This window comes from Actinomyces culturomici (assembly GCF_900499005.1).
In the GTDB taxonomy this organism is placed as follows: Bacteria; Actinomycetota; Actinomycetes; order Actinomycetales; family Actinomycetaceae; genus Pauljensenia; species Pauljensenia culturomici.
In genome coordinates this window covers 549012-606682 of the sequence record NZ_LS991317.1, presented here as the reverse complement: position 1 = coordinate 606682, position 57671 = coordinate 549012, and the positions used below count along the sequence as shown (strand labels likewise).

Below are 57671 nucleotides of genomic sequence, written 5' to 3'. Positions count from 1 at the left end.
ACGGGCGCTCGGCGGCTCATCAGCGGGCACGCAACGGGCCCTCAGCGGGCGTGGTCGCCGCCGGCGAGCTGGTCGAGGATGTGCGCCACGAGCGGTCCGACGACCGCCACCGCTTCCTTCACGCCCCCGCGCGACCCCGGCGCGTTGACGACGAGCGCGCCCTTCGCGTCCCTCCGCGTGACGCCGACGAGTCCGCGGCTCAGCGCCGCGGCCGGCGCATGCGGCTCCCCCGCCCGGCGCATCGCGTCCTCGAGCCCGGCGATGCGGGTGACGAGGAGCGGCTCGGTCGCCTCCGGAGTGACGTCGCGCGGCGCGAGTCCCGTGCCGCCGGTCGTGACGATCAGCTTGGCGCCCGACGCCACCGAGCGGCCGATCGCGAGGCGGATCTCCTGGACCTCGTCGGGCACGCACTCGAGCTCGGCGTCGACGCCGAAATCCGCGAGCAGCGCCACGGCGAGCGGGCCCGACAGGTCCTCGGCCTCACCGCGCGAGCAGCGATCCGACACGGTGAGAACGACGCCGGGAATACGCTCCGTCGGCGCCGCGGCGTTCGGCTGCGCGAGCATCAGTGCCTCGCGGCCCCGCGCCTGCGCACGGGGATCCCGGCGGCGCTCACTCGATAGTCGACGCCCTCGCCCGGCTCCGCGGCGTGCGCGGCCCTGCGGCTCCTCCGCTTCGGGATCGACGAGGTCGCGGCCGGCGCCTTCTCAGGGGACGAAGACGGAGCAGCGGGCTCGACGACGGCCTCAGACTCTCCGACGGGCGGCGCGTCGACGGAGGTCGGTTTCTCGGCGAGGAGCGCGGCGGGCGCCGCCGTTTCAGAGGCGGGCGCCGCCGGAGCGTCGGCCCTTGCGCCCGATTCGGCGTCGAGTCCGGAAGACACGACCGCGTTCTTCGGCGCGGGCGGCGGGGGGACGGCGGCGGTCGCGAGGGCGACCGGCGCCTGCGCGCGAGCGGTGCGGGCGGGTGCCGGCGCGCCGGCGCCCGCGGTGCGCCCATCGGAGGAGGGAGTCTCAGACTCCGACTCGGCGGGGTTCGCCGCCCCGGCCTCGTCGATCCAGGAGGACACACGCTCGAAGGTCGGTGCGACGACCGGCTCGGCGGCGAGCGCGGCCCGGCCCGTCGGTTCGGCGGTGGTCTCGCGGCGCGATTCGAAGAAGGCGCGGAGCTGGACGGTCGCCTCGGTGCCGAGAACGCCGCCGATCACCTCGACGCGGTGATTGAGGCGCGAATCGTGGAGAACGTCGCGCAGCGAGCCCGCGGCGCCCGCCTTCGGATCCCATGCGCCGAAGACGACGCGGTCGACACGAGCGGCGATCGCCGCCCCCGCGCACATCGTGCACGGCTCGAGCGTGACGACGAGCGTGCAGCCGACGAGGTTCCACCGATGAAGGGTCCGGCCTGCCTCGCGCAGGGCGACGATCTCGGCGTGACCGCAGGGGTCGTGGTCCGCCTCGCGAGTATTCCAGCCCTTGCCGACGATCCTCCCGAGGGAATCGATGACGACGGCGCCGACGGGAACGTCGCCCGACTCGCGCGCGCGGTTGGCGTAGAACAGCGCGCGGCTCATCGCCTCGCGGTACCGATCCATGGGAGTCACGGGGTCAAGACTACCGGCCCGGCCGCGCCCGCAGGAGGGCCGCCGGGCACGATCAGGGACTTCCCAGGGGCGGACGGAAGGCCCGCCAGGAGGGCGCTGCGGGGGTCCCGTGGGCCCGCCCCGGCGCGGTAGCCTTGGACCATGCGCCTCCATGTTGCGGACCATCCGCTGATCAGCCACAAGCTCACCGTCCTCCGCGATCGCGAGACCCCGTCCGCGACCTTCCGCCAGCTCGTCGACGAGCTCGTCACCCTCCTCGCCTACGAGGCGACCCGCCACGTCTCGGTCACCGAGCGCGCGATCAACACGCCCGTCGCCCCGACCATCGGCCGCAAGCTCTCCGAGCCGCGCCCGATCGTCGTCCCCGTGCTCCGCGCGGGCCTCGGCATGCTCGAGGGCATGACCCGCCTCCTCCCGACCGCAGAGGTCGGCTTCCTCGGCATGCGCCGCGACGAGGACACCCTCGAGATCGAGACCTACGCGAACCGCCTCCCCGACGACCTCTCCGGCCGCCAGTGCTTCATCCTCGACCCGATGCTCGCGACCGGTCACACGATGGTCGCCGCGGCGAACTACCTCTTCGAGCGCGGCGCCAAGGACGTCACCTGCGTGTGCCTCCTCGCCGCCCCCGAGGGCCTCGCCGAACTCGAGAAGTTCGTCGGCGATCGCGCCGACGTGTCGGTGGTCGTGGCCGCCGTCGACGACCACCTCAACGAGAAGTCGTACATCGTCCCCGGCCTCGGCGACGCGGGCGACCGCCTCTACGGCATCGTCGACTGACTCCGTCGTTCTCGCTTCGGGCCCGTCCTCGTTCACGAGGGCGGGCCCGCGGCTCATTCCCGGGGAGTTCATCATCACTCTCCTGCGTCGCGCCGCGCACGCGAGCGAGCGTGCGCGGGGCCGCTCGCGGCACCGTCGTCGTGTGAGTCTTGCCGCAGGTGGGAGCCTGGATCTCAACTCTGTTCAACGATTCACATATGCTTCAAAACATGAAGCTCATTCAGACCGATCCCGCACGCAGGAACTACCGCATCGCCGCTCTCGTCGGCATCATCGGCGGCTTCGTCTCCGCCATCGTGAAGTTCGGCTGGGAGGTCCCGCTCCCGCCGCGCACCCCCGAGCGCAACGCGACGAACCCGCCGCAGGCCCTCCTCGAGCTCTTCGGCGTCAACCCCGATCTCACCCACGCGACCTACACCTTCAACGGGAACACCGGCCTCCCGTGGATGTCCTTCCTCATCCACTTCGGCTTCTCGATCGGCGTCGCGGTCGTCTACTGCATCATCGCCGAGCGCTTCCCCCAGGTGAAGCTCTGGCAGGGCGCACTCTTCGGCATCGCCGTCTGGATAGGCTTCCACGTGATCTTCATGCCGCTCATCGGCATCGTCCCCGCCCCGTGGGATCAGCCGTGGCAGGAGCACTTCTCCGAGATCTTCGGCCACATCATCTGGATGTGGGTGATCGAAGTCTTCCGACGCGACATGCGCAACCGCCTCACCAAGCAGCCCGACCCCGAGTTCGCCCTCGAGTCCCGCGCCGCCTGACCAAGGTTTCCCCGGGCCCGTCCTCGTTCACGAGGGCGGGCCCGCGGCTTGTAAGGGGAGGCGACTCGGTCGGCGGGTCCGATCCGGGGGCGGTCCTTCTCCTCCGCGCTTGCGCCACCCTCGTCCGCTCAGCCGACCCGGCCGCTCAGCCGACCTCGGCGGGGCGGGACGGATCGGTGATCCAGTCGCTCCACGAGCCCGCGTAGAGGGCCGGGTCCTCGAGCGCGCCGCTTGCCTCGGCGGCGAGGATCGCATGGCACGCCTGGATGCCGGAGCCGCAGTAGATGCCGACCTTCCTCGCGTCGGTCGCGCCGACGGCCGCGAATCGCTCGGCGAGGATCTCCGCCGGGAGGAACCGCCCGCCCTCATCGACGAGGTCGAGCGCGGGCAACGAGCGAGCACCGGGGATGTGGCCGGCGACGGGGTCGATCGTCTCGTCCTCGCCGCGGAATCGGTTCGCGGGCCGCGCGTCGAGCAGAACTCCGTCCGCCGCGAGGGCCGCCGCGCCCTCGGCGTCGATGAGTCGGCGATGTCCGACATCCGCTGTGAAGTCACCTTCTTCCAGTGCGGCCTCGCCCTCGTCGATCGGATTTCCGGCATCGCGCCAGACCGACCAGCCGCCGTCGAGGACGCGGACGTCCTCGTGCCCGGCCCAGCGGAGGAGCCACCAGGCGCGCGACGCGGCGATCGAGCGCCAGTCGTCGTAAACGACGACGGGTCGGCCCTTGGAGACTCCCGCGGCGCGCATCGCGGCCGCGAAGACCTCGGGGTCGGGAAGCGGGTGGCGGCCGGTCGCACCCGGGAGGTGGGGCGCGGCGAGCGCGCGGTCCATCGCGACGTAGGCGGCGCCGGGGATGTGCCCGGCGAGGTACTCGGCGTGCCCGTCGACGCTGGAGCCGGGGCCCGGATACCGGACGTCGAGGAGGACGGGGCGGTTCGCGGGATCGCCCGCGAGGAGGGCGGCGAGCTCATCGACGTCGACGAGCGGGGAGATCCTGGAGCTCATGGGCCCACACTACCCGGGCGGCGCTCGGCCGAACGGGCGAGCGCCGCCCAGCGCGGACCCGAGTGAGGAAGGAGGAGATCCCCTCGACGCACGAAGGTGATGCTCTCGGCGAAGGGCGGGTAATGCCGTCGGCGCGGGTCGGGTAATGCTTTCGGCGAATAGGGGAGGAAGAGCGAAGCGCTCAGGCGCGACACGAATAGCGGTGGGGCCCGCGCGGCGCGCGGGCCCCACCGGGAGTTCCCTCAGACTCGGCGGCCGAGAAATCGGCGCTCAGGAGCGACCTCGACCGAGCCGTGTCGAAGGCGATCGGACCGCCTGTCGAGTGGAGCGCTCGGCTCCGACTCGGCGACCAACGCCCGATCGACCGACGATCAGAACGCCGGGATGACCGAGCCGTCGGTCCAGGTGTCCTCGATGTACTTCTTCACCTGGTCGGAGTGGAGGAGCTTCTCGAGCTTCGCGATCGCATCGGCCTTGTCCGTGCCGGTCTTCCACACGAGGACGTTGACCGCGGGGTTGTCCTTCGGCGACTCGACGACGAGCGCGTCCTTGGCCTGCGAAAGGCCGCCCTCCTGGGCGAAGTTGCCGTTGATGACCGCGGCGTCGACGTCGTCGAGCGAGCGGACGAGCTGCGGGCCCTGGACCTCCTTGAAGGTGAAGTCCTTGAGGATCTTCACGTTGTTGACGTTCGCGTCCGAGCCGTCCGTCGGAAGCTCGACGAGGCCCTGATCGGCGAGAAGCTTGAGCGCGCGCGACTGGTTCGTGACGTCGTCGATGATGCCGATCGTCGCGCCCGCCGGGAGCTCGTCGAGCGACTTGATCTTGTTCGAGTAGACGGCGAGCGGCTCGAGGTGGACGCCCTCGCCGGCGGTGAAGTCGTAACCGTTCTCCTGCTCCTGCTGCTCGAGGTAGGGGACGGTCTGGAAGTAGTTCGCGTCGAGCGAGCCGTCGTTGAGGGCCGAGTTCGGCTGCACGTAGTCCGTGTACTCGACGATCTTGAGGTCGAGGCCCGCATCGGCCGCGAGGTTGTCCTCGATGTACTGGAGGATCTTCGCGTGCGGCGAGGGCGAGGCGCCGACCGTCAGGGTGACGGTCTCGGCGGAGGAGCCCGAAGCGGCCGAATCGGAGGAGCTCGACGAGCTCGAGCCGGAGCAGGCGGAAAGGCCGAGGGCGAGGACGGCGGCCGCGGATGCGGCCACGAGCGTGCGGATGGAGCGCATGAGGATCTCTTTTCTGTGTCGACCTCCGATCAGGAGGGCCACCGCGGAGCGGCCGCGACCTCGTCGATCGGGGGAAATCTGCCGGCGGAGCGAATCCGCGCGAAGGGGGATGGAATTCGGGAGGGTGTGCTGGGCTCTGTCATCACCCGGCCGGTGGTCGCCTCAGCGGTGGTCCACCAGCCGGCTGCACATGTCGCCGATCATCTGAACGGCCTGGACGATGAGGATGATCGCGACGACGGTGGAGATCATGACGTCGTCCTCGAACCGGTTGTACCCGTAGTTGATGGCCATCTGGCCGAGGCCGCCGCCGCCGACCGCGCCCGCCATCGCCGAGTAGCCGATGAGGGTGATCGCGAGCGTCGTGATCGATTGGATGAGCATCGGGGCCGCCTCGCGGACCTGGACGCCCCAGCGGATCTGGCGGTTGGAGGCGCCCATCATCTGCGCCGCCTCGATCTTGCCGCCGTCGACCGCGAGAATGTTCGACTCGACGAGGCGCGCGAAGTAGGGGACGGACAGGAGGACGAGGGGGACGACCGTCGCCTGCCAGCCGAGGGACGTGCCGACGATGAGGCGCGTCACCGGGATGAGGACGACGATGCCGATGATGAAAGGGAAAGAGCGGATGACGTTGACGATCGTCGACGTCGTCTCGTAGACGGGCCGATTCGGCGTGAGCCCGTTCTTCGCGGTCTGCACGAGGAGGAGGCCGAGCGGCACGCCGAGGAGGACCGTGAGCAGGGTGGAGAAGCTCATCATGAGGAGCGTCTCGCCGATCGCGGGGAGGAACTGCTTCGTCAGCGCCGGGTTGTCGAGCCACTTCGGGTCGTTGACGCCCGCGGGGACGAGGGCGGCCGCGCGCAGGGCCGCGGCGGACAGGGCGGGGAGAACGGCGGTCACAGCGACCTCACCTCCGCGTAGATGCCGTCGTCGCGCAGACGGCCGATGATCTGCTGGGCGTGGTAGCTCGGCACCGAGAGGGCGAGCCTGCCGACCTGCGTCGTCCCGATCGACTCGAAGGTGCCGGCCGTGACGTCGGCGCCCATCGACGCCGCGAGATTGAGGACGGTCGCGCCCGTGGGGACGCCCGGGTGCGAGGTGAAGATGACGTCGAGAAGCGTCGCGTCCTCGCGCAGGTCCGCGTCGTCGACCGCGGGGGCGGGGACGAGTTCGCGGGCGAGGGGACTCGTCGCGTCGGCGACGACCTCGGCGACCGTGCCCGTCTGGACGACGCGGCCGCGGCCGAGGAGTGTGACGGAGTCGCAGATCTCGCGGACGACCGCCATCTCGTGGGTGATGACGAGGACGGTGACGCCCTCGGACTCGCGGATCGAGCGGATGAGCTCGAGGATCTGGCGGGTCGACTCGGTGTCGAGCGCGGAGGTCGGCTCGTCGCAGAGGAGGACGCCCGGGTTGTCGGCGAGCGCGCGGGCGATGCCGACGCGCTGGCGCTGGCCGCCGGACAGCTGCGAGGGGTAGGAGTCGCCGCGGCCGGCGAGGCCGACGAGGGCGAGCAGCTCCTCGACGCGCGCCTTGACCTTCTCCTTCGGGACGCCTGCGAGCTTGAGCGGATAGCCGATGTTCTGGGCGGCGGTCCGCGAATCGAGGAGGTTCGCGGACTGGAACACCATGCCGATGGCGCGGCGGGCCTCGCGCAGCTCCTTGCCGCGCAGGCGGGCGAGGTCGAGGCCGTCGACGACGATCTCCCCGTCGGTCGGGTGCTCGAGGGCGGTGAGGCAGCGGATGAGGGTCGACTTCCCGGCGCCGGACTGGCCGACGATGCCGTGGATGGAGCCGCGCTCGACGTGGAGGGTCACGTCGTCGAGGGCGACGACTTCATTGCCGCCCTTGACGGTGTAGACCTTGCGGACTCCGCGAAGGTCGATCATGTGGTCCTCCGGATGATCGCTTCCCTGTGCCTGATGCTGGTTTCAGCATAGGTGGAGCCCCAAAGCGCCCCAAATCCGGTGTCACACAGCTCCACGATGCGGGACGGAACTTCCTGCGACCTGCGATTTCATGAGGTTGCGAATTGGTCTCGGCCCGGTCGCCGGCGCGCTCAGGGGAGGAGCGCGGCGACCCCGAGCCCGGCGAACAGGGCGACGAGGGCGCAGCCCCACACCCCGATGAGGAGGAGGATCGCGGCGCCCCGCCTGCCGGCGTGCCAGAGGTTCCAGCAGTCCATGACCGCGGTGGAGAAGGTCGTGAAGCCGCCGAGGAATCCGGTGGACACGACGAGCCTCCAGCCGGGCGCCGCGGCAAGGGCTCCGCCGAGGAGGCCGACGAGGAAGCAGCCGAGCACGTTGACGGTCGCGATGCCGAGGAGCGGCGGGACGGCGGGGGCCCTGTGAGCGCTCCCCGACTTCGAGCGCGTGGCGACGAACGCGACGATGCGCTCGCGCACCGCAAGGTCGAGGCGCCACCGCGAAAGCGCCCCGAGCGATCCGCCGAGGGCGAGGCCGAGCCAGGCGAGGACGCCGATCATCGGTCGGTCTCCTTCCCGTGGGGCCGGCCGGACCGGTCCTTCGCAGCTTCCGCATTCTCCTCGCTGCGGCGCTCAGCGGCGCCGCGGCTGCGGACGAGGAGCCAACCCGCGCCGGCGGCGGCGACCCCGATGACGAGGAGGAGCAAAGAGCCGGCGGCAGCGCCGAAGATCCCGAGGACGTCCGCCCGGCCCGCACGGTCGAGCATCGCCGTCCCGGTCGCGCCGATGAGCGTTCCGTAGGTCGTGAAGGCCCCGGCGAATCCCGTGGCCGCGAAGAGGCGCAGGCGGACGAGGCCGGGCGAGGGCGCCGCCCTGCGCGCGAGGATCGCCGACAGCGCGCCGAGGAAGAAGGCGCCGCCGAGATCGACGAGGACGGTCGACCACGCGACGAGGAGGAAGGAGGCGACGGGGCCCGACCAGGGCGCCGCTTGAGCGAGCGCGTCGAGTCCTCCGCGCGCGAGGGTGCCGAGCGCTCCGCCGAGAGCGACGAAGATCCAGTCGGGAATGTCGTGCGCGAGGCGTCGGCGCATCCTCGCAGGTGGCGGGCTGAGCGGGAAGCGGCTCTTGGATGCTGCGGTGGCGGACACGCGGTCAGTGTAAGGAGAAGCGAGAAGTGAGGAAGGAAGGGAGCGCTCGCACCAGAGAAATGGGAGCGTTGAGCACGGAAAATCGGGAGCGTTGAGATTGGAAAGTCGGCCGCGAGCCCGTCTCCGCCCGCAGAAACGCACACAGTTTCGACGTTTTCACGGTTCAGCCCGGGAATACCGCCGAAGAACCCGCAGGTCAAAGGCCTACGCGTTGTGTGGCGCACGGGAAACTGTGTGCGTTCTTGCGGGTTGGCGGCGAGTGAGCGCCGGATCACGAGCGAATCGGGAGCCGGTTCGTACACTGGGCCGGTGACCGACTCCCCCGACGTGGCGCCCGCGACTCCGCAAGCGCCCGTGCCGACCTCGTCCTCCGCGGCGCCCGCGGCCGTCCGCGCCGATGTCGCCGCCACGACGCCCGAAGCGGCGGGCGTCGGCCGCTTCGCGCCCTCGCCGACCGGGGACTTCCACGTCGGGAACCTGCGGACCGCCCTCCTTGCGTGGATCTGGGCGCGCCGCACGGGGCGCGCCTTCGTCCTGCGCCTCGAGGACATCGACCGCGTCCGCTCGGGCAGCGCCGACCGCCAGCTCGCCGACCTCGAGGCGATCGGCGTCGAATGGGACGGCGCCCCGCTCGTCCAGTCGACGCGCTACGGCGCCCACGCCGACGCCCTGCGGAACCTCGATGAGAGGGGCCTCGTCTTCGAGTGCTACTGCTCGCGCCGCGACATCCGCGAGGCGGGGTCGGCCCCCCACGTCCCGCCGGGCCACTACCCGGGCACCTGCCTCGACCTCACCGACGCGGAGCGGGAGCTGCGCCGCACCGCCGTCGCGCGCGAGCACCGCTCCCCCGCCGTCCGACTGCGCGCGCCCGCCGCGACCTGGACCGTTCACGACGAGCTCCACGGCGAGTTCACCGGCCCGGTCGACCACTTCGTCGTGCGGCGAGCCGACGGGGCGCCCGCCTACAACCTCGCGGCGGTCGTCGACGATGGCTTCCAGGGCATCGACCAGGTCGTGCGCGGCGACGACCTCCTCGGGCAGGCGCCCGCACAGGCGGCGCTCGCGACCCTCCTCGGCATCCCGGTCCCGACCTACGTCCACGTGCCGCTCGCGCTCGCGCCGACCGGCGCCCGGCTCGCCAAGCGCGACGGCGCGGTGACGCTCGCCGATCTGCGGGCGCTCGGCTGGGAGACCGCGGACGTCGTCGAGTGGATCGGCCGCTCCCTCGGCGTCGAGAGCGCCTCGACGGGCGCCGACCTCCTCGACGCGCTCGACCTGCCGGCCCTGCGCGCCCTCCCCCTCGATCCGTGGATCGTCGAGCCGCCGACCGACCGCCCGTCGCGCACCCGCTGACCCGGAACGCGCAGCGCCCCTTCCTCTCCGATCGACGAGGGCGCGGCCGGTGCCCCGAGAGCGGGGAAAGGAGATCCCCTCGACGGACGAAGGTGATGCTTTCGACGCGGGAATCCGGGAGAGGGCCGGGCTCTGGCAGACTGGGCGCATGGACGTCTTCCAGAAGCTCTTCGGGTACAAGGAGCCGACCCTCATCGTCGCGGAGTCGGACTCGTGGACGGAGCTGCCCGCCTCCGATGAGCTCGACCGGGCGATCGCGAAGCGCGCGAAGAAGGAGAAGTGGGCCGAGCCCGCGGGAGAGGCGCACAAGTTCCACTGCCTCGTCCAGCTCGTCGGCGCGTTCTCCTCCGGATCGCTCGAGGTCGACAGCCTCGGCTCGCGGATCGCGATCATCGATCACGAGACCGGGGCGGAGACCATCGAACGGATGCGCGCGGACAACGGCGTGCGCACGACGGCGGTGAAGGCTCTGGCGACACGTGACGACGGTGGGCGTTGGAGGGTGAGCGTCAATATCTGACGGCGCGGTCGGCGTCGATCGCGGGAGTGGGATTATAGGATAAAATGTGTTGGTCGGGTCTAGTCCCAGTCGGTGCGGTAGGGGCTGTGGTGGTGGAGTTCGTGCCAGGCGATGGCGTCTCCCCATTGGGGGATGATGCCGGCGGCGGGGTGGTCGCGTGAGGCCTGTTNTTATAGGATAAAATGTGTTGGTCGGGTCTAGTCCCAGTCGGTGCGGTAGGGGCTGTGGTGGTGGAGTTCGTGCCAGGCGATGGCGTCTCCCCATTGGGGGATGATGCCGGCGGCGGGGTGGTCGCGTGAGGCCTGTTGCCAGGCCTGTTCGATCTGGGTGTCGGTGGGCATGACTTTCAGGATCTGAGCGGCCGGCAAGGGGCGTTCCGTGTGCATGTAGCACCACCAGAAGATCGCCTTGATCCTGCGCGTGAGCCGCATCCCCCGGTGGTCGCGCAGCATTTGGCGCAGGGGCGCGTTCGTGGCTCCTTCGATCTGGTTGTTCATCGCCGGCATCGCCTGCCCCCAGGTGGGGTCGCAGAACGTGAACAACACGCCCCTCGCCAGTAGCCGGTTCAGGCTGTTACGGGCGCGCACGAGCCGCTCATGCGTGTACTCCCACCCGCCATCGTCTCTGGGCGTCTTCTCGGCGAGGAACACCTCCCACCGCTCACACCACCCCCTGTAGTCCTCCACCCACGCCTCGGCCTGCGAAATGTCGGTGACGCGAATGAGCTGCTTGCCCAGGGCGTACAGCTCTTTGGACGCAGGCAGCTTCGGACGGGTCGTTGTCGCTTCCTTCACCTTCGAAAACGCGTGAAACGTGCACCGCTGCACCCGCGAATCCGGCCAGATCTTCTTACGCGCCTTCTCGAACCCGCTCCCCCCATCGGTGACCACCAGCTCCGGAGGGGCGATCCTGCTCATGAGGGCCTCCCAGGCGCGCGAGTTCTCCGTCCTGGCCACATGACCTGCCCACCACATGCTCACGCGTCTGGGCGATCACCACGACCGCCTTGCGGCCCAGATGAATCCCGTCGACGAACACGACCTCGTGCACCTCATCGACCACGGGAGCGAAAGGCCAGACCTCCCACAGGTGCTGGCACCGCCGCCGAAACGACCTCCCGCCCCCAGGCATATCCGCCTGACGGGCCCCGCTGAGCAACCAGGAAAGGAACTCGCCCAGGTGCTTGGCCGACGCGTCAATCTCATTCAGACCGGTGACATTGCAGGCCGTACACCTCCACCGCTGCCGTCCAGCTGACGTCTTCCCATGACGCGTCATCCGACCACCACACACAGGGCACGAAGCAGTATTCACCCCGAGAGGCAAACACACCCAACTAAAACCCGGACTTTCCCGCACCACAGAGCCGAAAAACCCCGATCAGACCAACAGATTCTGTCCACCCTCATAGTTGGCCGCCACCAACTAAAACCCAGACTTTCCCGCACCAGCACAACGAAAAGTCCCAGTCAGACCAACACGAGGTGTCCTTTAACCCCGGGAGTGCCCGTCCGAATCCGAGGGACGGCGAGAACCCCCCAGAAAAACGCAGAACCCCGACCGGTGGATCGCACCGAGCGGGGCCGCTGCGCGCCCGAAGGGACTCGAACCCCCAACCTTCTGATCCGTAGTCAGATGCTCTATCCATTGAGCTACGGGCGCATCGCCGTTTGGCTGACGCCAACTGTACGCGGTCCCCCGCCGCGAACACAAACCGACGCATGGGGCTTCCATCACACGAGGTCGAAGGACCTGCCCGGGCCCCGACCTCGTACGAATTGAGAGGCGCCGCGCGAGCGCGCGGACGGCGGAGGCGTCAGTACATCGCCGCGGGGATCGAGTGCTCGTCGATGAGGGCGAGCTCGTCGGCGCTGAAGTCGAGCCGATCGAGCGCGCCGACCGAATCGCGCAGCTGCCTGGCCGAGGACGCGCCGACGAGAACCGTCGTCACCCGCTCGTCGCGCAGGGGCCAGGCGAGCGCCATCTGCGCGAGGGTCTGTCCCCGGTCCTTCGCGAGCGCGTCGAGGGCGCGCAGGTGCCCGATGCGCTCGTCGGTGAGGACGTCCGGGGAGAGGTAGCGCTGCTCGGTGACGCGCGAACCCGCCGGGAAGCGGTCCTCGCCGAGGTACTTCGAGGTGAGGAGCCCCTGGGCGAGCGGGCTGAAGACCGCCATGCCGAGCCCGAGCTCGCCGCAGACGTCGAGCAGCCCGTTCTCCACGTGCCGGTCGAGCATCGAGTAGCGCGGCTGGTGGATGACGAGGGGGAGGCGGATCTCGCGGGCGAGCTCGACGGCCCGGCGCGTCTGCTCCGGGTCGTAGGAGGAGATGCCGACGTAGAGGGCCTTGCCGGAGCGGACCGCCTGATCGAGGGCGCCGATCGTCTCTTCGAGCGGGGTCGTCGGATCGAATCGGTGCGAGTAGAAGATGTCGACGTAGTCAAGGCCCATGCGCGACAGCGACTGGTCGAGCGAGGAGAGGATGTACTTCCTCCCGCCGCCGCCCGCACCGTAGGGGCCGGCCCACATGTCGTACCCGGCCTTCGAGACGATCACCATCTCATCGCGGTACGTCCTGAAGTCGTGGGCGAGGTGGCGCCCGAAGTTCGCCTCGGCGCTCCCGTAGGGGACGCCGTAGTTGTTCGCGAGGTCGAACTGCGTGATCCCGAGGTCGAAGGCCGTCCGCAGGATCTCGCGCTGCGACGCCATCGAGTGGTCATCCCCGAAGTTGTGCCACAGGCCGAGGCTGATCATCGGCAGGTCGAGCCCGGACCTCCCGCACCGCCGGTAGCGGGCGCCGGGGGCCTCGTACCGGCCGGGGTCGGCGCTCCAGCGGGCGTCGAACTGCTGCGGGGCGATCGGCTCGCCGAGGTCGGCGCGGTTGCTCGTCATGGGTCCTCCATCGGACTGCTCCCGGCGCCCGTCCCCCGCGCTCGGCCCACTTCTCATCGACGAGGGCGGGGCGGCGCGCCGGACCAGGGGGACCGGAATGGCGGTGAAACTGAGGATCCTCCACGCACCCGGCAGCGCACCCTTATCCTTGCTGCCTTCCGGCCCTGGGGAGGTTCGGATGATACCGTCACGTGGAGGATCGGGCTCCAGTCTACACGGTGCCGACGCGCCCCGCCGAACCGCTTGCATGACGCCGACTCTGCCCCGCCCCTCCCGGAAGGTCATCCGCCTGCCCTCGTCCACAGGCGACCTCGATGGGCCCGGAGACGATGCGACGGCGACGTAGGATCGAGCGTATGGCCGAAGTTACCGAGTATCAGTGGGCTGCAGTTCGCAGAATCTCACAGGACCACCACGACTCGACTTTGTCCCTGCGGAGGCTCGGGCCGATCATGCCCTCACGAGTCGATGCCGGTGCGCATTCCGAATGCGTCGCCAACATCGTCAAGGAACTCGCGTCCTCGATCGCGAGTTTATCTGCCTACGTGGAGACGATCGGCGACCGCGTTGACCAAACTCTGACGAACATGCAGACCATGGAAGATGTTCTCGCCGCCGAATTCACGAGATTCGCGAACGGAGGTGACAGCAGTGTCTGATGCATTCGACACAACGATTCCCGGCATTCCGGCGGATCTCTATGAGGCGAGCGCCTGGTTCGCGGACTGCTTCAACTCTTTGGATGAAGTGCAGGATTGCCTTGTTCATGCAGCAAACATTCGCGAAGCTGCGTGGCAGGGCGCGGCCTCCGATGCCTACTACGCGGTCTCCGGCGGCTTGTCCACGCTCATCCTTGATGATCCAAGCGCGACTGAGGGAAGGCTCCGATATCCTGCAGACGTACGGCGACCAGCTGTGTCGAGCTCAAAGAGACATGGCGGAGATTCTCGATGAGGCCAAGGTCGGAGGCCTCGTGACCAACGGCCCTTTCATCCAGCATCCATTCCTCACTGTCGACCCGGCCCAGTATGCCGATCCATCCTTCGCCGGAAAGGTCGAACTCGCCGAACGCCGGGCGATTCTCTATGAGCACCTGGAATCCGAGGCTGAGAACGCGGCCAATGAGCTGGAGACTTGGGTGGCGGAGTACGTCATACCCTTTGAGAACAAGATCATGGCGATCGATCTCAACGGTCTGCTCAGCGATCTGGCACAGAATCTCGGCATCGCCGCTGTGGAGGTCTCCGGCGGCACTCTGATCGCGAACGCAGAATCGCTGAGCAGCGAGGCTGCAAGCCTGGCTAATCGGGCAGACAGCGCAGCGGAGCTCAGCCCCCTGAAGGACATCGGTTTCCCTTCGCGCAAGGCGCAGAGCCTTTCGCGAGCCGCTGGAGCGCACCTCGCATCCTCCCAGCTCTCACACGTCTTGGGCAAGGGCCTTGGTGGGCTGAGCTCGCTCGGGGATGTCATCGTGACTGCGAAGAACATCTGGACATCGGACAACTCTTCAGCAGAGGTCGTCGAGGCGGGTTGCGGGTCTCTAGCGACTGCTGCAACCGCCTTTCTCGGGAGTGGCCCGGGACTTGCCATTGGAGTGGGTGTCGCATCCGCGATTGGCGGAGAGTACCTGTACAGGGGCATTACTCCATTGGAAACCCAAGAGGAGTTCGATGATGTCATTGAACGTGTACGGGACACAATCGATGACACGGTCGACGGGATCATTCACGACTACTGAACCGCCCCGACTTGGGCATTGGGAGTACTCTTCATGATGCGCCGCGCTTGGCCCTGCTCGGAAGCCGGTCGACTGAGGCTCGTCGACTTCTCCGCAGCACTCTTCATTGGGCTCGTGATCCTCGCGCTGTGGCTCAGCATTCGGCCACCACTCACGCACCCGTTCACGCATTGGCTTCTGGCGATGCTTGCGTTGTCCGTGACTCACATGCTTCGAGAGGCCATTGTGAGATTCCAGGAACGACGAGCATCGAGGAGATGGTCCTCAACGACCACCTGCTCCGTCTTAAAGGGAGGACCACTGCGCTTCTTCGGGGACTGCCTCGTCGCCGTGTCCTTGTTGCTCGCAGCTATAACTCTTCTCCTCTTCGGGATAAGTCTTCTCAGAATCGGAGGATTCCGATGGCCTCTGATGGCGGCCGGCATGGCCCTCCTCGTGTTCGCCTCCATCGATCTCGTCAAACTTGCCGTCTGGCATGGCGTCCATCCGCGTATCGAGGTCGACCCCGAATGCATCCGGGTCGTCAGCACGGACGGCCATCCCTGGATGGCACGCTGGGAGGATCAGCCCTCTGCCAACGAGAGTCTTAGAGGCAACCGAATCGCACTCACCGACAGGAACCATCCCTACCAACGCACCTCGATGAACGGCGTTCCCGTCACACACGCCTACCTCCAAAACCTCCTCGACTACTTCCGCGAACACCCGGCGGACACCGCCGACCTCGGCACCCCCGAAGGCCTCGATATCCTTAAGCGCATCACCAGCTGATCAATTCCGAGGTCGCGACCTGTCGCGCAGGAAGCACTGGACGACCGGGTTCCACAGCCGAAGGGCGGGCGTCGCGGGGCAGAAGGAAGCGGGGCGGGTCAGCAGGACTCTCGCGGGACGAGGCGCGCGGGCAGGAGGACCGGCTTCCCGTCCCAGGTCCCGGCGTCGATCTCCTGGACCATGCGCGCAGCGGCGGCGCCGAGCAGCTCGGCGGAGTTCTCGATCGTCGTCAGCCCCGGGACGAACTCGCCGGCCGCGCGGATCGCGTCGAAGCCGATGATCTTGACATCCTTCGGGACGCGGATTCCGCGCGTCTTCCACACGCGCATCGCGGCGAGCGCCATCGGGTCGGAGGAGGCGAAGACGCCGTCGACGGCGCCCGCCTCGATCTGCGGGGTGAGCTCCTCGGCGGAGGTCTCGCCGGACGCCGGGGTGAACCGGCCCTCGACCTCGACGGGAACGATCCCCTCGGTCGCGAGGACCTCCCGGAAGCCGACGAGTCGATCGACGGCAGCGACCATGTCGAGAGGGCCGGTGATGATCGCCGGATGACGGATCCCGGCCTCGAGCATCCGCCTCGCCGCGATCCGCCCGCCCTCGACGTTGTCCACGTCGACCCAGCAGGCGGGCGGATCGTCGATGAAGGGGCGGCCGATGAAGACGACCGGGATCGGCGCCGACAGGTAGGCGTCGATCTGCTCGGGGATCTTGTGGTGGGACACGATGATCGCGCCGTCGACGCGGCCGTCGCGCAGGAACCTCGCCGCCCGCTTCGAGCCGTTCGCGCTGTCGGCGAAGGCGGTGACGAGCTGGATGTCCTCCTTCTCGAGCGCCCGCGAGATCGAGATCGCGATGCGCGCGAAGAACGGGTCGTTGAAGACGAGGAGGTCCGGCTCGGGGATCATCAGCGCGATCGTGTCCGTCCGGTGCGTGACGAGCATCCGGGCCGCGGAGTTCGGGACGTACCCGAGCTCCTTCACCGCGCGCTTCACGGCCTCGATCTTCACGTCGCCGACGCCCGGATCGCCCCTCACGACGCGCGAAGCGGTGGCTCGCGAGACGCCGGCGGCGGCCGCGACGTCCTCGAGCGTGATGTTCCCGGTCTTGCGGCTCACCGCCGTCGCCTCCCCGCTAGTCCACGTCCAGTGCGTTGTTCTTCATGACGTCCCGGTACCAGAGCGCCGAAGCCTTCGGCGTTCGCTGCTGAGAATCGTAATCGACGCGGACGATGCCGAATCGCTTCGTGTACCCGTGGGCCCACTCGAAGTTGTCGAGGAGCGACCACTCGAGGTATCCGGCCACGTTCGCGCCCTCGGCGATGGCCGCGTGGACCGCCGCGAGGTGGTCGCGGACGTAGAGCAGACGGTCGCCCGAGTCGTCGACGTACCCCGTCTCATCCGGGACGTCGTCGTAGGCGGCGCCGTTCTCCGTGACGACGAGCGGAATGCCCGCCGGTCCCGTGAACTCGCGGTCGAGCCGGGTGAGGAGGATCCGCAGGTCGTCGGGCCCGACCTCCCAGTCCATGGACGTGCGGGGCAGCCCGCGCGACACCCAGCGGACGCGCTCGCTCCCGACGTTCGGGGATCGACGAGGACGCCCCTGGGCGTTGAACGAGACGAGCGGCGAACGATCAGCCGGATCGGGCGCCGACACGTCGGCGACGACGTCCTCCGGGTAGGCGCCCCGGAAGATCGGGTCGAGGAACAGGCGGCTCGCCGTGCCGTCGATGCGCCGGGCGGCGGCGACGGCCTCGTCCGGGTCGGTGTGGCTCAGGGCGCGCTCACCGCCCGCGTAGGAGAGGAGCGAGGAGCACCACGGCTCATTGAGAGTCGTCCACACGTCGACCCGGTCGCCAAGGCGCTCGTAATACGCGAGGCCCTCCTCGTTGAGTGTCCTCCCGTCGGGCATGACGCGCGCCCAGGAGACCGAGAACCGGAAGGTCCCGACCGACAGCTCCTTCCTGAGGGCGACGTCCTCGTCGATCCGGTGGTACGAATCGCACGCCACGTCGATGTTCGAGCCGTCGACGATCGCGCCGGGCTCGCGGGCGAAGACGTCCCAGATGGAGTCTCCCTTCCCGCCCTCGCGGCCGGCGACGGCGAACAGAACGAGCAGCGGGAGCGTCGCGTCGACGACGCCCACCATGATGAGCTCGTAGGGCAGCGCCTCGCGGATGTACTGCGTCATCCAGAACACCCCGAACGCCGAGACCATGCCCGGCACGATGACCGAGATCAGCTCACCGCCAGAAACCGCCGGGGCGCCGAGGGGATCTCCCTCGCGCACCGACGGGCCTAGAGTGCGAGCCCTTCGACGATCTCGGCGCCGGGGAGGGCCGCGAGCAGCTCGCCCGTGACAAAGAGCTTCGAGCGACGCAGGCCCGAGCCGATGCACGACCAGCCCTGCGCGCAGCGCGCGTCGACGAGGAGCCGCCACGAATCCGGCACGCCGACCGGCGTGATCCCGCCGTACTCCATGCCGGAGGCCTCGACCGCCCGATCCTGCGCCCAGAAGGACGCCTTGCGAACGTCGAGCAGTTTCTTCACCGCGTGATTGACGTCGACGTTCGTCGTCGCGCGGATGACGCAGGCGGCGATCCGCTCCTCCCCGGCGCGCTTGCCCGCGACGAGGATGCAGTTCGACGACAGCGCGAGGTCCATGCCGAAGGCCTCGGTCATCGCCTCGGTATCGGCGAGGTCGGGGTCGATCTCCACGACGAAAGCGGATTCTGCGAGCTCCGGCCGCGCTTCGACAAGAGCGACGAGGGCGGAGGCGACGGGCTCGGCGAGGAGGTCGACTCGATCGGGCGCGCGCGTCGGGTGAAGGCTTCCAATTCCGGGGATCTGCGGGGTCGTCATGGTCGCACGCTATCGGCGCTGCGCGGCAGGGGCGCGACGAGGCCGCCTGGCGGGCACGCGTGACGTCGTGAAGACCCCAAGCGGCCTCTTCACCGCTCTGAGGAGATCCCCTCGACGCGGCAAGGTGATGCTCTCGGTGAAGGACGGGTAATGCCGTCGGCGGGGGATGGGTAATGCCGTCGGAGGGGGAGGGATGATGCTCTCGGCGAGAGGGCGGGAAGCGAGCCGCGTCCGCGGGGCGGGACCTTCTCCTCTTCCCCTCGCCGGCGCCCGGCCCCGGCCTCGTGCACCTTTGCGCGCGGGGGCGAAATCCCCACGGAAGTGCGCGCTCGCAGGGACTTCCGGACCTCGAAGCGCCCGCGAGCGCCGCCATAGTGTGAGACCACCCACAGGAAAGGTGCAGACATGGGTGGCACGGACAACGCGGTCGTCGACGGACTCATGACCGGCGCGGTGGAGGCCCTCCGCGAATTCTCGACCTTCGACCAGGAGCGCGTCGACGCCATCGTCGAAGCCGCCGCCAGGCGCGCGCGCGACGCGCACGCCGTCCTCGCCAGGGCGGCGGTCGACGAGACCGGGCGCGGCAACTTCGAGGACAAGACGGTGAAGAACGTCTTTGCCTCCCAGTACGTCGCCGACCACATGAAGGGCATGAAGACCGTCGGCGTCATCAGCGAGGACGACTTCGCCGGAATGGTCGAGATCGCCGAGCCCGTCGGCGTCGTCGCCGCCGTCACCCCCGTCACGAACCCCACCTCGACGGTGATCTTCAAGTCCCTCATCTGCCTGAAGACCCGCAACCCCGTCGTATTCGCCTTCCACCCCTCCGCCCAGTCCTGCTCCGCGCTCGCCGCGAAGATCGTCTACGAGGCCGCGCTCGAGGCGGGCGCCCCGAAGAACTGCATCCAGTGGATCGAGGAGCCGTCGATGGAGAACACGACGGCGCTCATGAACCACCCCTCGACCTCGGTGATCCTCGCGACCGGCGGCAACGCGATGGTCCGGGCGGCCTACTCGTGCGGGCGCCCCGCCCTCGGCGTCGGCGCCGGCAACGTCCCCGCGTACATCCACCGTTCCGCCGACGTCAAGGGCGCCGTCTACTCGGTCGTCGCGTCGAAGTCCTTCGACAACGGCGTGATCTGCGCGTCCGAGCAGGCCGTCATCCTCGACGACGAGATCCGCGAGCAGGCGCTCGCCGAGTTCGCCGCTCTCGGCGGGTACCTCCTGAGCGCCGAGGAGAAGAAGAAGATCGAGCAGCTCCTCTTCGGCGCGAACGCCTTCACCGAGGAGGCCCGCTCCGCGAAGCTCAACCCGCGCATCGTCGGCCACTCCGCGGTCGACATCGCCGCACAGGCCGGCGTCGACGTCCCCGCGGGCACAGCGATCCTCCTCGCCGAATGCTCGGAAGTCTCCTACGACGAGCCGCTCACCCGCGAGAAGCTCAGCCCGGTGCTCGCAGTGCTCTCCGCCTCCTCGGACGAGGAGGGCATCGCGCTCGCCGCGGCGATGGTCGAACAGGACGGCCTCGGCCACACCGCCGGCATCCACGCCCGCGACCGCGAGGTCATCGGCCGTTTCGCCCATGCCGTCAAGGCGATCCGCGTCGTCGAGAACGCCCCGACCTCGCAGGGCGCGATCGGCGGCATCTACAACTCGCTCATCCCCTCGCTCACGCTGGGCTGCGGCTCCTACGGGCACAACTCCGTATCGAACAACGTGTCCGCCGTCAACCTCATCAACATCAAGCACGTGGCGAGGAGGAATCCCGTGATCCGCCCGTTCCGAGTCCCCGCCCAGATCTTCTCCGGCTCCGGATCGATCCGCCGGCTCGGCGCCATGGAGTTCACGAACGTCACCGTCCTCACCGACGCCGACACGATCGGGAGGGGGATCCTCGACCAGGTCCTCAAGCTCGTGTACACGCGCAATCGCGCGGTGTCGGTCCAGATCGTCGACGACGTGCCCGCGCGGTTGAGCGTCGACTACCTGCGCGACAAGATCACCGAGGTCGCCGCCTTCCGCCCGCAGAACATCATCGCGGTGGGCCGCCGCCCGGTGATCAACGCGGCGAAGTTCGTGCGCCTCGGCGTCGCCCGCCCGGACATCGACATGGCCGACGTCGTCGCCGAGAACGTCGCCCTCCCCGAGGTCGTCGAGCGCCCCCAGCTCGTCTGCATCTCGACGGTGAACGGCGGCCAGGCGGCGGTCGCCCCGAAGGCCGGGTTCTTCGATCCGCGGATCAACATGACCCGCGTCATCACCTCGCCCTCGTTCCTCCCGTCCGCCGTCATCATCGACCCGGACCTGCCGGTGTGGGACAAGCAGGCGGCGGTCCTGCGCGGCTTCCAGACGATCACGCAGGCGACCGAGGCCTACTTCTCCGTCGACGCCTCCGACTTCACGGACGCGCTCGCCGTCCACGGACTCGAGATCGCGTACCGGGCGATGCCCGCGGTGATCTCCGAGGACGAGGGCGCCCCCGAATACGAGTCAGCGTCCGCCGCGATCGTCTCGGCCTCCTGCCTGGTCTCGACGGCCCTGGGGAACACCTCGCTGGGCCTGGGCGAATCCCTCGCGGAGGCCGTCCACGTCACCTACGGCGTCAACCGCCGCTCGGTCCGGCCGATCGTCATGCCGAACGTCGTCCGTTTCAACGCGCGGGCGCCGCGCCGCTTCGTCACCTCGCCGAACTACGACTTCCTCAAGGTCCCCGCCCAGTGCGCGGCGCTCGCCCGCCAGCTCGGGATCGCGGTGAAGGGGAAGGACGAGGCCGGGGCGGTGGAGTCCTACGCGTCGGCGCTCGAGGAGCTGCGGACCCGTTCGGGCGTCGCGGCGACCCTGGCGAAGCTCGGGATCTCGAGGAAGGCGTTCGACAAGGGCCTCGACGCGGCTGCCGAGTACGCCTTCGATCACGCCTCGCGCGGTGGCAACCCGCAGACCGCGAAGATCGCCGACATCCGCTCGATCCTGCGCGCCTGCTTCGACGGGGTCGTCTGGACCGGCGCCGAGGAGGCCTGAGGCCCGGGGGTGGGACCCGGCTTCCGGGTCCCACCCCCAAACACGCGTTTGGCGGCTTTGTCAGCGTTTGGCGGCGATAATCGGCGGATTTTCCGCCGCCAAACGTCAGGAAACCCGCCAAACACCGAGCGCACCGCCCATATGCACCACTTCGCGCCAGATGTGCTGAAGGAGATCCCCTCGACGCGCGAAGGTGATGCTTTCGACGAGGGGCGGTGAATGCGAAGCCCCCGGCTCGACGAGCCGGGGGCTTTTCCGCGGAGGATGGGGGATTCGAACCCCCGAGGGCTTGCACCCAACACGCTTTCCAAGCGTGCGCCATAGGCCACTAGGCGAATCCTCCAGGACGCGCTTCGAGCGCGCCCGATCATCCTAAGCGCTCGGCCGCTCGGAACGCCAACCGCGACTCGTTCTCGACATCATGGCGTTGCTCACGAGTCGACCGCCGAGTCGCTCCCGCTCATCGAGGCGGGAGCCCCGACCTCGTCACTTGCGATAGCGGGCGACGAAGTTCGCGGCGACGCGGCCGGCCTGATGATGGGCCTCGCCCTCACGGCCGATGATCACGAGGTAGTCGATGTCGTCCGTCCCCGGATATCCGGCGTCCTCCCAGCGCTCGAGCGCCTGGCGGATCGCGTCGGAGTCGAGTTCCGGATTGAACTGCGTCGCGTAGAAGTCCGGGGCCAGGCGCATGATCTGCACCGGGCAGGTGATCGACTTGCCGAGGACGACCGCCCCCTCGGGCACGTCCTCCGTCGCCTCGTGGTGGTTGACGTAGGTGAGGAAGGAGCGGGGGAAGCCCTCGAGGAGCGGGTCCTCGGCCCCCTCCTGGGTGAGGAGGATCTCCGTCAACTGCGGCTCCTCCGCCCACTTCGTCGTCACCCGGCCGCCCATGAGGAGCGTCGCAACCTCGGTGCCGTAGCCGGTCGTCAGGCACGGGGTTCCGGCTTCGACGATCTCCCCGAGGATCCGCCGCAGCTCTCCCTCCGCGCGCTTCTGAGTCGGCGTCTTGAACGCGTCCGGCGTGGTCGTGCCGTACGGGGAGCCCGCGACGATGATCCCGTCGTAGGCCCGCACGTCGATGTCCGGCAGACCGAGCATGTCGAGCCGGACCTGTTCGAGTTCATGCTCGGCGAGGCCGGTCGCCTTGAGGAAGGAGCGATGCTCGGCCGCGATCGCCTCGTCCTCGGGACGCGTGGAGACCAAGAGGAACGATGTCATACACCAACCCTAGGTAAAGAATCGCAAAGGGTCGACCCAGTTCCACCCTGTGAATCCCGCTCCTCGGGACGCGCGGCCCCGCCCTCGTCGATCGTCCGCGGCGCGAGGGAAGGGCAAGGGCCGAAGGGCCCGGATCGGCGGGACGGCCTTCAGGCTCGGGGCACTCGCTTCGTCGGATGCCGACGATCCTCCCCTCTCCACCACGGCATCCACGAGGCGTACCCGTTCGTGGGAGAAGTCGGAGAGTCCGGCTCGAAGCCGAGCTCCTCGGGCGTCTGAGGAATGCCGTCGACGAGGAAGTACTTGTCGGCGTCGTCGCAGTGCTCCCGAACGATCTCGCGGAACTCGCCAAGCTCGCAGTAGAGCACCCCGGTGATCGGATTCCTCTTGAAGACGAGGATCTTGTACAGCCAATAGCCGAACAGCGCGACATTCGCGACGAGGGCCGCCGCCGAGCAGGCGATGTTCGCGCGCGGATCCATCGTCGCGAAGTTGAAGAGATCCGACGGCGGAACGAGCAGTTCCGGCAACAGAGTGTTCATGGAGATCCAGAAGACGAGCGTGAAGCACCGGAACCAGATCCACTGCCCCTTCGCCCAGGTGAAGGCCGGGATCGTGCAGGCGAGCAGGAGGGCGAGAGTGCAGTACCACGTGTAATCGGCGAGCGAGTTGTAGAGGAAGGCGTGATTCCAGAGGTCGTAGGCGATGACCCACGGCCACACCATGTCCACCCAGATGAGGCCACGAACCTTCTGCTTTCCGGGCGACGTCGCGATGATCTTGCCGAGCCCCGTGATCGTGATGATGTTGAGCAGGCCGGCGGCGGCCGACATGAGGTTCCAGACTCCGCCGATCGTCCGAAAACCCGTCGCCGGATCGATTCCCACATGCCGCGCGGCGAGATTCGCCGCCACCGCCTCGTACCACGCCTGCGAATGAAGTTCAGCAGTGACCCCGCGAGCCTCGGGCAGCCCGGCGATCATGTCGATCGAGTGGGTCGCGTTCACCGACTTCAGACACTGCCAGTCGGCCCCGCAGGCGTAGTAGGCATCGGCGTTCGCGTAGATCGCAAGATCGCGGATGTTCGCCTCCATGATGTTGACCGCGAGACCGATCCACAGGGCGACGCCCAGCCAGATCGCATACTTGTGCGCCTTGACGGGATTGCGCTTCGCATAGACGAGGACGACGCCCGTCATCGTCGCAGTGAGGATCATGATCGCGTACTTGCCGAAGGGGAACCATCCGACCATCGGGGTACCGTGAATCCACGCGTACGGCATGAGGGCGATGCCCCCGACGGTCCACACCGCGAAGATCGTCCAGTTCCACCGGCGGTTGATCTCCGCTACGAGCATTTGCGCGATGAGCACCGCGAACCAGAGAAGGTAGACCTTCGGAGTTCCGACCTCCCAGAGGAAAAGCGAATGCACGATGCAACCTTTCAAACCGCCACTGAGCTGGATTCGGAGTACTACCCTAATTCTCCGCAACCCATTAGGTGCGAGATTCGTCACAGTCGCTGATCGCGCTCACCCGCGCGGTGCACCCCAACATCGTCGACAGCGTCCCCACCCGGGACCGACGCCCCTCGCCCAAGCCTCAAGGAGGAGGACTCATGGCACGGACTGCTTCGCGCGCCCACCCCCTGCGCACGATCGGACTCGCCGGCACAACGGCACTCCTGGGCGGCATGTACGCCTTCAGCCAACTGAGCGGCAAGGCGACGAAGGAGGAGCAGGCCTGGCGATACCCCGGCGACGATCTCATCGACGCGAACTACGACAATGGCTACTCGTCGACCTACGCGATCACCATCAACGCCCCCGCCTTCGCCGTCTGGCGTCTGTTCAAGCAGATCGGCGCCGAGAAGTCCGGGTCGTTCTCCTCGGAGTTCCTCGAGCGCACCTTCGCGCGCCTGCCCTTCTTCAACTCCTACGAGATCCAGGAGGAGTTCCAGCAGCCCGACTCGATGATGCCCGGTGACATCGCCGCCTTCGACTTCCACGGAATGTCGATGGAATGGGCCGACATCGTTCCCGGAAAGTACATGGTCCAGTGGGTCGACACGAAGAATCCGCCGAAGGCCCCGGGGTCCTATGCATTCCGCTTCCCAGGAATGACCCACTTCGCCGCCGCATGGTGCTTCTACGTCGTTCCGCTCGAGGGCGGACGCACGCGCCTCATCAATCACTGGCGCATCGGATACGAACCCGCATCGGCCGCCATGACCGCGCTCAACTGGGTGAACATCGAATTCATCGGCGGATGCATGACGCACCTGCAGAACCTCTACGTCAAGCGGGTACTCGAGTTCGAGAAGAAGCAACACCTGACTGGCCGGTTCATGCGGGGCATGCTGGGCGGCCGATTCTTCCCCACGGGCACGCCCGCCGGCCGCTACGACGGAACGCCCCTCTTCGAGGACACGTACACCCAGTGGTTCCGCTACGGTCGCTCGGCCCCCGCGGTCGCGGAGATCCGCCCGCCCGTCACCGACGATCCATCATGGCCCCCGATCGGCCCCGGAACGCCTTGGGAGGACGAGGTCGACGCCTCCTACTTCGACGGATGGAGCGAACCGAAGTTCTCCTGGGATGAGCAGATCCGCCAGAAGAAGGAACGGACCTACCTTCCCGATTGGGGGAAGGAGCGGAAGTGAACTCCATCGTCCCCCCCGACTATCCGACCCTTTTCCTCTTCGAGAGAGGAGAGTGGTGGGACTACGCGATGCTTGTCCTCGTCATCGCCGCCCTCGCGGCGGTCGCGTGGCTCGCCCAGCGGAACATGTGGGTCGTCCTCGCCGTCTTCATCCTCATCCCCGTCTCCCTGTCGATCTTCTGGTGGCCGACGTCGACCGCGGGAACGAATTCGGCTGGATGGTTCCCGATCGTCAAGCAATACTCAGCGCTCGCCGGTTCCCTGTGCCTCGTCGCCCTCCAAGTGTTCCCCCGACTGCGGTACAACCGGTGGTACCTCCTCATTCCGCCGGTCATCCTCGCCACGAACATCGCCGAAGCCGTCATCCGCGACTTCCAGTGCTTCGGCATCCACGGGATCGATCCCGCGCAGGGCATGGTGACGTGGGGAGGCCCGTGGAATCTTCTCAACGGCATGGCGGGAATTCTCAACCTTCTCGCGATCTCCGGGTGGATCGGCATCTTCGTGTCGAAGGGCAAGGAGCGCGCCCTGGTCTGGGGAGATCTCACTATCGGATGGATCGTCGCCTACGACTTGTGGAACTTCGCCTACGTGTACAACTGCTTGGCCGATCGCGCTTGGTACTCGGGCGTCGCGCTTCTCGCGTCGTGCACGATTCCGGCGTTCCTCAAGTTCGGGCGCGGAGCGTGGATCCAGTACAGGGCGTACACGCTGACGTTCTGGTCGGCGGCGGTCCTCACATTCCCGCATTTCATGCAGGACTCGATGTTCGCGCATCGGAGCGCGCACAATCCGGTCGCGATGCTCCTCATCTCGATAGCGGCCCTCGCCGCGAACGCCTGGGTGTTCGGCCGCCATGTTCGGGCGATCGTCCTCAAGCGGCGCAATCCCCTCACGCAGGAGGTGCACGTCGACGAGCCGACGTACACGTCATGGGTGCGCGATCTCGCGAGCCCGGAGGACCAGGACCGGATCGCCGCACGAATGGGGACGACGGCGGAGGAGGCGGGCTTCCGAATTCGCTGAGCCGCTCTCCGAAAGTCGGACGGCATGCTCCGGCCTTCGGAGGTGGGCGTTGCGCGTCGGCGGAGTTCATCGGCCGGGGCCGGGGGCTCTGCCCCCGGCCCCGGCCGATTCAGCGCCGATCCTCCGCCCAGAGGCTCTCAGGAATCGCAGCCGGGAAGAAGTCGGCGCCCTGGACGATCGAGTCGAGCCTGTCGAGGATGTCGTCGAGGGCGAGGCGGATCCCTCCCTGGACAACGGCATCCGCTCCGAGGGTCGACACGACGACTTCGGGGGCGAAAGGGCAGAGGCGATCGATCGCTTCACTCAAGCGCGGGAGGAAGAGGTCGGCGTCGGCCGAGTACTGTCCGCCGACGACGAGGCACTGGGGGGCGAGGGCGAGGATCATCGCGGCGGCCCCCAGGGCGAGGACCTCGGCGTATTCGTCGAGGGCGCTCAGGGCGCGCGAATCCGATCGGCGTGCGGCGAGGATGAGGTCCTCCCTCGTCAGACTCGCCCCGTCGTAGAGGGCGTCGGCGAAGATCTCCTCCTCGAGTTCGCGCCAGCGGAGCTGGGGGAGCTCGCCGATGAGGCCGGCCGCTCCGAAGAGGCCCTCGTGGACACGGTGGTTGATGACCGAGGCCGCGCCGGTGCGTTTGCCCGCGAGGATGTAGACGACGTCGTCGAAGGCCGCGGCGGCCCCCCTCCAGGATTCTCCGCGCGCACCGAGGGCGCAGTCCCCGGCGCTGCGCACGCGGGTGCCGAGGGCGTCGCTGAATTCTTCGTCGAGGCGGACGCCCTTCCAGCCGGGCATCCCCTCTCCGCCGAAGTAGGCGACGACGCCCTCGTGGACGACACCGGGGGAGGCGAGGGTGCACGTCCACACGGGCAGGTCCCGGTTCTTCGCGAGGACCCTGCGGCCGAGGTCGATGGAAGCGTCGAGGCGGTCCCTCGCGATCAGGTCTTCGGCGAGTTCGATCCTCTCGGAGGCGAGGATCGCGCCAGAGAGATCGGCGGTCATGGAGGTGGCGTGGTGGGCGCCGATGTCGATGGAGAGGACCTGGCCGAGGGCGGAGTGGAGGCCGATGTGCGCGGCAGGCCTTCCGAGTCTCGGGGCGGCCGGGGTGACGGCGACTTCCTCGAGCCATCCGAGTTCGACGAGGTCGAAGACGATGGCCTCGGCGGCGACGCGCGTGACGCCGGTGGCGCCGGCGATGTCGGCGAGCGTGCGGGGACCGTCGATGCAGGTCTTCAGGGCCGCGGACATGTTGGCCCTGCGCTGGATCCGTCGCGGTGCTCTCATAGTCGCCTCCTCCTGGACTTGCCTTAATTAAGAAACTTACGTTATATTTGAGAGGATTTCACAGCGAATGAGGATTCAACGATGAACCACTCGACAGCACCGTCGACTTCCACACTCCGGACACCCGGGGCCTCCTCTCGCGCGTGCCGCACGACACTCACCGCCTTTTTCTTCCTGGCACCCGCCCTCGTCGGCTTCCTCGTCTTCTACCTCGTGCCGATGGTCAAGGGACTGCAGATCTCACTCACCGACTGGGACCTCATCACGGCACCCGAATTCGTCGGGCTCGACAACTACACGAAACTCCTCGCCGACGAGAACTTCGGCCACAGTCTAGCGATCACCGCCGTCTACGTGATCGTCAACATCACCACCCAGACGGCCGCCGGACTCGCCATCGCCGTCCTCATGCAGCGGATCAGCCACTCCACCCTGATCCGCTCCCTCCTCCTCGTCCCCTGGCTGGTCCCGAACGTCACCATCGCCGTCATCACGCTCTTCATCCTCGACCCCAACGTCGGTCTCCTCAATCACGGACTCGAACTCCTCGGGACGGAGCCCATCGCCTTCTACGGCGACCCCAACATCGCGATCCTCACCGTCGCCCTCGTCAACTCCTGGCGGAACATGGGCTACACCGCCCTGCTGATCTTCGCCGGAATGCAGACCATCCCCCAGATGGTCTACGAAGCCGCAGCCCTCGACGGGGCCTCGGCCGCCCGCACCTTCTTCCGGATCACACTGCCCCTGACCCGGCCGATCCTCGTCATGGTCGTCATCGTCTCGATGATCGGATCCTTCCAAATCTTCGACACCGTCGCAGTCGCCACCAAGGGCGGGCCGATCGGCTCCACCAGAGTCATCTACTTCTACATCTACCAAAAGGCCTTCGAACAGGGGCAGATGGGCTACGCCGCCGCCATGTCCGTCATCCTCCTCCTCATCATCCTCATCATGACACTTGTCCAACTGCGCTTCTCCCGCGCGGAGCAATCGGATCTCGGGTGACGCCATGAATTCCACCGGTCGAATCGAACGCATCATCGGATGGGCCCTCATGGCCCTCCTCCTCGCCATCACACTCATCCCCTTCGCCTGGGCGATCCGCACGGCCCTCATCCCCAATGCCGACGTCTTCAACGGCGACTACTCACCGATCCCCCAGCGCCTCACCGACGTCAACTTCCGCAGGGTCCTCGGCCTCGTCTCCCTCGAAGAGGACATCGCCGCCGGAGGAACCGGCGCGAAGATGTACTTCTGGCTCTACCTGAGGAACTCCTTCATCTTCACCGGGATCCTCGTCCTCGGGCAGGTCGTCACATCGACGATGGCCGCCTACGCCTTCGCTCGCCTGCGCTTCCCCGGACGCGACCTCATTTTCGGAATCCTTCTCACCGGCATGATGATCCCGCCGATCTTCATCGTCCTGCCGAACTTCGTCCTCATCAAGGACCTCGGGCTCCTCAACAGCTTCGCCGGCCTCCTCGCCCCCTACGTCCTCGTCAGCCCCTTCGCGATCTTCTTCCTCCGGCAGTTCATGCTCGGGCTCCCCAAAGAAGTCGAAGAAGCGGCCATGCTCGACGGCGCAGGCTCATGGACGACCTTCAGAAAAGTCATCGTGCCCATGACCTCGGCACCCATCACGACCGTCGCGATCATCCAGGCCGTCTTCGCCTGGAACGAATACCTCTGGCCCCAACTCGTCGGCCAGCACCACACGGTCCGCCTCCTCAACGTCGCCCTGGCCGCCTTTCAGCAGAGCTCCCCCTCCACCCGCCCCGACTGGACCGGCCTCATGGCCGCAGCCACCCTCCAGACGATCCCGATGTTCCTCATCCTCATCGTCCTCGGACGCAAGCTCGTGTCCTCCATCAGCCTCACCGCAGCCAAGTAATCCATCCCCGCGCACCCCGCGCACTTCTCGAAGGAGAGAACACAATGAGACGCCACCTCGCATTCCTCGCAGCAGCGGGGCTCATGGCAGGAGCCCTCGCCGCCTGCACCCCCGCCGAGCTCACCGAGAACGGCTCCGAGTCCTCAGCCGACTCCACCGGGATCACCTACTCCCTCTGGGACCCGAACCAGCAGACCGCCTACCAGAAGTGCGCCGACGCCTTCGAGAAGGAGAGCGGCATCCGCGTCACCATCGACCAGAAGGGCTGGGACGACTACTGGAAGAACCTCACCGTCGGCATCAACTCCGGAACCGCCCCCGACGTCATCACCAACCACGTCGCCCACTACCCCGAGCTCGCCTCCAAGGGCGTCCTCACCGACCTCAAGCCGATGATCGAGAAGGACGGAATCGACCTGTCCCAGTACACCGGCGACCTCGCCTCCCTGTGGGACTACGACGGCAAGACCTTCGGCATCCCCCAGGACTGGGACACCATCGCCCTCGTCTACAACGTCAAGGACGTCACCGACGCGGGTCTGAGCGCCGCCGACCTCGCCGACCTCGACTGGAACCCGCAGGACGGCGGTTCCTTCGGAAAACTCGTCGCCCGCCTGACGATCGACGAGAACGGAGTGAGGGGCGACGAGCCCGGATTCGACAAGACGAAGGTCGCCACCTACGGATGGGGCCTCGAGACCGGCGGCGGAGTCGTCGGCCAGGGCCCCTGGTCGTGGCTCGCCCTGTCCAACGGATTCACCTACCTCGACAAGAACCCCTTCGGCACCCACTACAACCTCGACGACCCGAAGCTCGCCGAGGCACTCACCTGGTGGCAGAAGCAGATCAACGCCGGATACGTCACCCCCGTCGAGAAGGCCGGCAACCTCGGCCTTCAGCCGATGATGGAGCAGAACAAGGCCGCCCTCGTGCCCGACGGCTCCTGGAGGATCAACACCTGGTCCCAGTCCAAGGCTCAGCAGTTCGCCTTCGCTCCGCTGCCCAGGGGCCCCGAAGGCCGCAAGACGATCATCAACGGGCTCGCCCCCTCGATCACCGCGACCTCGAAGCATCAGGACGCGGCCTGGCAGTGGGTCAAGTACCTCACCTCCGAGAAGTGCCAGACCGTGATCGCCGCAGAAGCCGTCGTCTTCCCCTCGATCACCGCACAGTCCGAGGCCGCGGCGGCGGCCCACAAGACGTCCGGAGTCGACGTCTCCGCCTTCCTCGACATCGCGAAGGACCCGACGGCCCTCTCCTACTACCCGATCACCTTCAAGGCGGACGAGATCAACACCGAGGCCGACCTCGTCATCGAGAAGATCGAGCGAGGCGAGGCCGACCCGACGAGCGCCCTCGCCGAGTTGTCCGCCAAGGTCAACGCCCTGCTGAGCGAGTGATCCGAGATGATGACTCCGACTCCTCTCGAGCTCCTCGTCACCCGCGAGGATTCCGCTTGGCGACTCATCGGCGCCCCCTCGGGCACCCGAGCCCTCGGAGGAGCCGGGGTCGTCGTCGAGGCCCCGCGCCTGAACATCACCCACACGGCGGCCCCCGACGCCCAGATCTACCGCCACGGCTGGACCTCCTGGTCTCCGACCGCGTGGTGGCGCCTCGACCGGGAGCCCTGGCGCGTCTGGGGCAATCCCGAGCGCACGGCGACCGCCGAGGACGCCGCGACCGACACCGCCGAGCGGCACCGCTCCTACCTCCTCGGCGCGATCGCCGTGCCGGGCGCCGCCAGCGAGGAGCCCCTCTATCTCCTCGTCGGCGCCCTGGGCGGGGCGAGCGGCCGCATCGACCTCCTCCCCGGCAGGATCGAGGCGCGCCCCCTGGACTCCGAGGATCCCGGCCCCGGGCGCTGGTGGATCGGGCTCGGCCCCGAGGATGAGGTCTTCGCCTCGTGGACGCGCGCCCTCGAAGGCTCGCTCTGCGAGGCGGGACGCCTGCTGCCCCGCCGAGAGGAGCCGGGTCCCGTGTGGTCCTCCTGGTACTCCTGGTTCGAGGAGGTGAGCGCCTCGGCGATCGACGCGGAGATCGGGCCCGCGCAGCGCTCCGGATACGCCGTCCTCCAGATCGACGACGGATGGGAGCGGGGCATCGGCGATTGGGAGGCGAACGACGACTTCCCCGAGGGGATGGGGGCGATCGCCGCGCGGATCCGCGACGCGGGCATGACCCCGGGCCTGTGGATCGCCCCCTTCATCGCCTCAGCCGAATCGCGCATCGCGCTCGACCACCCCGAGTACTTCGTCTCCGACGAGGCGGGAGCGCCCGCGATCGCCGGATACAACTGGGGGGCTCCCTACTACGCGCTCGACTGCACCCGTCCCGAGGCCCTCGATTGGGTGCGCGAGACGGTGTCCCGCATCGTCTCGTGGGGGTACGGCTACCTCAAGCTCGACTTCCTCAACGCCGCCGCGATCCCCGGTTCACGGCATCACCGCCTCGGGCGGGAGGAGGCCTACAGGATCGGCCTGCACGCCCTGCGGGAGTCGGTCCCCGAGTGCTACATCATGGCGTCGGGAGCGGTCATCGCCCCCTCCATCGGGATCGTCGACGGGATGCGGGTCGGTCCCGACACCGCTCCCTACTGGGACAATACGGAGCGCAAGAAGGACCCGAGCGGCCCGGGCGTGCGCAACGCCCTGCGCAACTCACTCGCCCGCTTCTGGCTCTCCGCCCTCACCGACATCGATCCGGACGTGGCGATCTGCCGGACCCACGGTTCCCTGCTCAGCGAGGAGGCCTGCCAGATCACCCGCGATATCGCCCTGGCGACCGGCGTCGTCGGCTGCTCCGACCCGGACGCCTGGCTCACCGAGCCCGAAAGGGAACGAGTCGCCGAACTCTGCGCCTCGGCGCGCCGGGGCGCGCGGGTCGAACGCCTCTCGCGCTACCGCTTCTCCATCGATTCGCGCCTCGTCGATTTCGAGCCGTGGATCTCTCCGAGAGTCAGGATGAGCGACCGGATCCTCGCGAAGTAGCCCCTTCCGCTCGCCCCTCCCGCTCCGCCGTGCGCCCGTAGCGCTGGGGGCGGGCGGGATGCGGTGCTCGTCTCAGAAGACCGAAGGGCCTCCTACGCCGTGCGGCGCTCCCGGTATCCTGAGGTTCCGACCGGTGAAACGGCCAAGCCCATCAGGCACTGCCCATCGACTGATCGGAGAGCTCACTCATGAGCGACACCCCTCGCGGCTTCTTCCGCTGGACCCTTCACGGCGACGGAACGACGATCACCCCCGGCGAGGTCGTCGCCGCCGGCGAGCGTCTGTCCTGGCCGCGCACCGTCGGAATCGGCGCGCAGCACGTCGTCGCAATGTTCGGCGCGACATTCCTCGTCCCCCTCCTCACCGGCTTCCCACCGGCGACGACGCTCTTCTTCAGCGCCGTCGGCACGCTCCTCTTCTTCCTCATCACCGCCGGGCGCCTCCCCTCCTACCTCGGCTCTTCGTTCGCGCTCATCGCGCCGATCGTCGCCGTCTCCGACAAGCTCGGCATGCAGTACGCGCAGGGCGGCATCATCGCCACCGGCGCGACCCTCGCCGTCGTCGGCCTCATCGTCCACTTCGCAGGCGTCCGCTGGATCGACGCCCTCATGCCCCCGGTCGTCACCGGCGCGATCGTCGCCCTCATCGGCCTCAACCTCGCGCCGGCCGCGTGGAACAACGTGAAGACCGCGCCGCTCACGGCCGTCATCACGATCGTCTCGATCTGCCTCATCACCGTCCTCTTCAAGGGCATCATCGGCCGCCTCTCGATCCTCTTCGGCGTGCTCATCGGCTACGCCGCCGCGGTCGTCCAGCACCAGGTCGACTTCTCCGCCATCGAGAAGGCCGCCTGGTTCGGCCTCCCCCACTTCCAGGCGCCCGCTTTCGACCCCTCGACCCTCGGACTCTTCGTCCCGGTCGTCTTCGTCCTCGTCGCCGAGAACGTCGGCCACGTGAAGTCCGTGTCCGCCATGACCGGCGAGAACCTCGACGACGTCACCGGCCGCGCCCTCCTCGCCGACGGCCTCTCGACGATCCTCGCCGGCTCGGGCGGCGGCTCCGGTACGACGACCTACGCGGAGAACATCGGCGTCATGGCAGCGACCCGCGTCTATTCGACCGCCGCCTACGTCGTCGCCGCCGGCGTCGCCTTCGCGCTCTCGCTCCTCCCGAAGTTCGGCGCGATCATCGCGACGATTCCCGCCGGCGTCCTCGGCGGCGCGGGCACGGTCCTCTACGGCATGATCGGCATGCTCGGCGTCCGCATCTGGGTCCAGAACCGCGTCGACTTCTCCAACCCGGTCAACCTCAACACCGCGGCGGTCTCGCTCGTCGTCGCGATCGCGAACTTCACCTGGTCGCCCGGCGGGATGACCTTCGAGGGCATTGCCCTCGGCACGGCCGCCGCCCTCGCGATCTACCACTCGATGAAGTGGATCTCGAAGATGCGCGGCACGAACCTCGAGCAGGCCTCGCCGGCCTCGGCGCCCGCGGGCACCGAACTCGAGTCCGAGGCCTACGCCACGCGCCACAAGGCGACGCCGCCGCAGGCCTGAGCGTGAACTCGGCCCCTCGGTGGGGCCCGCCCAGCGCCTGAGCCCAGCACCTCAGTGGAGGGGTTGGCGACACATGGAGGGGTTACACCCCCTCCCGTTGTCGTCAACCCCTCCACTCGCATGTGAGTGGGCGTACGAGGGTGTGAAGCGGGGCATTCAGACCCGCATGGCCTCAGTGCCCGCGCATTGGCCCGCCCAGCACCTCGGTGGAGGGGTTGGCGACACATGGAGGGGTTACACCTCCTCCGATTGTCGTCAACCCCTCCAATTGCGTGCGGGGGCGCACGGACGCGGGCGCGAGGCACTGCGAGGGCCCGGGGGCGCACAGGGCGCTCGGCACGGTCACCACCCCTTCACACATCATATGTTGATATGTAATCTATTGACATGACATCAGCGCCCGTCCTCCCGATCCGCCACGGCGAAGTCCTCGACTCCCTCGTCGGCGCCGAGATCGCCGTGTGGAACCGCCTCGAGCACGCCCTGTGGGAGATCCCCGACTCCGCGACCCTCGGACGCCTCCTCACGCTCCGCGCGATCGACGCCGCGGGCCCGCACGGCGCCCACGTCCACGAAATCGCCTCCACCCAGCGCATCACCGTCGGCGCCGCCTCGAGGCTCGTCGATCGGCTCGTCGCCGACGGCCTCGTCGATCGGCTCACGTGCCCGCAGGACCGCCGCGCCTCGTGCCTCGTCCTCACCGATGCGGGATCGGCGCGCATGACGACCGCCGCGGGCGGCGTCTCCGACGAGCTCTCGCGCCTCCTCTCCGGCTTCTCCGCCGCCGAAATCGACGCGCTCGTCCCGCTCCTGCGCCGCCTCATCGCCTCCGCCGAGGCCGCAGACGCCGCCCGCTCCCCCCGTCCCTCCGCCAATGGACGAGGCCGGGGCCGCCGCATGACACGGGCGGAAGCGGATCGGGCAGAAGGCTCGACGGATGCCGCGAGCGCAGTCGAAGGATCGGCGACCGACCCGACGTCCGATGGGACGCCAGCCGACCCCGCCCAGGCGGGGTCGGCGGCGCGCGGGCCCTCCACGGCATCGGCTGGATCGACGGGAGGCGCCCGATGAACGTACTGCACTCGTCGACCACCCCGCGAGCGGAGAGCGCTACGCGAGGGGCGAGCGCTCCTCGCGAGGCGAACGCCCTGCCCGCGGCCGGCGCCTCCCACCCGATGAGCGCGTTGCCCGAGTCGATGCGCGCGGTCGTCCTCGACGGCCCGGGCGCGCCCGAGGCCCTCCGGGTCAGCGAGCTCCCACTCCCCCTCCCCCGAGCCGGCGAGGCCCTCCTGCGCGTCGAGGCCTTTGGCATCAACCGCTCCGAGCGGTACTTCCGCACGGGACTCGCAGCCTCCGGCTCCTTCCCGCGCGTCCCCGGCATCGAGGCGACCGGCACCATCGCCGCCCGCGGCGACGGCGTCGACCTCGATGTCGGACAGAGGGCCGCGGCCCTCATGGGCGGCATGGGCCGCGAGTTCGACGGCGGCTACGCCGAGTACGTCCGCGTCCCCGCGGGCATCGTCGTCCCCTTCGGCTCCGACCTCCCGTGGGAGGTCCTCGGCGCCCTGCCCGAGATGATCCAGACCGCCTACGGCTCGCTCGCCGTCGGGGTCCGCCCGAAGCCGGGCGACCGGCTCCTCGTGCGCGGCGGGACCTCGTCGATCGGGCTCGCGCTCCTCGCGCTCGGGCGGCGCATGGGACTCGAGACGATCGCGACGACCCGATCAGTCGACCGACTCGACCTCCTGCACGAAGCGGGCGCCGCCCACGCCCTCGTCGATGACGGGAGCATCGCCGAGGAGGTGCGCGACCTCACCGGCGGCGGCGTCGAGGGCGCGGTCGAGCTCGTCGGAGCGCCGACGCTGCGCGACACCCTGCGGGCGACCAGGTCGGGCGGGACCGTGTGCTTCACGGGCATGCTCTCCGACGAGTGGATCCTCCCCGACTTCTACCCCATGGACTGGCTCCCCAACGGCGTGCGCCTCACCGCCTATTCCGGCGAGGCCGCGGACCTTCCGGCCGACGTCCTCCAAGGCCTCCTCGACGACCTCGCCTCGGGCGCCTGGGCCCCGCCACGCACGACCGTCTACACGGGGCTCGAGGCCGCGGCCGACGCCCACCGGGACATGGAGGAGGGCCGGGGCGTCGGCAAGAGGGTCGTCCGCGTCGTCCACTCCCCCTCGAATGGGTCCATCGTCTCCGACCTCGTCGATCGAGAGACGGCGCGACCCGCGGACGCCGCCGAACCCGGAGCGCACCCGCAGACGGCGGACGCCGCGGCGGAAGGAGCGCGCGCATGATCGTCTTCGACGACGTCTCCCACGTCTTCCCCAACGGGACCGTCGCCCTCGAGCACGTGTCCCTCGAGGTCGCCGCCCACACGACCACCGTCCTCCTCGGGACGTCCGGGTCCGGCAAGACGACGCTCATGCGGATGGTCAACCGGATGCTGAGCCCGACCTCGGGGCGCGTCCTCGTCCGCGGGCGCGACGTCGCCGAGGCCGACCCCGTCGCCCTGCGCCGCTCCATCGGGTACGTCCTCCAGGACGCCGGGCTCTTCGGGCACCGCACCGTCGTCGACAACATCGCGACCGTCCCGCGCCTCGAAGGGGCGACCCGACGCGCGTCGGCCGCCCGCGCGCTCGAGCTCATGGACCTCGTCGGACTCGACCGCTCGCTCGCGAAGCGCTACCCGGCCGAGCTCTCCGGCGGACAGCGCCAAAGGGTCGGCGTCGCCCGGGCGCTCGCCAACGAGGCCGACATCCTCCTCATGGACGAGCCCTTCGGAGCCCTCGACCCGATCGTCCGCGCCGACCTCCAGCGCGAACTGCGCGACCTGCGCGATCGCGTCGGGACGACGATCCTCTTCGTCACGCACGACCTCGACGAGGCCTTCATGCTCGGCGACCGCATCGCCGTCCTCGCCGCCGGCGGGCGCCTCGCCCAGGTCGGCACCGGGCCCGAACTCGTCGCGCATCCGGCCGACGACTTCGTCCGCTCCTTCGTCGGGACGTCCGCCGCGCGCCCCCTGCGCGAGACCACGACCCCGGGCGGCCGGCTCATCACGGACGAGGACGGGCGCCCCCTCGGGGTCCTCCCCTTCTCCGGGGCGCTCACCAAGGGCAGTGGCCCGGCGGCCTCCGCCTCTTCGGGTCGCGGCCCCGGCCTCGTCGATTCCTCCCCCATCGACGAGGACACGGCGCGATGACCTGGCTCCTCGGGAATCTCGACCTCCTCGCCGAGCTCACCGCCGCGCACCTCGCAATCGCGGCCCCGGCGATCCTCGTCGCCGTCGCCGCCTCGATCCCCATCGGCTGGGCGGCGAATCGGTCGCCGAAGTGGGGCGGGCCGCTGCTCACCGCACTGTCGCTCCTCTACGCGATCCCCTCGCTCCCCATGCTCATCGTCGTGCCCGTCGTCGTCGGGATCGCGCTGCGCTCCGGGCTCAACATGGTGATCGTCCTCGCGCTCTACGGGATCGCGGTCCTCGTCCGACAGGTCGCCGACGCCTTCGCCTCGCTGCCGCCCGCGGTCCTCGAGGCCGCCGACGCCGCCGGATTCTCCGCCCCGCGCCGATTCGCCTCCGTCGAACTGCCGCTCGCCCTGCCCGCGATCATCGCCGGAATCCGCGTCGTCGTCGTCTCGACCGTCTCCCTCGTCACCGTCGGGGCGTTCATCGGCGTCCGTTCGCTCGGCACGCTCTTCACCGACGGGTTCCAGCGCGGGCTCGTCTCCGAGGTCCTCACCGGACTCGGCGCCACCGTCGCGCTCGCGCTCGTCCTCGACGCGCTCGTCGTCCTCCTCGGCGCGGCCGCGACCCCGTGGACGAGGGCGGAGCGGCGCGCCGGATCCCGCGTCTCCCGCGCCCGCGCGCGCCTCGAGGCGGAGGTCGCCGCATGAACCTCCTGCTCGAAGCCCTCTCCTGGCTCGCCGCCCCCGCCCACTGGGCCGGGGCGTCGGGCGTGCCCGCGCGACTCGCCGAGCACCTCGGACTCACCGCCGCGGTCGTCGCCGCCGCGGTCCTCATCGCCCTCCCCCTCGGCGTCGCCATCGGCCACACCGGACGATTCCGATTCCTCATCACCGCGACCTCCGGGGCGGCGCGCGCGATCCCGACGCTCGGCGTCCTCACGCTCGCGGGACTGTGGCTCGGGATCGGGCTCAAGGCGCCGTTCCTCGCGCTCCTCGTCCTCGCCGTCCCGCCCATGCTCTCCGCGACCTACGCGGGCGTCGAATCCGCCGACGCGCGCACCGTCGACGCGGCGCGCGCCCTCGGGCTCACCGAGCTCCAGGTCGTCCGCGACGTCGAACTGCCCGCCGCCCTCCCCCTCGTCCTCGGGGGCCTGCGATCGACGACCCTCCAAGTTGTCGCCACCGCGACCCTCGCCGCCTACACCGCCGACGCCGGACTCGGCCGCTTCCTCTACATCGGCCTCAAGACCCGCGACTATGCCCAGATGATCGGGGGCGCGATCCTCGTCGTCGCCCTCGCACTCGTCCTCGACGCGCTGTGGGCGCTCGCCGGGCGCGCCGCGCGCCGACGCGGGGCGCCCGCGTGAGGCCCGGACCATTCCACCGACCGCACCGATTGAAAGGACCCGACATGACCCGGACTCCGAACGGCCGCCGACCCGCGCGGCGCACCGCGATCGCCCTCGTCGCTCTCGCATCCGCGAGCGCCCTCGCCGCCTGCGCGACCTCCTCCTCCCTCGAGGGGGTCGCCGACTCCGGCGCCTCCTCGTCCACGGCCTCCGCGCGGACGCTCGCCGTCGGCTCGCAGGACTACTACTCGAACGAGATCATCGCCGAGACCTACGCCCAGGCCCTCGAAGCGGCCGGCTACACCGTCGACCGGCAGTTCCGCATCGGACAGCGCGAGGTCTACATGCCCGAGATCCAGTCCGGCTCGATCGACGTGTTCCCCGAATACACGGGGAACCTCCTCCAGTACCTCGACTCGACCGCCACGGCGACGAAGGCCGAGGACGTCTACGCCGCGCTCACCAAGGCGATGCCCTCCGGCCTGCGCGTTCTCGACGCCGCCCCAGCGACCGACCAGGACACCTACGTCGTGACGAAGGAATTCGCCGACGCGCACTCGGCCTCGTCCATCGCCGACCTCAAGGGAGTCGAGGGGTTGGTGCTCGGCGGCAATTCCGAGCTCGAGACCCGCCACTACGGTCCGAAGGGCCTCGCCACCGTCTACGGGGTGAACGTCTCCTTCACACCCATCGAGGACTCGGGCGGCGCGCTCACCCTCAAGGCGCTGCGCGACGGATCCGTGCAGCTCGTCGACGTGTACTCGGCCGATCCGGCGTTCGCCTCCTCCGACCTCGTCACCCTCGCCGACCCGGAGGGGATGTTCCTCGCCTCGCAGGTCGTCCCGGTCGTCTCCTCGCGCGTCGACGCCGATGCGGCCGCGGTGATCAACACGGTCTCCGCCGCCCTCGACCCCGCCGACCTCGTCGAGATGAATCGGCAGTCGACGCAGGACGCCGCCTCGGCCTCGGCGATCGCGAAGAAGTGGCTCTCCGCGGAGGGAATCGTGAAGTAAGGGCGCTCCTCTTCTTCGTCGGTGGAGGGGTTGGCGACATGTGGAGGGGGTGCGACCCCTCCTATTGTCGTCAACCCCTCCATTCGTTCGTACGAAGCGCGGACGAGGACGGGCGCCGCGCCCCATTCGCCCCGATGACCTATCGGGGCCCGACAGACTGGACGGCGCCTCCGCACCACAAGTGGAGGGGTCGACGACACGTGGAGGAGGTGTAACCCCTCCGATCGTCGTCAACCCCTCCATTCGCGCGTCGAGAGCACGGTCAAGCACGGGGCGGGGTGCCCCATTCGCCCCGATGACCTATCGGGGCCCGACAGACTGGACGGCGCCTCCGCACCACAAGTGGAGGGGTCGACGACACGTGGAGGAGGTGTAACCCCTCCGATCGTCGTCAACCCCTCCATTCGCGCGTCGAGAGCACGGTCAAGCACGGGGCGGGGTGCCCCATTCGCCCCGATGACCTATCGGGGCCCGACAGACTGGACGGCGCCTCCGCACCACAAGTGGAGGGGTCGACGACACGTGGAGGAGGTGTAACCCCTCCGATCGTCGTCAACCCCTCCATTCGTTCGTGCGGAGCGCGGACGAGGGCGGGGCGGGGCCGAGCGGGGTGCCCCACTCGAACCACTGGCCCCGGCAGTCGGCTTGGACGGCAGCCGGTTCGGATAGCAGCCCGCGCGATCGGCCCAGCGAATCCACAAGTCCGCCCCGTCGCCTTCACCATCCACAGGCCGTTGCACCGCGACGAGCGGGTAGCGCGCGACCGGCCGAGACTGCCGACATGAGCATCCCCCACTGCGACATCATCCGTCTGACGGGTTCCCACGAGGATCGGGATCCGCGATTCGCGAGGCTCCGCCGCGGATTCGCGCTCGCCGTGCCCGACGGCGCCGAGAGCCTGCAGACATGGGAGGCGCAGAACCTCGTGGATCGAGCGAGGATCCACGCCCTCCACGATGCCCTCGCCGTCGACCCCGTCTTCGCGATGGAGTCGGTCCTCGTCCTCGAGGACATTCCGCAATGGCGAAGGAATCCCGACGTGCACCTGCGCGTTCCGACCAGGTACGCGACGAGCGCCCTGCCCGAGGTCATGATCGGTCCGCATCGCATCCCCGCGGCATCGGCGCGTCAGTGCCGCAGGTCGAGCGCAGCGCGAATCGAGCGCTCGCCCGAAGGCATCGCGCATGACGACCTCCCGCACAGCGCGCTCCTCCTCGCGGCGAATCGCCCGATCATCGACGGGTTCGTCGCAGTCTCGGGCGTCCTCCGACGGCTCTCCGCTTTCGATCGCTTCGACGAGCCACTCTCACGACAGCGCGAGGCCGAGGCCCGTCGCGCGCTTCTCACCGAGTTGAATGACTCCGAATCTCCACGCGGCGCCAGGCGCGCCGAACTCGTCGTCGCCCATGCGAGCGGTGCGTGCGAGTCGGTCGGCGAGGCCGCGCTCCTCGCGCTCCTCTCGACGATCTTCCCCGAGGACCTTCGGACGCAGCACGAGGTCATCGCGACGGGACGACGTTATTTCCTCGACTTCGCGCTTCCGCTGTTGAAGATCGCGTTCGAGTTCGACGGCGTCGTCAAGATGGGGAGAACGCCGGAGGAATTCCGTCGGGCGCAGGGCGAACTCATGGCACGGCAGCGCGACCTCGAACAGGCCGGATGGCACGTCATCAGAGTCGGATGGGACGACCTGCTCGACCCGGTGCGGCTTCGCAACCGGCTTCTCGACGCGCTCCGCGCGAGCGGCCGATGGAACGGTCGGATCTCCCCCACCGGGCAACGGATCTGGTCGTTCTGGCTGCGGGACATGGGACGGACCCGATAGGCGGGTCCGCGCAGCCGATTGGCCACCTCTCCGCACGACACGTAGAGGGGTTGACGACACGTGGAGGAGGTGTAGCCCCTCCGAATGTCGCCAACCCCTCCATTCGCGCGAGAAGAGTATGGACGAGGGCGGGGCGAGGCGTTCCATTCGACCCAGCGACATCGTCGGGGCTCGACAGCGCTCCGCCGCACGACACGTGGAGGGGTTGACGACACGTGGAGGAGGTGTAACCCCTCCGATTGTCGCCGAGCCCTCCATTCGCGCGCGGACGCGACGCGGCGCAAAGATCCGCGCCGTCCCACGCCGCAACCCCTCCATTCGCGCGCGGACCCGACCCGCGCGGAAGGCGAACGCCCTACTCGGCCGCCTGGGCCACGCCGAGATACTCGACCCAGCGCTCGAAGTGGTCGAGGACGTCGTGGGCGACCTGGTCGGTCGTCCAGTCCATGACGTCGTAGCCCTGACCGCCGCCACGGGGTCGAACCTCGAGCCGGACCGTCGTGTCGTCGACGTCGGCCATCGAGACGCCGAAGGTCGGGACGGGCGCGACGACCATGCGGACGGAATAGCGGAAGGCTTCTGCCTCGACGGGCGCGCCGCCGAGCGGGACGCCGAGGAGGCGCGCGACGAGCTGTTCCATGACCTCCGGGCTCGCAGAGGCGGCGAGCGACGCCCGTCCGAGAAACTCGCGATCGTCGTCCGGATCCTGCGCGGAGGAGCCCTCGACGACGACCTCGGCGACGAGGCCCCCGGCGCGCAGACGCTCGGCGACCGCGTCGAGCGCGGGAACGACCCGTCGGTCGAGGGCGCGCTTCGCGCGCGCCGGGCTCACCGCGTCGAGCGTGCGCGAGAGCCTGTCCTGCCACGAGAGGCGCACTCGGCCCGCCGCCGTGCCCGACATGCCGATGAGACCCGAAGTCACCGCGCGAGTCCGCGCGGCCGCCCTCGTCGCTTCGGAGCGCAGGGCCTTCCACAGGGACGCCGCGACGAGGATGAGGACGAAGGAGAAGGGCAGCGCCATGACGATCGTCGCCTGCTGGAGGATCGAGATGCCGCCGGCGAGGAGCATCGCGATCGTGAGGGCGCCGGTCGCGGTCGCCCAGAAGATCCGGAGCCACGGGGCGCCGTCCTCGCGGTCGGGCAGGTCGCGCGTCGAGAGGTTCGCCATGACGAGCGAGCCGGAGTCGGAGCTCGTCACGTAGAAGAGGATGCCGACGAACAGGGCGATGCCGATGAGGACTCCTCCGAGAGGGAGGGAGTCGAGGAGGGCGTAGAGCCCGCCCTCGGGCGTCGCGTAGGCGATCTCCTTGAAGGAGGCATTGCCCGAGCGGATGAGGTCGAGGGCGGTGTTTCCGAAGATCGACACCCACATGAGGACGTAGGTGAAAGGGAGGACGAGCGCCCCGATGACGAACTGGCGGATCGTGCGCCCGCGCGAGATTCGGGCGAGGAACATGCCGACGAACGCCGCCCAGGTGATCCACCACGCCCAGAAGAAGAGGGTCCATCCGTTGAGCCAGGCATCGGGCCGGTCGTAGGGGAAGGTCTCGAGCGTGAGAGCGGGGAACCGCGTGACGAAGTCGCCGATGTTCGCGACGAGCGCGTCGAGGAGGAACGCGGTGTTCCCTGTGATGAGGACCCAGAGGGCGAGGCCCATCGCGAGGAGGACGTTGATGTTCGAGAGAATGCGGACGCCCTTGTCGACGCCGCTCACCGCGGACACGGTCGCCATGACGACGGAGAGGGAGACGAGCCCGATCTGGGCGGCGAGCCCTTGCGGGATCCCGAAGAGGAGCGTGAGGCCGACGTTGAGCTGGACGACGCCGATGCCGAGGGAGGCGGCGATGCCGAAGATGCCGCCGACCAGGGCGAACACGTCGACGATGTCGCCGAGGAGCCCGTCGACGCGCGATCCGAGGATCGGTCGGAGGGTCGAGCGGACGGCGAGACGGTCGCGCCTGCGGTAGGCGAAGTAGCCGAGGGCGATGCCGACGAGCCAGTAGAGGCCCCATCCGGAGATGCCGTAGTGGAAGAGCGTCCAGGTGACGGCGGCGCGGGCGGCCTCGATGGTCTCGCCCGACCCGTTCGGGGGCGCGATGTACTGGGCGACGGGCTCGGCGATCGCGTAGAACATGATGCCGGTGCCGATGCCGGCGGCGAAGAGCATCGCCGCCCAGGAGAAGGTGGAGAAGTCGGGCGTCGAGTTGTCCGGCCCGAGGCGCACGTTCCCGAAGCGGGTGACGGCGAGGACGCCGATGAAGACGAGCGCCGCGGTCGTCATGAGGATGTAGAACCATCCGAACCAGCGGCCGGTCCAGCCGACGGCGGCGTCGAAGACGGCCTGGACGCCGGTCGGATCGAGGATCGCGGCGAGGGAGACGCCGACGATGACGAGCGCGGAGAGCCCGAAGACCGTCCGATTGAGGCGAGGCCCCTCGGCACTGGAGGCGCGGGCGGGCAGGCGCGGGTCGTGGTGCGCGTCGCCCGCCGTTCCCCCTTCGATCGACGAGGGCGGGGCGGCGGGCGGTGCGGTCGGGGACTGCGTCGACGGGGAGCTCATCCGGTGTTTTCGGTCGGGGACGGGACACTGCGCCGAGGGTCCGGAAGGGCGGGGCGCTTCCTCGCCAACCTTTCAGGGCCCGACGGGTCCCGCAACCGCGGAGGCGCGAGACGGGGGCGGAATGCGGGAGGGCGATCCGCGCGAGCGCGCGGATCGCCCGGCCTCGTCACGGAATGGCTCACACGGGCCGTTCTGAAGGCCCGGACACCCTTCACGAGCGTGAAAGGTCCACCTCAATGCGGAGGGCTTGACGACACTTGGAGGGATTCACGACGGACCGAGTGGAGGAGTCGGCGACACCTGGAGGGGTTCAGGCCAGGCCGAGCGGAGGCGTCGCCGACAAATGGAGGGGATGCCGACAGGTGGAGGAGGCGTAACCCCTCCTCGTGTCGCCACACCCTCCACTCGGGTGAAAAACAGTGGGAATAGGAGAGAAGGAGCACGCGCCGAGGAAGAACGATGCTCCGTCCAATGGAGGGGATGCCGACAAGTGGAGGAGGCGTACCCCCTCCTCGTGTCGTCAACCCCTCCACTCGCATGATGAGAGGGGCCGCGGAGGGGCGCGCACGAGGGGACGCTGAGCGTGTCCACGAGCGCGAGGCATTGAACGAGCCCGGGGCCGCAATACGACGCAGCGGGCCCATACGAACACCGATCAATGGAGGGGATACCGACAAATGGAGGAGGCGTACCCCCTCCTCGTGTCGTCAAACCCTCCACAAAGGTGAAGACGGGCACGCACGGGGACGGCGCGGGGCGCTGACCGAGTGGGAGACCTCGGGCGTGAGTGAGGGACGCGGGAAAGGCGCGCGTAGTGCGCGGCGCCCGATCAGGCGTTCCCGATGAGCCACTCCCGATCAGGCGCGGCGCTCGGTCGCGAGCTCGTCGGCGATGTCGGAAGCGACCTCGAACCCCGAGTCGTCGCGCGGGTCGTCGTCGGGCGAGCCCGGGTCCTCGCGCTCCGCGGGCTCGACGGCGGTCGGGTCCTCGAGGTCGAGGAAGGCGAGGTCGTACCCTTCGGGCACCTCGCAGGTCCGCGTCCACGCCTGGAGTTCGGTGAGGGTCGGCGCGTCGGCGAAGGACCCCATCTTCTCGGTCGACCGCGCCGCGGCGAGCATCGCCATGGAGACGGCCGCGCGCGCCTCGAGGCCGCGCATCCGCGCGCAGACGAGGGCCGCGGAGAAGGCGTGGCCCGCCGAGGTCGTATCGATCGTCTTGGCCGGGGCCGCGGGCAGGGAGATCTCCTCATCGCCGACGATGGCGAGGACGCCGGCCGCGCCGCGGGTGACGACGACGCCGGGGGCCCGCCAGATGAGCTGGCGGGCGGCCGCGCGGGCGTCCGCCTTGCGCGTGTAGCGCAGGGCCTCGGTCTCGTTGAGGGTGAAGACGTCGACGCGCTCGAGCGGATCGAGGTCGGAGTCCGCCCACCGGCCCGTCGTGTCCCAACGGCACTCGGCGAGGACCCAGGTCCGATCCGAGTCCTCGGCGGCGCCGGGCAGCGGCGCGACCGAGCCGCGGCGCCTCCACGCCTCGAGGGTCTCGAGGTTCTCCCCGAGCACGCCGAGTTCCGCGACGAGGGCGTGGGGCGCTTCGCGCATCCCGGCCAGGGCCGGGACCGAGAGATCGCCGAAGGTCGTGAGGGCCCGGTCTCCCTCGTATCCGAGGGCGGCGGTGATCGCCTGGTGGGGGACGCGGGCGGCGTGGTCGAGGTCGACGCCGTTGGCGGTGAGCATCCGACGGACGATGGCCCCGGCCTCGTCGACGCCGATCGAGCAGAGGAGCTCGGCGTCGAGGCCGAGCCGCGCGAGCGCGACCGCCCGATTGGCGGAACCGCCGGGGTTGAGGCTCGCGGTCGGGGCGATCTGCTCCTCGCCGGGGACGGGCGCGTGCTCGAGCGGCCCCATGACGAGGGCGAGGACGAGGGGACCTGCGACGCAGACCCTGGGACGCGCGTCGAATTCGTGCGCATCGGCGCTCATGGGACCCCCTTCGGACGGTGCGGACGCTCCCGCCCACTGTAGTTCCCGACGAGGACGGAAGGGCTATTCCGACCGGATCTCAGGGGCTCCGACCAACTGTCTTTTGCGCGCTCTTTACTCTTTGTGACCAAAACGCAACGTTCGAGTCGTGGTCTGGGAGGGAAGTCCTGCGCCGACCCGGTTAGGCTCCCCCCTGTATCCCGCGTCACCCGCGGGACCGACCCATCTATACAGAGGAGTCTTCATGAACCTCAAGAGGACCTGGCTGGCCGTCCCCGCCGTCATGGCGCTCGGCCTCGCCGCCTGCTCGTCCGGCGGCTCCGCGTCGTCGGATTCCGCCGCATCCGGCTCGTCCGACGCGTCGTCGACCGGCATCGTCTCCACCAACGGCTCCGAGCCGCAGAACCCACTCATCCCGGCCAACACGAATGAGACCGGCGGCGGCAAGATCCTCGACCTCATCTTCGCGGGCCTCGTGTACTACGACGCCAAGGGCGCCACGCACATGGACATGGCCGAGTCGATCGAGCCCAACGAGGACGCCACCCTCTGGACCATCAAGCTCAAGCAGGGCCAGAAGTTCTCCGACGGCACCGAGGTCAAGGCGAAGAACTTCGTCGAGGCCTGGAAGATGGGCGCCAAGGAGGCCATGCTCTCCTCGTACTTCTTCGCTCCGATCGAGGGCGCCGACGACGAGGGCGCGGGCGATCTCACCGGCCTCACCACCGTCGACGACTACACCTTCACCGTGAAGATGAAGGAGCCGACCGCGGACTTCTCGCAGCGTCTCGGCTACGCGGCGTTCTTCCCGCTCCCCGACTCGACCCTCGCGGATCCGGCCACCGGCGGCGAGAAGCCGATCGGCAACGGCCCGTACATGGTCGCGGAGAACGGCTGGGAGCACAACGCCCAGATCCACCTCATCCCGAACCCGGAGTACAAGGGCGACAACGTCCCGAAGAACGGCGGCGTCGACATCATCTTCTACGCCTCGCAGGACGCGGCCTACCAGGACCTCCTCTCGGGCAACCTCGACGTCCTCGACGCGATCCCGGACTCCGCCTTCGCGACCTTCGAGTCCGACCTCGGCGACCGCTCGGCCAACCAGGCCGCCGCGATCTTCCAGTCCTTCGCGATCCCGCAGAACCTCGAGCACTTCTCCGGCGACGAGGGCAAGCTCCGCCGCGAGGCGATCTCCTACGCGATCGACCGCGACACCATCACCTCCACGATCTTCTCGGGCACCCGCACCCCGGCCAAGGACTTCACGTCCCCGGTCGTCGACGGCTACAACGACTCGATCAAGGGCTCCGAGGTCCTCTCCTACGATCCGGAGAAGGCGAAGGAGCTGTGGGCCCAGGCCGACGCCATCTCGCCGTGGTCCGGCACCTTCACCATCGGCTACAACTCCGATGGCGGCCACCAGGCGTGGGTCGACGCGGTCTCCAACTCGATCAAGAACACGCTCGGCATCGACGCGCAGGGCGCGCCCTACCCGGACTTCAAGTCGCTCCGCACCGAGGTGACGAACCGCAGCATCAAGGGCGCGTTCCGCACCGGCTGGCAGGCCGACTACCCCGGTAAGTTCAACTTCCTCGCGCCGCTCTACGGCACGGGCGCCGGTTCGAACGACACCGACTACTCGTCCGCCAAGGTCGACGACCTCCTCAAGAAGGCGTCCTCGGCGACCTCGACCGAGGAGTCGAACAAGATCCTCGACCAGGTCCAGGAGATCCTCTTCACCGACCTCCCGGTCATCCCGCTGTGGTACTCGAACGTCGTCGGCGGCTGGTCCGAGAACGTCGACAACGTCGTCTTCGGCTGGAACTCGGTGGCGCTCTACACCGACATCACGAAGAACGCCTGATCCGAAAGGGGTCCGGCGACCGGATCCCGGACCGACATCAACCCGGCGGCGGGTGGGGGCTCCCCACCCGCCGCCGGCGCGTATTCCCGCTTCACGCCGCCGGCGATCCGCAGATCACAAGGCAAATCTCCCGTTTGCAGAGTGTTTACCCTATGATGCCCAGAGTGTGTACTGGCGCAACCAGTAGTCCGGCGGCGTCCACGGGCTCCGGCGGTATCCTCACACAGCGGGAAGCATCCCCTCCCCGTTCCACTTCTCGAAGGACTGTCCATGCTTCGCTACATCGGACGGAGACTCCTCCAGACCATCCCGGTCTTCTTCGGAGCGACGTTCCTGATCTTCGCGATGGTGTACCTCATGCCGGGTGACCCCGTCGCAGCCCTCGGAGGCGACCGCGGCCTCTCCGACGCCGCCTACGCCGAAATCGCCGCGAGGTACAACCTCGACAAGCCCTTCTGGATGCAGTACCTGCTCTACCTCAAGGGCGTCTTCACCCTCGACTTCGGCAAGACCTTCTCCGGGCAGCCGGTCACCGCGGTGATGGCGCACGCGTTCCCCATCACGATCCGCCTCGCGCTCTACGCGCTCGCGATCGAGGCGATCCTCGGCATCATCGCCGGCGTCATCGCCGGCGTCCGCCGCGGCGGGATCTTCGACTCGACGATCCTCGTCCTCTCCCTCCTCCTCATCTCGGTGCCGACCTTCGTCCTCGGCTTCGTCCTCCAGTTCCTCCTCGGCGTCAAGTGGGGCATCTTCCCGACGACCGTCGGCGCGCACGTCAACCTCCAGTCGTTGACGATGCCCGCCATCGTCCTCGGCGGCGTCTCATTGGCCTACGTCATCCGCCTCACCCGCCAGTCGGTGTCCGAGAACGTCTCCGCCGACTACGTGCGCACCGCCCGCGCCAAGGGCCTGAGCAACGGCCGCGTGATGACCCGCCACATCCTGCGCAACTCCCTCATCCCCGTCGCCACCTTCCTCGGCGGCGACCTCGGCGCCCTCATGGGCGGCGCGATCATCACGGAGGGCATCTTCAACATCTCCGGCGTCGGCGGCACCCTCTGGCAGGCCATCATCAAGGGCGAGCCCGCCACCGTCGTCTCCGTCACCACCGTCCTGGTGCTCGTGTACATCGTCGCGAACCTCATCGTCGACCTCCTGTACGCCGTGCTCGACCCGAGGATCCGCTATGAGTGATTTCATCCCCTCCGCCAACATCGAGCGCACCCGCGCCGGCCAGCGCCACTACGTCTCCGACATCGACGAGACCGGCCTCGGCGCCGTCGACGCCGTCGCCGACGACTCCGCCCCCTCGTCCCTGTGGGGCGAGGCCTGGAAGAACCTCCGCAAGCGCCCGATCTTCTGGATCGCCGCCGCGATCATCGTCGTCGCCCTCGCGATCGCCCTCTTCCCCGGCCTCTTCGCCCACCAGGACCCGCGCTTCTGCGAGCTCCAGAACTCCCTCAAGGGACCGACCGACGGCCACCCCTTCGGCTTCAACCGCCAGGGCTGCGACATCTACGCCCGCGTGATCTTCGGCGCCCGCGCCTCCGTCGCGGTCGGCGTCTTCACGACGATCCTCGTCGTCATCATCGGCGGCCTCATCGGCATGATCGCCGGCTACTTCGGCGGCTGGTTCGACGCGCTCCTCTCGCGCATCACCGATATCTTCTTCGCGATCCCGCTGCTCCTCGCCGCGATCGTCTTCATGCAGATGTTCAAGGAGCACCGCAACATCTGGATGGTCATCACCGTCCTCTCGATCTTCGGCTGGACCCAGATCGCCCGCATCACGCGAGGCGCGGTCATGACCGCGAAGAACGAGGAGTTCGTGACCGCCGCCCGCGCGACCGGCGCTTCCAAGGCCCGGATCCTTCTCAGCCACATTCTCCCGAACGCCATGGCGCCGATCATCGTCTACGCGACCGTCGCCCTCGGCACCTTCATCGTCTCCGAGGCCTCCCTGTCCTTCATGGGCATCGGCCTCCCCCCGACCGTCGTCTCGTGGGGCGCGGACATCTCCGCCGCGCAGGCGTCCCTCCGCACCAACCCGATGGTCCTCTTCTACCCGGCGCTCGCGCTCGCCCTCACCGTCCTCAGCTTCATCATGATGGGCGACGCGGTGCGCGACGCCCTCGACCCGAAGGCCCGCAAGTGACTGAGCAGAACCCGACCCCCATGTCCGAGGACGCCCTCGAAGAGGCCGTCACCCGCACCGTCCTCGGTGAGGACGCCTCCCTTCCCAAGCACGCCGCCGCGCCCTCGTCGATCGAGAACGCGGACGAGGACGTCCACCCCGACGATCTCAAGCCGCTGCTGAAGATCACCGACCTCGAGGTCACCTTCACGACCTCGACGGGCATCGTGCCCGCCGTGCGCGGCGCGAACCTCACGATCTACCCCGGCCAGACCGTCGCGATCGTCGGCGAGTCCGGCTCCGGCAAGTCGACGACCGCCGCCGCCGTCATCGGGCTCCTCCCGGGCACCGGCAAGGTCACCGGCGGCTCCATCGAGTTCGACGGCGAGGACATCACCCACCTGTCGACGAAGGAGTGGGTGCGTCTGCGCGGCTCCGGCATCGGCCTCGTCCCGCAGGATCCGATGACGAACCTCAACCCGGTGCTCCGCATCGGCACGCAGGTGAAGGAGGCCCTCCAGGCCAACAACGTCGTCCCGAACTCCGAGGTCGGCACCCGCGTCGCCCAGCTCCTCGAGGAGGCCGGACTGCCCGACGCGGAGCGCCGCGCCAAGCAGTTCCCCCACGAGTTCTCCGGCGGCATGCGCCAGCGCGTCCTCATCGCGATCGGCATGGCGGCCCGCCCGAAGCTCCTCATCGCCGACGAGCCGACCTCGGCCCTCGACGTGACGGTCCAGCGCCGCATCCTCGATCACCTCGGGACGCTGACGCGCGACCTCGGGACCGCCGTCCTCTTCATCACGCACGACCTCGGCCTCGCCGCCGAGCGCGCCGAGCAGCTCGTCGTCATGCACCGCGGGCGCATCGTCGAGTCCGGCCCGGCCCTCGAGATCCTCCAGCACCCGCAGCACCCGTACACGAAGCGCCTCGTCTCGGCCGCCCCATCCCTCGCGTCGGCGCGCATCGAGTCCGCGCACGCGCACGGCATCGCGGTCACCGACGAGGAGCTGACGGGCGCCGGCAAGGGCTCGACCGCGACCGAGGAGATCATCCGAGTCGAACACCTCACCCGCGAGTTCGACATCCGCGGTTCGAAGGGCGAGGCGAAGAAGCTCCTCGCCGTCGACGACGTGTCCTTCGCGCTGCGCCGCGGCACGACCCTCGCGGTCGTCGGCGAGTCCGGTTCGGGCAAGTCGACCGCGGCGAACATGGTCCTCCACCTCCTCTCCCCGACGTCCGGCAAGGTCTTCTTCGACGGCCAGGACACGTCCGAGATGAGCGACAAGGAGCTCTTCGCCCTGCGTCGTCGCCTCCAGGCGGTCTTCCAGAACCCCTACGGGTCGCTCGATCCGATGTTCTCGATCTTCCGCGTCATCGAGGAGCCGCTGCGCGTCCACGGCTACGGCACGCAGGAGTACGCGGAGCAGGAGTACGCGCGCGCGAAGTCCACGGGCCGCGAGCCCGAGGAGTGGATCGCCGCCCTCGTCGAGGCGAAGCAGGCGGGCCGCTCCCTGTCGGCGGCCGAGCGCAAGGAGTTCAACCCGAAGTCGCTGCGCGTCAAGCGCGTCTCCGAGCTCCTCGACATGGTGGCGCTCCCCCGTTCTGCGATGCGCCGCTACCCGAACGAGCTCTCCGGCGGTCAGCGCCAGCGCGTCGCGGTCGCGCGCGCCCTCGCGCTCAACCCGGAGGTCATCGTCCTCGACGAGGCGGTCTCCGCCCTCGACGTCCTCGTGCAGAATCAGATCCTCTACCTGCTCAACGACCTGCAGGCCCAGCTCGGGCTCTCCTACCTCTTCATCACGCACGACCTCGCGGTGGTCCGTCAGATCGCCGACGACGTCGTCGTCATGGAGAAGGGCAAGCTCGTCGAGCAGAACACGACCGACGCGCTCTTCGCGAACCCGGTCCAGGACTACACGCGCGAACTCATCGAGGCGGTTCCCGGCCGCAAGATCCAGCTCAACCTCTGAGTCCCTCTCATCGACGAGGGCGCAGCCCCCGGTCGATGTCGGCGCCGCACGGAATCCTCCGTGCGGCGCCGTCGTGTACCGACAAATCATGCGGCTCCGGCGACAGATCATGCGCGCGGACTCCACCGCGAATCCCGCACTCTGTAGTGTTTTGGCGTCCCGCATTGACGAAGGAGTCCACCGTGTCACGACAGAAGAAGGCGAAGCGGCCGAAGAAGCGCATGCGCAACGGCCTCTACCTCGCCCTCACCGTTCCGTTCATCGTCCTCGCCGTCGCCCTGGCCGGCGTCCTCAACATCGCCGCCGGCATGGCGCGCGGCCTCATCATCAACGCCGTCGGAGCCGGCGCCTGGACCGCAGACCAGGCCGAGGGCACCGAGAGCTGGGACCGCGACTACAACATCGCCGACTACGGCTCGATCGACGAGGCGATGGCCGCCTCCGGCGACGTCACGAGCCGCATCGCCGAAGAGGGCATGGTCCTCCTCAAGAACAACGGGGCCCTGCCGCTCGCCACCGGGAAGGTCACCCTCTACGGCCGCGGCGCCGCCGACCCGCTCTACGGCGGCACCGGCTCGGGCCACGCCGTCGCCACCGACGCCGTCACCATCCGCGACGGGCTCGAATCCGCCGGCTACGAGGTGAACGACGCCGTCTACTCCGAACTCGACGCCTTCGCGAAGGCGAATCCCGCCGAGAACGGCGGCCGCACGAACATCTCCTTCCTCCCGAGCGGCCCCGGCACCGTCTACAACGTCGGCGAGATGCCCGTCGCCGACTACTCCGAGAAGGCGCTCGCCTCGATGGACGACTACTCCGACGCCGCGATCGTCGTCATCGGCCGCACCGGCGGCGAGGGCGGCGACCTCACGCAGGACATGAAGGGCTGGGACGCGAACTACGTCGACGGCCAGCACCTCCTCGAGCTCAACAAGGACGAGCGCGACCAGGTCGCCCTCGCGAAGGAGCACTCCGACAAGGTCGTCGTCCTCGTCAACGCCTCGACGACCCTCGAACTCGGCGACCTCGAGAACGACCCCGGCATCGACGCGATCATGATGGTCGGCAACCCCGGCGTCACCGGCTTCGCCGCCCTCGGCAAGCTCCTCGACGGCGAGCTCAACCCCTCGGGCCGCACCGTCGACACCTTCGCCGCCGATTTCACGAAAGACCCGACCTTCGTCAACTTCGGGAACTTCCAGTACTCCAACGCCGATGAGGGCTTCTTCGTCGACTACGAGGAGGGCCTCTACTCCGGCTACCGGTACTACGAGACCGCCGCCGAGGAGGGCTTCATCGACTACGACCAGGCGGTCGTCTACCCCTTCGGCTACGGCCTCTCCTACACCTCCTTCGACTGGACGGTGAAGAAGCAGACCCTCGGGCCGATCGGCGACACGATCTCCCTCACCGTCGAGGTGACGAACACCGGGTCCGTCGCCGGCAAGGACGTCGTCGAGATGTACTACTCCGCTCCGTACACGAAGGGCGGCATCGAGAAGCCGTCAGTCGTCCTCGCCGATTTCGCGAAGACCGGGCTCCTCCAGCCGGGCGCCTCCGAGGAGGTCGAGCTCTCGATCCCCGTCGATCAGATGGCCTCCTACGACTACCGGGACGCGAAGACCTACATCCTCGAGAAGGGCTCCTACGCGATCACCCTGCGCACCGACTCGCACACCGTCAAGGCGGGCACCGAGCCGATCGACTACGAGGTCGCCGAGACGACGACCTACGACTCGACCCCGCGCTCGACTGACGCGGGCGTCGCGACGAACGCCTTCGACGACGTGTCGGCCGCCTTCGCGGGCAACGAGTCCCTCAACCCCGAGGCCGCCGAGGCCGCCGGCCCGACGAAGTCCCTCATGTCGCGCGCCGACTTCGCCGGAACCTTCCCCACGGCTCCCGCCGGGGACGACTTCACCGCGACCGACGCCGCGCTCAAGGCCCTCGCCCTCTACGACGCGAAGGCCGTCAACGAGAAGTCCGACGCGACGATGCCCACGACCGGCGCCGACAACGGCCTCCAGCTCATCGCGCTGCGCGGACTCGCGTGGGACGACCCGGCCTGGGAGACCTACCTCGATCAGCTCACCGCCTCCGACCTCGTCAAGCTGACGAACGAGGGCGCCTACGAGACCGTCGGCCTCACCTCCCTCGGCAAGCCCGGGACCGTCGACATGGACGGGCCCGCAGGGTTCTCCTCCTTCATCTCGCCCGTCCACGGCTCCGCGTTCCCGACGAACTACATCATCGGCCAGACGTGGAACCGCGAACTCGCGCGCGAAATGGGCGTCGCCATCGGCGAGGAGGCCCTCCAGCTCGGCATCTCCGGCTGGTACGCGCCCGCCGTGAACACGCACCGCTCCCCCTTCGCGGGCCGCAACTTCGAGTACTTCTCCGAGGACGGCGCGCTCGCCGGGAAGATGGCGGCGAGCGTCGTCTCCGGCGCGGCCTCCAAGGGCGTCTACTCGTACACGAAGCACTTCGCGCTCAACGACCAGGAGACCAACCGCGACGCGAACGGCGTCGCGACCTGGGCCGACGAGCAGACGATTCGCGAGGTCTACCTCAAGTCCTTCGAGATCGTCGTCAAGGAGGCCACCGCGCCCGTCCGCTACCTCACCGCGGACGGCGAGACGAAGACGACCGATGTCGGCGCGACCGCGATCATGAGCTCCTTCAACCGCATCGGGCTCACGTGGGCCGGCGGCGACTCGGCGCTCCTCAAGGACCTCCTGCGCGATCAGTGGGGCTTCCGCGGCATGGTCGTCACCGACATGGCGTCCGTCGAGCAGTACATGGTGCCCGACTGGGGCGTCGCCGGAGGCACCGACCTCCAGCTCGCCTGGACGATGATGAAGCGCATGCAGGACCCGTCCTCGGCCGCCGCCTTGACGAACATGCGCGAGGCCGCCCACAACATCCTCTACACGGTCGTCAATTCCAACGCGATGGACGGCATCGGCCCGAAGGACTCGCTCGACTACCACCGCGCCTGGTGGGAGTGGACGGTCATCGGCGTCACGGCCCTCCTCCTCGCGCTCGCCGCGCTCGGGATCTACCGGGTCGTCCGCCGCGTCCGCCGCTACCGCGCCGTCAAGGAGACCACGCCCCTCGGCGGGAAGGTGATGTGGTGACCCGCTGAGTCCCCCGCTCATCGACGAGGGCGCAGCCCCCGGTCGATGTCGGCGCCGCACGGAGTCCTCCGTGCGGCGCCGACGCATTCGCGGAAGCGGGGCGCTTCATCACCCCCGGGACTGATTGCTGGAAATTACTCTTGTCATCAGGTGCGTAGTTGGCAATAATACTTTCCACCTAGAGGAGGAACCGTGCCGAAGAGCATTCATCCGCGCTCGGCGCGACTCATGACCTCGATCGGCCCGTCGATCCGATCCTGGAGGGTCGCTCTGGGACTATCGGCGACGCAGGTCGCGGACAGAGCGGGAATCTCCCGGCCGACGCTCCGCATCATCGAAACCGAGCCGCAGCGCGCATCATTCGGGAACGTCATGGCCGTCCTCACGGTCCTCGGTCTCGATGGCGCCGTCGCCGAAGCGATCGACCCGATGGAATCAGCCAGAGGGAGGGCGCTCATCCTCGACCGCATGAACAGGGGAAAGCGGGCCTGACATGACGGACTCGTTGAGCATCCATTGGACCTTCCCCGACGGAAGCACCCGATACGTCGGCGAGCTGCGAACGCGGGGGTCGGCGCATACGCAGGAGTTCACCTACGACTCGGCGTGGTTCGAGCGCGGTTTCAGTATCGGGGAGGGACTCCCCCTCGTCGCAGGACCGATCGCGCCGCCCGGCAGATCTACGCAGGCTCGAGCAGCCAGGGCGGTGCCCGCCCCAAGGCGACCCTCGTGGAGGACGACGGCGCCCTCGTGCTGGCGAAGTTCCCCTCGGAGCGCGACCTCTACGACGTCGAGTCCTGCGAGGCGGTCGCACTCGCAGTCGCCGCGGATGCGGGCCTCCTCGTTCCAGATCGGGAGCTGCGCAGGCTCACGCCGGATCGTGCCATCCTTCTCGTGCGCCGTTTCGATCGCACGGCCTCTGGACGACTCGGCTACCAGTCGATGCGCACCGCGTCAGAACTCACCGGTATGGATCCGTACTCGTACGACATCGCCGCGATGACCGCGCGCTACCTCAGCGGGGATCGCGGCGTCGAGGCGGTGGTCGGCGCGGCGGCGCTGTCGATCTGCGTCCACAGCGTCGACGATCATCCGCGCAACATGGGATTCCTCGGGGGAAAGGACGGCTGGACCGTGGCTCCGCTCTTCGACGTCGTCCCCTTCCCCTACGAGGAACGGGGAACACCCCTCGAATCGGGAGACCCCGACCGATCTCTCGAGCACCTTCTCGACCTCGACTGGGGTCTGAAGAAGGACAGGGTCGCGCAGATCGCCGGAACGGTCGCTCAGATCGCGCGGGGCGCCTGGGAGCGGGCGCCCCGCGCCTTCGGACTCGACGAGGAGCTCGCGGCGCAATGCGGACGATTCATCGAGTCCGCGTGCGACTTCGACACCGTGCTCGACGGCGACGAACCCCGCTTCCCGCTCTGAACGCACCCGACGGCGAACGGGCGATCGCATGCTCAACCCGCAATAGCGCACACAGTTTCAGCCGTATCGGCGCTGTCGCGCCAGAAGCGCGAACTGTTCTCCCAGGTCAGGGCCTATAGGCCTCCACCCTCGCAGAGAAACTGTGTGCGTTTCTGCGGGACTACACCTGGCGAGGTGCCGAATGGGCCGCTCCCCGCCATGACGAATGTCATGGCGCGGACCCCTCCGACCGACACTCCTCGATCGGAGGCGCCGGCGGAACGATGGGGCCATGAGCACGACAACGCCGCTGCGCACCGCGAGCGAACCCTTCGCGACTCCCGCCGTTCCCGGCACGCCCGGTGCGTCCACGACCGCATCTGCCGCTCCCGGGACGCCCGCGCCCGCCGTCCTCGCCCGCGACCTCGTCAAGACCTTCGGACGCGTCGCCGCCGTCGACGGCATCTCCCTCGAGATCCCCCGCGGCACGATCATCGCCCTCCTCGGGAAGAACGGGGCCGGTAAGACGACCCTCATCGACATGCTCCTCGGCCTTCAACGGCCCGATCGCGGCGAAGCCCGCCTCTTCGGATTCTCGCCGCGCGACGCGATCCGCCGGAGCCTCGTCGGTGCCGTCCTCCAGACCGGGGCCCTTCCCGGAGATCACACGGTCGTTCAAGCGCTCCGTCTCTTCGCGGCCTCCCATGACCGCCCGCTCCCCCTCGATCGAATCATGAGCGAGACGCATCTCGAGGGCCTCGCGAAGCGGAGGATCTCCAAGCTCTCCGGCGGCGAGCAGCAGCGCGTACGCCTCGCCCTCGCCCTCCTGCCCGATCCGCACCTCCTCATCCTCGACGAGCCGACCGCCGGCATGGACGCGACCGCCCGACGCGAATTCTGGGATCTCATGCGCGTCCAGGCGGAGGCGGGCCGCACGATCCTCTTCGCGACCCACTACCTCGCCGAGGCCGAGGAGTTCGCGGAGCGCACGGTCATCGTCAAGGACGGTCGCGTCGTC

Annotated in this window: 48 protein-coding genes, 2 tRNA genes, 1 other RNA gene and 1 pseudogene (1 of these 52 only partly in view); 31 read left to right on the top strand and 21 right to left on the bottom strand. The window is 68.7% G+C overall.

Annotated elements, in window-relative coordinates:
* Nucleotides 1–41: 41 nt before the first annotated feature.
* Nucleotides 42–566, bottom strand: a complete 525-nt coding sequence (locus DY157_RS09790; protein WP_115728424.1) for a MogA/MoaB family molybdenum cofactor biosynthesis protein — start codon at nt 564–566, stop codon at nt 42–44.
* Nucleotides 566–1591: a tRNA adenosine(34) deaminase TadA gene (gene tadA / locus DY157_RS11805; RefSeq protein ID WP_235827183.1), complete on the bottom strand. Its 1026-nt coding sequence runs from the start codon at nt 1589–1591 to the stop codon at nt 566–568. Before tadA ends, DY157_RS09790 begins: the two co-directional genes overlap by 1 nt.
* 150 nt (nt 1592–1741) lie before the next feature.
* Between tadA and upp the strand changes: the two genes are divergently transcribed.
* A complete protein-coding gene (upp, locus tag DY157_RS09780; RefSeq protein ID WP_115728423.1) occupies nt 1742–2380 on the top strand; it encodes a uracil phosphoribosyltransferase in 639 nt (212 codons plus the stop codon).
* A 209-nt stretch (nt 2381–2589) separates the two neighbouring features.
* Nucleotides 2590–3144 (top strand): YagU family protein, encoded by a 555-nt coding sequence (locus DY157_RS09775; RefSeq protein ID WP_115728484.1) that lies wholly within the window; start codon nt 2590–2592, stop codon nt 3142–3144.
* Between the two features lie 145 nt (nt 3145–3289).
* Here the strand turns inward: DY157_RS09775 and DY157_RS09770 are convergent, their stop codons facing one another.
* The 6 genes from DY157_RS09770 to DY157_RS09745 form a co-directional block, all read right to left on the bottom strand.
* Nucleotides 3290–4150 carry a sulfurtransferase gene (locus tag DY157_RS09770; protein ID WP_115728422.1) on the bottom strand — a complete coding sequence of 287 codons (861 nt, stop codon included), beginning with the start codon at nt 4148–4150 and terminating at the stop codon, nt 3290–3292.
* Between the two features lie 371 nt (nt 4151–4521).
* Complete coding sequence (locus DY157_RS09765) at nt 4522–5370, bottom strand: MetQ/NlpA family ABC transporter substrate-binding protein (RefSeq protein WP_115728421.1); 849 nt, start codon at nt 5368–5370, stop codon at nt 4522–4524.
* Nucleotides 5371–5532: 162 nt separating this feature from the next.
* Nucleotides 5533–6273: a methionine ABC transporter permease gene (locus tag DY157_RS09760; protein WP_115728420.1), complete on the bottom strand. Its 741-nt coding sequence runs from the start codon at nt 6271–6273 to the stop codon at nt 5533–5535.
* Nucleotides 6270–7262: a methionine ABC transporter ATP-binding protein gene (locus DY157_RS09755; RefSeq protein WP_115728419.1), complete on the bottom strand. Its 993-nt coding sequence runs from the start codon at nt 7260–7262 to the stop codon at nt 6270–6272. Before DY157_RS09755 ends, DY157_RS09760 begins: the two co-directional genes overlap by 4 nt.
* A gap of 170 nt (nt 7263–7432) precedes the next feature.
* Nucleotides 7433–7858 carry a fluoride efflux transporter FluC gene (locus DY157_RS09750; protein ID WP_115728418.1) on the bottom strand — a complete coding sequence of 142 codons (426 nt, stop codon included), beginning with the start codon at nt 7856–7858 and terminating at the stop codon, nt 7433–7435.
* Nucleotides 7855–8445: a fluoride efflux transporter FluC gene (locus DY157_RS09745; RefSeq protein WP_235827160.1), complete on the bottom strand. Its 591-nt coding sequence runs from the start codon at nt 8443–8445 to the stop codon at nt 7855–7857. Before DY157_RS09745 ends, DY157_RS09750 begins: the two co-directional genes overlap by 4 nt.
* Nucleotides 8446–8754: 309 nt before the next feature.
* Between DY157_RS09745 and gluQRS the strand changes: the two genes are divergently transcribed.
* Nucleotides 8755–9798 (top strand): tRNA glutamyl-Q(34) synthetase GluQRS, encoded by a 1044-nt coding sequence (gluQRS, locus tag DY157_RS09740; RefSeq protein WP_268876501.1) that lies wholly within the window; start codon nt 8755–8757, stop codon nt 9796–9798.
* 148 nt (nt 9799–9946) lie between these two features.
* A complete protein-coding gene (locus DY157_RS09735) occupies nt 9947–10318 on the top strand; it encodes a hypothetical protein (RefSeq protein WP_115728416.1) in 372 nt (123 codons plus the stop codon).
* Nucleotides 10319–10515: 197 nt separating this feature from the next.
* Here DY157_RS09735 and DY157_RS09730 read toward each other — a convergent pair.
* The 4 genes and pseudogenes from DY157_RS09730 to ffs all read right to left on the bottom strand — a co-directional run bounded on the left by DY157_RS09730 (nt 10516) and on the right by ffs (nt 13409).
* Nucleotides 10516–11632: pseudogene (locus DY157_RS09730) on the bottom strand (IS1249 family transposase).
* Nucleotides 11633–11907: 275 nt separating this feature from the next.
* Nucleotides 11908–11980 (bottom strand) — tRNA-Arg (locus DY157_RS09725).
* 154 nt (nt 11981–12134) lie between these two features.
* Nucleotides 12135–13205 (bottom strand): aldo/keto reductase, encoded by a 1071-nt coding sequence (locus DY157_RS09720; RefSeq protein ID WP_115728415.1) that lies wholly within the window; start codon nt 13203–13205, stop codon nt 12135–12137.
* Nucleotides 13206–13313: 108 nt separating this feature from the next.
* Nucleotides 13314–13409: signal recognition particle sRNA small type (gene ffs, locus DY157_RS09715), an RNA gene on the bottom strand.
* A 152-nt stretch (nt 13410–13561) separates the two neighbouring features.
* Between ffs and DY157_RS09710 the strand changes: the two genes are divergently transcribed.
* From DY157_RS09710 to DY157_RS11430, 4 genes are read left to right on the top strand one after another with little or no spacing between them, the layout of a single operon-like run.
* Nucleotides 13562–13864 carry a hypothetical protein gene (locus DY157_RS09710; protein WP_115728414.1) on the top strand — a complete coding sequence of 101 codons (303 nt, stop codon included), beginning with the start codon at nt 13562–13564 and terminating at the stop codon, nt 13862–13864.
* Entirely contained in the window at nt 13857–14159 is a 303-nt protein-coding gene (locus DY157_RS11435) for a hypothetical protein (protein WP_160159525.1), read from the top strand. Before DY157_RS09710 ends, DY157_RS11435 begins: the two co-directional genes overlap by 8 nt.
* Nucleotides 14140–14943, top strand: a complete 804-nt coding sequence (locus DY157_RS09705; RefSeq protein WP_115728413.1) for a hypothetical protein — start codon at nt 14140–14142, stop codon at nt 14941–14943. The genes DY157_RS11435 and DY157_RS09705 overlap by 20 nt, the downstream gene beginning before the upstream one ends.
* A 33-nt stretch (nt 14944–14976) precedes the next feature.
* Complete coding sequence (locus DY157_RS11430; RefSeq protein ID WP_218938086.1) at nt 14977–15714, top strand: hypothetical protein; 738 nt, start codon at nt 14977–14979, stop codon at nt 15712–15714.
* A 98-nt stretch (nt 15715–15812) separates the two neighbouring features.
* Here DY157_RS11430 and DY157_RS09695 read toward each other — a convergent pair whose 3' ends face one another.
* From DY157_RS09695 to DY157_RS09685, 3 genes are read right to left on the bottom strand one after another with little or no spacing between them, the layout of a single operon-like run.
* Entirely contained in the window at nt 15813–16829 is a 1017-nt protein-coding gene (locus DY157_RS09695) for a LacI family DNA-binding transcriptional regulator (RefSeq protein WP_115728411.1), read from the bottom strand.
* A 16-nt stretch (nt 16830–16845) separates the two neighbouring features.
* On the bottom strand, nt 16846–18000 hold the full coding sequence (locus DY157_RS09690) for a glycoside hydrolase family 1 protein (protein ID WP_235827158.1): 1155 nt from the start codon (nt 17998–18000) through the stop codon (nt 16846–16848).
* 8 nt (nt 18001–18008) lie between these two features.
* Nucleotides 18009–18572 carry a YbaK/EbsC family protein gene (locus DY157_RS09685; RefSeq protein WP_115728410.1) on the bottom strand — a complete coding sequence of 188 codons (564 nt, stop codon included), beginning with the start codon at nt 18570–18572 and terminating at the stop codon, nt 18009–18011.
* A gap of 405 nt (nt 18573–18977) precedes the next feature.
* Here DY157_RS09685 and DY157_RS09680 point away from each other — a divergent pair, with 405 nt between their 5' ends.
* Nucleotides 18978–21590, top strand: a complete 2613-nt coding sequence (locus tag DY157_RS09680; protein WP_115728409.1) for an aldehyde dehydrogenase family protein — start codon at nt 18978–18980, stop codon at nt 21588–21590.
* 258 nt (nt 21591–21848) lie between these two features.
* Here DY157_RS09680 and DY157_RS09675 read toward each other — a convergent pair.
* From DY157_RS09675 to DY157_RS09665, 3 genes are all read right to left on the bottom strand, one after another.
* Nucleotides 21849–21933 (bottom strand) — tRNA-Ser (locus tag DY157_RS09675).
* A 143-nt stretch (nt 21934–22076) separates the two neighbouring features.
* Entirely contained in the window at nt 22077–22811 is a 735-nt protein-coding gene (locus tag DY157_RS09670) for a glutamine amidotransferase-related protein (protein WP_115728408.1), read from the bottom strand.
* 149 nt (nt 22812–22960) lie between these two features.
* Entirely contained in the window at nt 22961–24244 is a 1284-nt protein-coding gene (locus DY157_RS09665) for a DUF5692 family protein (RefSeq protein ID WP_115728407.1), read from the bottom strand.
* 185 nt (nt 24245–24429) lie between these two features.
* On the opposite strand from DY157_RS09665, the gene DY157_RS09660 reads away from it, so the two are divergent.
* Together DY157_RS09660 and DY157_RS09655 are read left to right on the top strand one after the other, a co-directional pair.
* Nucleotides 24430–25473 carry a hypothetical protein gene (locus tag DY157_RS09660; RefSeq protein ID WP_115728406.1) on the top strand — a complete coding sequence of 348 codons (1044 nt, stop codon included), beginning with the start codon at nt 24430–24432 and terminating at the stop codon, nt 25471–25473.
* Entirely contained in the window at nt 25470–26498 is a 1029-nt protein-coding gene (locus tag DY157_RS09655; protein ID WP_174232152.1) for a DUF5692 family protein, read from the top strand. The genes DY157_RS09660 and DY157_RS09655 overlap by 4 nt, the downstream gene beginning before the upstream one ends.
* A 109-nt stretch (nt 26499–26607) precedes the next feature.
* Here the strand turns inward: DY157_RS09655 and DY157_RS09650 are convergent, their stop codons facing one another.
* Nucleotides 26608–27777, bottom strand: coding sequence for an ROK family protein (locus DY157_RS09650; protein WP_115728405.1), 1170 nt, complete (start codon nt 27775–27777; stop codon nt 26608–26610).
* An 81-nt stretch (nt 27778–27858) separates the two neighbouring features.
* Between DY157_RS09650 and DY157_RS09645 the strand changes: the two genes are divergently transcribed.
* The 12 genes from DY157_RS09645 to DY157_RS09590 all read left to right on the top strand — a co-directional run bounded on the left by DY157_RS09645 (nt 27859) and on the right by DY157_RS09590 (nt 41593).
* The gene (locus DY157_RS09645) at nt 27859–28785 is read left to right on the top strand and encodes a carbohydrate ABC transporter permease (RefSeq protein WP_115728404.1); all 927 of its coding nucleotides are present in this window, start codon (nt 27859–27861) and stop codon (nt 28783–28785) included.
* 4 nt (nt 28786–28789) lie between these two features.
* Entirely contained in the window at nt 28790–29671 is an 882-nt protein-coding gene (locus DY157_RS09640) for a carbohydrate ABC transporter permease (protein ID WP_115728403.1), read from the top strand.
* Between the two features lie 44 nt (nt 29672–29715).
* Nucleotides 29716–31071: an ABC transporter substrate-binding protein gene (locus DY157_RS09635; protein WP_115728402.1), complete on the top strand. Its 1356-nt coding sequence runs from the start codon at nt 29716–29718 to the stop codon at nt 31069–31071.
* A gap of 6 nt (nt 31072–31077) precedes the next feature.
* Nucleotides 31078–32658, top strand: coding sequence for a glycoside hydrolase family 36 protein (locus tag DY157_RS09630; RefSeq protein ID WP_115728401.1), 1581 nt, complete (start codon nt 31078–31080; stop codon nt 32656–32658).
* A gap of 188 nt (nt 32659–32846) precedes the next feature.
* Nucleotides 32847–34214 (top strand): uracil-xanthine permease family protein, encoded by a 1368-nt coding sequence (locus DY157_RS09625; RefSeq protein WP_115728400.1) that lies wholly within the window; start codon nt 32847–32849, stop codon nt 34212–34214.
* 387 nt (nt 34215–34601) lie between these two features.
* Nucleotides 34602–35285: a MarR family winged helix-turn-helix transcriptional regulator gene (locus tag DY157_RS09620; RefSeq protein WP_115728399.1), complete on the top strand. Its 684-nt coding sequence runs from the start codon at nt 34602–34604 to the stop codon at nt 35283–35285.
* Complete coding sequence (locus tag DY157_RS09615; RefSeq protein ID WP_235827157.1) at nt 35282–36514, top strand: zinc-binding dehydrogenase; 1233 nt, start codon at nt 35282–35284, stop codon at nt 36512–36514. The genes DY157_RS09620 and DY157_RS09615 overlap by 4 nt, the downstream gene beginning before the upstream one ends.
* Nucleotides 36511–37422, top strand: coding sequence for an ABC transporter ATP-binding protein (locus tag DY157_RS09610; RefSeq protein ID WP_115728397.1), 912 nt, complete (start codon nt 36511–36513; stop codon nt 37420–37422). The genes DY157_RS09615 and DY157_RS09610 overlap by 4 nt, the downstream gene beginning before the upstream one ends.
* A complete protein-coding gene (locus DY157_RS09605) occupies nt 37419–38114 on the top strand; it encodes an ABC transporter permease (RefSeq protein WP_115728396.1) in 696 nt (231 codons plus the stop codon). Before DY157_RS09610 ends, DY157_RS09605 begins: the two co-directional genes overlap by 4 nt.
* The gene (locus DY157_RS09600) at nt 38111–38773 is read left to right on the top strand and encodes an ABC transporter permease (RefSeq protein ID WP_115728395.1); all 663 of its coding nucleotides are present in this window, start codon (nt 38111–38113) and stop codon (nt 38771–38773) included. Before DY157_RS09605 ends, DY157_RS09600 begins: the two co-directional genes overlap by 4 nt.
* 44 nt (nt 38774–38817) lie before the next feature.
* On the top strand, nt 38818–39768 hold the full coding sequence (locus DY157_RS09595; RefSeq protein WP_115728394.1) for an ABC transporter substrate-binding protein: 951 nt from the start codon (nt 38818–38820) through the stop codon (nt 39766–39768).
* Between the two features lie 781 nt (nt 39769–40549).
* A complete protein-coding gene (locus DY157_RS09590; protein ID WP_115728393.1) occupies nt 40550–41593 on the top strand; it encodes a hypothetical protein in 1044 nt (347 codons plus the stop codon).
* A 355-nt stretch (nt 41594–41948) separates the two neighbouring features.
* On the opposite strand, the gene betT is transcribed toward DY157_RS09590, so the two are convergent.
* Nucleotides 41949–44153 carry a choline BCCT transporter BetT gene (betT, locus tag DY157_RS09585; protein ID WP_115728392.1) on the bottom strand — a complete coding sequence of 735 codons (2205 nt, stop codon included), beginning with the start codon at nt 44151–44153 and terminating at the stop codon, nt 41949–41951.
* A gap of 857 nt (nt 44154–45010) precedes the next feature.
* Nucleotides 45011–46132 carry a carbohydrate kinase family protein gene (locus DY157_RS09580; protein WP_115728391.1) on the bottom strand — a complete coding sequence of 374 codons (1122 nt, stop codon included), beginning with the start codon at nt 46130–46132 and terminating at the stop codon, nt 45011–45013.
* A 244-nt stretch (nt 46133–46376) separates the two neighbouring features.
* Here DY157_RS09580 and DY157_RS09575 point away from each other — a divergent pair, with 244 nt between their 5' ends.
* The 8 genes from DY157_RS09575 to DY157_RS09540 all read left to right on the top strand — a co-directional run.
* A complete protein-coding gene (locus DY157_RS09575; protein WP_115728390.1) occupies nt 46377–47999 on the top strand; it encodes a peptide ABC transporter substrate-binding protein in 1623 nt (540 codons plus the stop codon).
* A gap of 270 nt (nt 48000–48269) precedes the next feature.
* Nucleotides 48270–49196, top strand: coding sequence for an ABC transporter permease (locus DY157_RS09570; protein WP_115728389.1), 927 nt, complete (start codon nt 48270–48272; stop codon nt 49194–49196).
* Entirely contained in the window at nt 49189–50157 is a 969-nt protein-coding gene (locus DY157_RS09565) for an ABC transporter permease (RefSeq protein WP_115728388.1), read from the top strand. The genes DY157_RS09570 and DY157_RS09565 overlap by 8 nt, the downstream gene beginning before the upstream one ends.
* A gap of 20 nt (nt 50158–50177) precedes the next feature.
* Complete coding sequence (locus DY157_RS09560; RefSeq protein ID WP_407923475.1) at nt 50178–52106, top strand: dipeptide ABC transporter ATP-binding protein; 1929 nt, start codon at nt 50178–50180, stop codon at nt 52104–52106.
* Nucleotides 52107–52288: 182 nt separating this feature from the next.
* On the top strand, nt 52289–55243 hold the full coding sequence (locus DY157_RS09555) for a glycoside hydrolase family 3 N-terminal domain-containing protein (protein ID WP_218938085.1): 2955 nt from the start codon (nt 52289–52291) through the stop codon (nt 55241–55243).
* Between the two features lie 192 nt (nt 55244–55435).
* The gene (locus tag DY157_RS09550; protein ID WP_218938084.1) at nt 55436–55735 is read left to right on the top strand and encodes a helix-turn-helix domain-containing protein; all 300 of its coding nucleotides are present in this window, start codon (nt 55436–55438) and stop codon (nt 55733–55735) included.
* A 114-nt stretch (nt 55736–55849) separates the two neighbouring features.
* On the top strand, nt 55850–56674 hold the full coding sequence (locus tag DY157_RS09545) for a HipA domain-containing protein (protein WP_268876500.1): 825 nt from the start codon (nt 55850–55852) through the stop codon (nt 56672–56674).
* Nucleotides 56675–56945: 271 nt separating this feature from the next.
* Nucleotides 56946–57671: the 5' portion of an ABC transporter ATP-binding protein gene (locus DY157_RS09540; protein ID WP_115728385.1), read on the top strand. 294 nt of this gene lie beyond the right edge of the window; only the first 726 of its 1020 coding nucleotides appear in the window; its start codon is at nt 56946–56948; its stop codon lies beyond the right edge, outside the window.

Coding starts and splice junctions, on each gene's coding strand:
- DY157_RS09580 (WP_115728391.1), bottom strand. CDS start 46,132: ATGAGCGCCGATGCGCACGAATTCGACGCGCGTCCCAGGGTCTGCGTC.
- DY157_RS09595 (WP_115728394.1), top strand. CDS start 38,818: ATGACCCGGACTCCGAACGGCCGCCGACCCGCGCGGCGCACCGCGATC.
- DY157_RS11430 (WP_218938086.1), top strand. CDS start 14,977: ATGATGCGCCGCGCTTGGCCCTGCTCGGAAGCCGGTCGACTGAGGCTC.
- DY157_RS09790 (WP_115728424.1), bottom strand. CDS start 566: ATGCTCGCGCAGCCGAACGCCGCGGCGCCGACGGAGCGTATTCCCGGC.
- DY157_RS09765 (WP_115728421.1), bottom strand. CDS start 5,370: ATGCGCTCCATCCGCACGCTCGTGGCCGCATCCGCGGCCGCCGTCCTC.
- DY157_RS09630 (WP_115728401.1), top strand. CDS start 31,078: ATGATGACTCCGACTCCTCTCGAGCTCCTCGTCACCCGCGAGGATTCC.
- DY157_RS09575 (WP_115728390.1), top strand. CDS start 46,377: ATGAACCTCAAGAGGACCTGGCTGGCCGTCCCCGCCGTCATGGCGCTC.
- DY157_RS09560 (WP_407923475.1), top strand. CDS start 50,178: ATGTCCGAGGACGCCCTCGAAGAGGCCGTCACCCGCACCGTCCTCGGT.
- tadA (WP_235827183.1), bottom strand. CDS start 1,591: ATGGATCGGTACCGCGAGGCGATGAGCCGCGCGCTGTTCTACGCCAAC.
- DY157_RS09645 (WP_115728404.1), top strand. CDS start 27,859: ATGAACCACTCGACAGCACCGTCGACTTCCACACTCCGGACACCCGGG.
- DY157_RS09620 (WP_115728399.1), top strand. CDS start 34,602: ATGACATCAGCGCCCGTCCTCCCGATCCGCCACGGCGAAGTCCTCGAC.
- DY157_RS09750 (WP_115728418.1), bottom strand. CDS start 7,858: ATGATCGGCGTCCTCGCCTGGCTCGGCCTCGCCCTCGGCGGATCGCTC.
- DY157_RS09755 (WP_115728419.1), bottom strand. CDS start 7,262: ATGATCGACCTTCGCGGAGTCCGCAAGGTCTACACCGTCAAGGGCGGC.
- DY157_RS09660 (WP_115728406.1), top strand. CDS start 24,430: ATGGCACGGACTGCTTCGCGCGCCCACCCCCTGCGCACGATCGGACTC.
- DY157_RS09625 (WP_115728400.1), top strand. CDS start 32,847: ATGAGCGACACCCCTCGCGGCTTCTTCCGCTGGACCCTTCACGGCGAC.
- DY157_RS09680 (WP_115728409.1), top strand. CDS start 18,978: ATGGGTGGCACGGACAACGCGGTCGTCGACGGACTCATGACCGGCGCG.
- DY157_RS09635 (WP_115728402.1), top strand. CDS start 29,716: ATGAGACGCCACCTCGCATTCCTCGCAGCAGCGGGGCTCATGGCAGGA.
- DY157_RS09710 (WP_115728414.1), top strand. CDS start 13,562: ATGGCCGAAGTTACCGAGTATCAGTGGGCTGCAGTTCGCAGAATCTCA.
- DY157_RS09770 (WP_115728422.1), bottom strand. CDS start 4,150: ATGAGCTCCAGGATCTCCCCGCTCGTCGACGTCGATGAGCTCGCCGCC.
- DY157_RS09670 (WP_115728408.1), bottom strand. CDS start 22,811: ATGACATCGTTCCTCTTGGTCTCCACGCGTCCCGAGGACGAGGCGATC.
- DY157_RS09565 (WP_115728388.1), top strand. CDS start 49,189: ATGAGTGATTTCATCCCCTCCGCCAACATCGAGCGCACCCGCGCCGGC.
- betT (WP_115728392.1), bottom strand. CDS start 44,153: ATGAGCTCCCCGTCGACGCAGTCCCCGACCGCACCGCCCGCCGCCCCG.
- DY157_RS09600 (WP_115728395.1), top strand. CDS start 38,111: ATGAACCTCCTGCTCGAAGCCCTCTCCTGGCTCGCCGCCCCCGCCCAC.
- DY157_RS09775 (WP_115728484.1), top strand. CDS start 2,590: ATGAAGCTCATTCAGACCGATCCCGCACGCAGGAACTACCGCATCGCC.
- DY157_RS09735 (WP_115728416.1), top strand. CDS start 9,947: ATGGACGTCTTCCAGAAGCTCTTCGGGTACAAGGAGCCGACCCTCATC.
- DY157_RS09705 (WP_115728413.1), top strand. CDS start 14,140: ATGGCGGAGATTCTCGATGAGGCCAAGGTCGGAGGCCTCGTGACCAAC.
- DY157_RS09640 (WP_115728403.1), top strand. CDS start 28,790: ATGAATTCCACCGGTCGAATCGAACGCATCATCGGATGGGCCCTCATG.
- DY157_RS09650 (WP_115728405.1), bottom strand. CDS start 27,777: ATGAGAGCACCGCGACGGATCCAGCGCAGGGCCAACATGTCCGCGGCC.
- DY157_RS09615 (WP_235827157.1), top strand. CDS start 35,282: ATGAACGTACTGCACTCGTCGACCACCCCGCGAGCGGAGAGCGCTACG.
- upp (WP_115728423.1), top strand. CDS start 1,742: ATGCGCCTCCATGTTGCGGACCATCCGCTGATCAGCCACAAGCTCACC.
- DY157_RS09685 (WP_115728410.1), bottom strand. CDS start 18,572: ATGACGACCCCGCAGATCCCCGGAATTGGAAGCCTTCACCCGACGCGC.
- DY157_RS09570 (WP_115728389.1), top strand. CDS start 48,270: ATGCTTCGCTACATCGGACGGAGACTCCTCCAGACCATCCCGGTCTTC.
- DY157_RS09605 (WP_115728396.1), top strand. CDS start 37,419: ATGACCTGGCTCCTCGGGAATCTCGACCTCCTCGCCGAGCTCACCGCC.
- DY157_RS09720 (WP_115728415.1), bottom strand. CDS start 13,205: ATGACGAGCAACCGCGCCGACCTCGGCGAGCCGATCGCCCCGCAGCAG.
- DY157_RS09610 (WP_115728397.1), top strand. CDS start 36,511: ATGATCGTCTTCGACGACGTCTCCCACGTCTTCCCCAACGGGACCGTC.
- DY157_RS09590 (WP_115728393.1), top strand. CDS start 40,550: ATGAGCATCCCCCACTGCGACATCATCCGTCTGACGGGTTCCCACGAG.